The organism is Virgibacillus profundi, from assembly GCF_002287375.1.
GTDB lineage: Bacteria > Bacillota > Bacilli > Bacillales > Amphibacillaceae > Virgibacillus_K > Virgibacillus_K profundi.
In genome coordinates, this window is the sequence record NZ_NPOA01000004.1 from 222,236 (window position 1) to 279,906 (window position 57,671).

General features: G+C 35.9%; 57 protein-coding genes and 1 other annotated feature (2 of these 58 running past the window's edge). Of the genes, 44 read left to right on the forward strand and 13 right to left on the reverse strand.

Annotated features, from left to right (window positions below):
• On the forward strand, positions 1 to 27 hold the end of the coding sequence (locus CIL05_RS07890) for a hypothetical protein (protein WP_240510146.1). 138 nt of this gene lie to the left of the window's left edge; only the last 27 of its 165 coding nucleotides appear in the window; the start codon falls outside the window, past its left edge; its stop codon occupies positions 25 to 27.
• Between the two features lie 58 nt (positions 28 to 85).
• On the opposite strand, the gene CIL05_RS07895 is transcribed toward CIL05_RS07890, so the two are convergent.
• Positions 86 to 1,183 (reverse strand): M24 family metallopeptidase, encoded by a 1,098-nt coding sequence (locus CIL05_RS07895; RefSeq protein ID WP_095654983.1) that lies wholly within the window; start codon positions 1,181 to 1,183, stop codon positions 86 to 88.
• A gap of 143 nt (positions 1,184 to 1,326) precedes the next feature.
• Here CIL05_RS07895 and CIL05_RS07900 point away from each other — a divergent pair, with 143 nt between their 5' ends.
• From CIL05_RS07900 to CIL05_RS07920, 5 genes are all read left to right on the forward strand, one after another.
• Positions 1,327 to 1,992 (forward strand): PspA/IM30 family protein, encoded by a 666-nt coding sequence (locus tag CIL05_RS07900; RefSeq protein WP_095654984.1) that lies wholly within the window; start codon positions 1,327 to 1,329, stop codon positions 1,990 to 1,992.
• 73 nt (positions 1,993 to 2,065) lie between these two features.
• A complete protein-coding gene (locus tag CIL05_RS07905; RefSeq protein WP_095654985.1) occupies positions 2,066 to 2,746 on the forward strand; it encodes a metal-dependent hydrolase in 681 nt (226 codons plus the stop codon).
• Between the two features lie 236 nt (positions 2,747 to 2,982).
• Complete coding sequence (locus CIL05_RS07910; protein WP_240510141.1) at positions 2,983 to 3,735, forward strand: prepilin peptidase; 753 nt, start codon at positions 2,983 to 2,985, stop codon at positions 3,733 to 3,735.
• A 74-nt stretch (positions 3,736 to 3,809) separates the two neighbouring features.
• Positions 3,810 to 4,037, forward strand: a complete 228-nt coding sequence (locus CIL05_RS07915) for a hypothetical protein (protein ID WP_095654987.1) — start codon at positions 3,810 to 3,812, stop codon at positions 4,035 to 4,037.
• Between the two features lie 72 nt (positions 4,038 to 4,109).
• Complete coding sequence (locus CIL05_RS07920; protein ID WP_095654988.1) at positions 4,110 to 5,417, forward strand: DRTGG domain-containing protein; 1,308 nt, start codon at positions 4,110 to 4,112, stop codon at positions 5,415 to 5,417.
• A gap of 26 nt (positions 5,418 to 5,443) precedes the next feature.
• On the opposite strand, the gene CIL05_RS07925 is transcribed toward CIL05_RS07920, so the two are convergent.
• Positions 5,444 to 5,737, reverse strand: a complete 294-nt coding sequence (locus CIL05_RS07925; RefSeq protein ID WP_095654989.1) for a YtpI family protein — start codon at positions 5,735 to 5,737, stop codon at positions 5,444 to 5,446.
• Between the two features lie 91 nt (positions 5,738 to 5,828).
• Here CIL05_RS07925 and CIL05_RS07930 point away from each other — a divergent pair, with 91 nt between their 5' ends.
• On the forward strand, positions 5,829 to 6,776 hold the full coding sequence (locus CIL05_RS07930) for a DHH family phosphoesterase (RefSeq protein WP_095654990.1): 948 nt from the start codon (positions 5,829 to 5,831) through the stop codon (positions 6,774 to 6,776).
• Between the two features lie 51 nt (positions 6,777 to 6,827).
• Here the strand turns inward: CIL05_RS07930 and CIL05_RS07935 are convergent, their stop codons facing one another.
• The 3 genes from CIL05_RS07935 to ytrH all read right to left on the reverse strand — a co-directional run bounded on the left by CIL05_RS07935 (position 6,828) and on the right by ytrH (position 7,993).
• Positions 6,828 to 7,025, reverse strand: a complete 198-nt coding sequence (locus tag CIL05_RS07935) for a YtzJ family protein (RefSeq protein WP_095654991.1) — start codon at positions 7,023 to 7,025, stop codon at positions 6,828 to 6,830.
• Positions 7,026 to 7,157: 132 nt separating this feature from the next.
• Positions 7,158 to 7,661 carry a sporulation membrane protein YtrI gene (ytrI, locus tag CIL05_RS07940; RefSeq protein ID WP_095654992.1) on the reverse strand — a complete coding sequence of 168 codons (504 nt, stop codon included), beginning with the start codon at positions 7,659 to 7,661 and terminating at the stop codon, positions 7,158 to 7,160.
• On the reverse strand, positions 7,661 to 7,993 hold the full coding sequence (ytrH, locus tag CIL05_RS07945; protein WP_095654993.1) for a sporulation membrane protein YtrH: 333 nt from the start codon (positions 7,991 to 7,993) through the stop codon (positions 7,661 to 7,663). The genes ytrI and ytrH overlap by 1 nt, the downstream gene beginning before the upstream one ends.
• A gap of 141 nt (positions 7,994 to 8,134) precedes the next feature.
• On the opposite strand from ytrH, the gene dnaE reads away from it, so the two are divergent.
• The 8 genes from dnaE (at position 8,135) to CIL05_RS07985 (ending at position 18,850) form a co-directional block, all read left to right on the forward strand.
• Complete coding sequence (gene dnaE / locus CIL05_RS07950) at positions 8,135 to 11,488, forward strand: DNA polymerase III subunit alpha (protein ID WP_095654994.1); 3,354 nt, start codon at positions 8,135 to 8,137, stop codon at positions 11,486 to 11,488.
• 135 nt (positions 11,489 to 11,623) lie between these two features.
• Positions 11,624 to 12,862, forward strand: a complete 1,239-nt coding sequence (gene ystJ, locus CIL05_RS07955; RefSeq protein WP_095654995.1) for an NADP-dependent malic enzyme — start codon at positions 11,624 to 11,626, stop codon at positions 12,860 to 12,862.
• A 24-nt stretch (positions 12,863 to 12,886) separates the two neighbouring features.
• On the forward strand, positions 12,887 to 13,492 hold the full coding sequence (locus CIL05_RS07960; RefSeq protein WP_095654996.1) for a FadR/GntR family transcriptional regulator: 606 nt from the start codon (positions 12,887 to 12,889) through the stop codon (positions 13,490 to 13,492).
• A gap of 143 nt (positions 13,493 to 13,635) precedes the next feature.
• Positions 13,636 to 14,496 carry an acetyl-CoA carboxylase, carboxyltransferase subunit beta gene (accD, locus tag CIL05_RS07965; protein ID WP_095654997.1) on the forward strand — a complete coding sequence of 287 codons (861 nt, stop codon included), beginning with the start codon at positions 13,636 to 13,638 and terminating at the stop codon, positions 14,494 to 14,496.
• Positions 14,493 to 15,449, forward strand: a complete 957-nt coding sequence (gene accA, locus CIL05_RS07970) for an acetyl-CoA carboxylase carboxyl transferase subunit alpha (protein ID WP_095654998.1) — start codon at positions 14,493 to 14,495, stop codon at positions 15,447 to 15,449. Before accD ends, accA begins: the two co-directional genes overlap by 4 nt.
• 187 nt (positions 15,450 to 15,636) lie before the next feature.
• The gene (gene pfkA, locus CIL05_RS07975) at positions 15,637 to 16,596 is read left to right on the forward strand and encodes a 6-phosphofructokinase (RefSeq protein ID WP_095654999.1); all 960 of its coding nucleotides are present in this window, start codon (positions 15,637 to 15,639) and stop codon (positions 16,594 to 16,596) included.
• Positions 16,597 to 16,620: 24 nt separating this feature from the next.
• Positions 16,621 to 18,381, forward strand: a complete 1,761-nt coding sequence (gene pyk / locus CIL05_RS07980) for a pyruvate kinase (RefSeq protein ID WP_095655000.1) — start codon at positions 16,621 to 16,623, stop codon at positions 18,379 to 18,381.
• Positions 18,382 to 18,463: 82 nt separating this feature from the next.
• Positions 18,464 to 18,850 carry an FxsA family protein gene (locus CIL05_RS07985; RefSeq protein ID WP_095655001.1) on the forward strand — a complete coding sequence of 129 codons (387 nt, stop codon included), beginning with the start codon at positions 18,464 to 18,466 and terminating at the stop codon, positions 18,848 to 18,850.
• A 7-nt stretch (positions 18,851 to 18,857) separates the two neighbouring features.
• Here CIL05_RS07985 and ytvI read toward each other — a convergent pair whose 3' ends face one another.
• A complete protein-coding gene (ytvI, locus tag CIL05_RS07990) occupies positions 18,858 to 19,964 on the reverse strand; it encodes a sporulation integral membrane protein YtvI (RefSeq protein WP_095655002.1) in 1,107 nt (368 codons plus the stop codon).
• 266 nt (positions 19,965 to 20,230) lie between these two features.
• Here ytvI and citZ point away from each other — a divergent pair, with 266 nt between their 5' ends.
• From citZ to CIL05_RS08095, 21 genes are all read left to right on the forward strand, one after another.
• Positions 20,231 to 21,349 carry a citrate synthase gene (citZ, locus tag CIL05_RS07995; RefSeq protein WP_095655003.1) on the forward strand — a complete coding sequence of 373 codons (1,119 nt, stop codon included), beginning with the start codon at positions 20,231 to 20,233 and terminating at the stop codon, positions 21,347 to 21,349.
• Between the two features lie 96 nt (positions 21,350 to 21,445).
• Entirely contained in the window at positions 21,446 to 22,717 is a 1,272-nt protein-coding gene (icd, locus tag CIL05_RS08000; protein WP_095655004.1) for an NADP-dependent isocitrate dehydrogenase, read from the forward strand.
• Between the two features lie 164 nt (positions 22,718 to 22,881).
• Positions 22,882 to 23,820: a malate dehydrogenase gene (gene mdh, locus CIL05_RS08005; protein ID WP_095655005.1), complete on the forward strand. Its 939-nt coding sequence runs from the start codon at positions 22,882 to 22,884 to the stop codon at positions 23,818 to 23,820.
• A 274-nt stretch (positions 23,821 to 24,094) separates the two neighbouring features.
• Positions 24,095 to 24,571 (forward strand): MaoC/PaaZ C-terminal domain-containing protein, encoded by a 477-nt coding sequence (locus CIL05_RS08010; RefSeq protein WP_095655006.1) that lies wholly within the window; start codon positions 24,095 to 24,097, stop codon positions 24,569 to 24,571.
• A 643-nt stretch (positions 24,572 to 25,214) separates the two neighbouring features.
• On the forward strand, positions 25,215 to 25,910 hold the full coding sequence (locus CIL05_RS08015; protein WP_095655007.1) for a response regulator transcription factor: 696 nt from the start codon (positions 25,215 to 25,217) through the stop codon (positions 25,908 to 25,910).
• The gene (gene pnpS / locus CIL05_RS08020; RefSeq protein WP_095655008.1) at positions 25,907 to 27,283 is read left to right on the forward strand and encodes a two-component system histidine kinase PnpS; all 1,377 of its coding nucleotides are present in this window, start codon (positions 25,907 to 25,909) and stop codon (positions 27,281 to 27,283) included. The genes CIL05_RS08015 and pnpS overlap by 4 nt, the downstream gene beginning before the upstream one ends.
• Before the next feature lie 114 nt (positions 27,284 to 27,397).
• Positions 27,398 to 30,037, forward strand: coding sequence for a DNA polymerase I (gene polA / locus CIL05_RS08025; RefSeq protein WP_095655009.1), 2,640 nt, complete (start codon positions 27,398 to 27,400; stop codon positions 30,035 to 30,037).
• A gap of 14 nt (positions 30,038 to 30,051) precedes the next feature.
• Complete coding sequence (gene mutM / locus CIL05_RS08030) at positions 30,052 to 30,879, forward strand: DNA-formamidopyrimidine glycosylase (protein ID WP_095655010.1); 828 nt, start codon at positions 30,052 to 30,054, stop codon at positions 30,877 to 30,879.
• 14 nt (positions 30,880 to 30,893) lie between these two features.
• The gene (coaE, locus tag CIL05_RS08035; RefSeq protein ID WP_095655011.1) at positions 30,894 to 31,493 is read left to right on the forward strand and encodes a dephospho-CoA kinase; all 600 of its coding nucleotides are present in this window, start codon (positions 30,894 to 30,896) and stop codon (positions 31,491 to 31,493) included.
• 413 nt (positions 31,494 to 31,906) lie between these two features.
• Positions 31,907 to 32,938 carry a glyceraldehyde-3-phosphate dehydrogenase gene (locus CIL05_RS08040; RefSeq protein ID WP_095655012.1) on the forward strand — a complete coding sequence of 344 codons (1,032 nt, stop codon included), beginning with the start codon at positions 31,907 to 31,909 and terminating at the stop codon, positions 32,936 to 32,938.
• Between the two features lie 170 nt (positions 32,939 to 33,108).
• Positions 33,109 to 33,507 (forward strand): cytosolic protein, encoded by a 399-nt coding sequence (locus tag CIL05_RS08045; RefSeq protein ID WP_095655013.1) that lies wholly within the window; start codon positions 33,109 to 33,111, stop codon positions 33,505 to 33,507.
• Between the two features lie 25 nt (positions 33,508 to 33,532).
• The gene (gene nrdR, locus CIL05_RS08050) at positions 33,533 to 34,000 is read left to right on the forward strand and encodes a transcriptional regulator NrdR (RefSeq protein ID WP_095655014.1); all 468 of its coding nucleotides are present in this window, start codon (positions 33,533 to 33,535) and stop codon (positions 33,998 to 34,000) included.
• Positions 34,001 to 34,050: 50 nt separating this feature from the next.
• Positions 34,051 to 35,376 (forward strand): replication initiation and membrane attachment family protein, encoded by a 1,326-nt coding sequence (locus CIL05_RS08055; RefSeq protein ID WP_095655015.1) that lies wholly within the window; start codon positions 34,051 to 34,053, stop codon positions 35,374 to 35,376.
• Between the two features lie 26 nt (positions 35,377 to 35,402).
• A complete protein-coding gene (dnaI, locus tag CIL05_RS08060) occupies positions 35,403 to 36,332 on the forward strand; it encodes a primosomal protein DnaI (protein WP_095655016.1) in 930 nt (309 codons plus the stop codon).
• A 146-nt stretch (positions 36,333 to 36,478) separates the two neighbouring features.
• Positions 36,479 to 37,336, forward strand: a complete 858-nt coding sequence (ytxC, locus tag CIL05_RS08065) for a putative sporulation protein YtxC (RefSeq protein WP_095655017.1) — start codon at positions 36,479 to 36,481, stop codon at positions 37,334 to 37,336.
• A 343-nt stretch (positions 37,337 to 37,679) separates the two neighbouring features.
• The gene (gene thrS / locus CIL05_RS08070) at positions 37,680 to 39,626 is read left to right on the forward strand and encodes a threonine--tRNA ligase (protein WP_095655018.1); all 1,947 of its coding nucleotides are present in this window, start codon (positions 37,680 to 37,682) and stop codon (positions 39,624 to 39,626) included.
• A gap of 158 nt (positions 39,627 to 39,784) precedes the next feature.
• Positions 39,785 to 39,911: a sequence feature (ribosomal protein L20 leader region), on the forward strand.
• A gap of 73 nt (positions 39,912 to 39,984) precedes the next feature.
• On the forward strand, positions 39,985 to 40,488 hold the full coding sequence (infC, locus tag CIL05_RS08075) for a translation initiation factor IF-3 (protein ID WP_107505449.1): 504 nt from the start codon (positions 39,985 to 39,987) through the stop codon (positions 40,486 to 40,488).
• Between the two features lie 51 nt (positions 40,489 to 40,539).
• On the forward strand, positions 40,540 to 40,737 hold the full coding sequence (rpmI, locus tag CIL05_RS08080; protein ID WP_095655020.1) for a 50S ribosomal protein L35: 198 nt from the start codon (positions 40,540 to 40,542) through the stop codon (positions 40,735 to 40,737).
• A 57-nt stretch (positions 40,738 to 40,794) separates the two neighbouring features.
• Positions 40,795 to 41,151: a 50S ribosomal protein L20 gene (gene rplT, locus CIL05_RS08085; protein WP_095655021.1), complete on the forward strand. Its 357-nt coding sequence runs from the start codon at positions 40,795 to 40,797 to the stop codon at positions 41,149 to 41,151.
• Between the two features lie 72 nt (positions 41,152 to 41,223).
• A complete protein-coding gene (locus tag CIL05_RS08090; RefSeq protein ID WP_095655022.1) occupies positions 41,224 to 41,505 on the forward strand; it encodes a DUF1294 domain-containing protein in 282 nt (93 codons plus the stop codon).
• Between the two features lie 75 nt (positions 41,506 to 41,580).
• Positions 41,581 to 42,153 (forward strand): TVP38/TMEM64 family protein, encoded by a 573-nt coding sequence (locus CIL05_RS08095; RefSeq protein WP_095655023.1) that lies wholly within the window; start codon positions 41,581 to 41,583, stop codon positions 42,151 to 42,153.
• A gap of 40 nt (positions 42,154 to 42,193) precedes the next feature.
• Here CIL05_RS08095 and CIL05_RS08100 read toward each other — a convergent pair whose 3' ends face one another.
• Positions 42,194 to 42,586 carry a sigma-w pathway protein ysdB gene (locus tag CIL05_RS08100; RefSeq protein ID WP_095655024.1) on the reverse strand — a complete coding sequence of 131 codons (393 nt, stop codon included), beginning with the start codon at positions 42,584 to 42,586 and terminating at the stop codon, positions 42,194 to 42,196.
• Between the two features lie 612 nt (positions 42,587 to 43,198).
• Here CIL05_RS08100 and CIL05_RS08105 point away from each other — a divergent pair.
• The 4 genes from CIL05_RS08105 (at position 43,199) to CIL05_RS08120 (ending at position 46,670) form a co-directional block, all read left to right on the forward strand.
• On the forward strand, positions 43,199 to 43,684 hold the full coding sequence (locus tag CIL05_RS08105) for a dUTP diphosphatase (protein ID WP_095655025.1): 486 nt from the start codon (positions 43,199 to 43,201) through the stop codon (positions 43,682 to 43,684).
• A 78-nt stretch (positions 43,685 to 43,762) separates the two neighbouring features.
• On the forward strand, positions 43,763 to 44,848 hold the full coding sequence (locus CIL05_RS08110) for a M42 family metallopeptidase (RefSeq protein WP_095655026.1): 1,086 nt from the start codon (positions 43,763 to 43,765) through the stop codon (positions 44,846 to 44,848).
• Between the two features lie 163 nt (positions 44,849 to 45,011).
• Positions 45,012 to 45,989: a ring-cleaving dioxygenase gene (locus tag CIL05_RS08115; RefSeq protein ID WP_095655027.1), complete on the forward strand. Its 978-nt coding sequence runs from the start codon at positions 45,012 to 45,014 to the stop codon at positions 45,987 to 45,989.
• 243 nt (positions 45,990 to 46,232) lie between these two features.
• Positions 46,233 to 46,670 (forward strand): hypothetical protein, encoded by a 438-nt coding sequence (locus CIL05_RS08120; RefSeq protein ID WP_206207760.1) that lies wholly within the window; start codon positions 46,233 to 46,235, stop codon positions 46,668 to 46,670.
• Positions 46,671 to 46,761: 91 nt separating this feature from the next.
• On the opposite strand, the gene CIL05_RS22795 is transcribed toward CIL05_RS08120, so the two are convergent.
• The 6 genes from CIL05_RS22795 to sspI form a co-directional block, all read right to left on the reverse strand.
• A complete protein-coding gene (locus CIL05_RS22795) occupies positions 46,762 to 47,388 on the reverse strand; it encodes a lytic transglycosylase domain-containing protein (protein ID WP_095655028.1) in 627 nt (208 codons plus the stop codon).
• A gap of 89 nt (positions 47,389 to 47,477) precedes the next feature.
• A complete protein-coding gene (locus tag CIL05_RS08130) occupies positions 47,478 to 48,149 on the reverse strand; it encodes an ABC transporter ATP-binding protein (RefSeq protein WP_095655029.1) in 672 nt (223 codons plus the stop codon).
• Positions 48,142 to 49,275 (reverse strand): ABC transporter permease, encoded by a 1,134-nt coding sequence (locus tag CIL05_RS08135; protein ID WP_095655030.1) that lies wholly within the window; start codon positions 49,273 to 49,275, stop codon positions 48,142 to 48,144. The genes CIL05_RS08130 and CIL05_RS08135 overlap by 8 nt, the downstream gene beginning before the upstream one ends.
• The gene (locus tag CIL05_RS08140; RefSeq protein WP_095655031.1) at positions 49,272 to 50,495 is read right to left on the reverse strand and encodes an ABC transporter permease; all 1,224 of its coding nucleotides are present in this window, start codon (positions 50,493 to 50,495) and stop codon (positions 49,272 to 49,274) included. The genes CIL05_RS08135 and CIL05_RS08140 overlap by 4 nt, the downstream gene beginning before the upstream one ends.
• Before the next feature lie 39 nt (positions 50,496 to 50,534).
• Positions 50,535 to 52,127, reverse strand: a complete 1,593-nt coding sequence (locus CIL05_RS08145) for a DUF6583 family protein (RefSeq protein WP_095655032.1) — start codon at positions 52,125 to 52,127, stop codon at positions 50,535 to 50,537.
• Between the two features lie 335 nt (positions 52,128 to 52,462).
• Positions 52,463 to 52,687 (reverse strand): small acid-soluble spore protein SspI, encoded by a 225-nt coding sequence (gene sspI, locus CIL05_RS08150; protein WP_095655033.1) that lies wholly within the window; start codon positions 52,685 to 52,687, stop codon positions 52,463 to 52,465.
• Positions 52,688 to 52,788: 101 nt separating this feature from the next.
• On the opposite strand from sspI, the gene CIL05_RS08155 reads away from it, so the two are divergent.
• From CIL05_RS08155 to zapA, 4 genes are all read left to right on the forward strand, one after another.
• Positions 52,789 to 53,526 carry a TrmH family RNA methyltransferase gene (locus tag CIL05_RS08155; RefSeq protein ID WP_095655034.1) on the forward strand — a complete coding sequence of 246 codons (738 nt, stop codon included), beginning with the start codon at positions 52,789 to 52,791 and terminating at the stop codon, positions 53,524 to 53,526.
• A gap of 324 nt (positions 53,527 to 53,850) precedes the next feature.
• The gene (gene pheS, locus CIL05_RS08160; protein ID WP_095655035.1) at positions 53,851 to 54,885 is read left to right on the forward strand and encodes a phenylalanine--tRNA ligase subunit alpha; all 1,035 of its coding nucleotides are present in this window, start codon (positions 53,851 to 53,853) and stop codon (positions 54,883 to 54,885) included.
• Between the two features lie 17 nt (positions 54,886 to 54,902).
• Positions 54,903 to 57,329 (forward strand): phenylalanine--tRNA ligase subunit beta, encoded by a 2,427-nt coding sequence (gene pheT / locus CIL05_RS08165; RefSeq protein ID WP_095655036.1) that lies wholly within the window; start codon positions 54,903 to 54,905, stop codon positions 57,327 to 57,329.
• Positions 57,330 to 57,509: 180 nt separating this feature from the next.
• Positions 57,510 to 57,671, forward strand: partial view of a cell division protein ZapA gene (zapA, locus tag CIL05_RS08170; protein WP_095655037.1) — the 5' portion only. The gene runs 102 nt beyond the window's last position; only the first 162 of its 264 coding nucleotides appear in the window; it begins with the start codon at positions 57,510 to 57,512; its stop codon lies beyond the right edge, outside the window.

The following is a 57,671-nucleotide window of genomic DNA, read 5'->3' on the forward strand; positions in this document are numbered from 1 at the left end:
CACAAATATAATAACCAAAAAAAATAGCTTTTAAAATAAACCATCCCGGAATATGGGATGGTTTATTTTTATAAATTGCAGAACACTATTCAATAATCTGCAATTCCTTAGGATATTTTGTTAAGGTTTCCGGTCCTTTTTCTGTCATAAAAATCATATCTTCTATTCGAACACCACCAGTTGTTGGTACATAAATACCTGGTTCGATTGTGTAGCACATACCTGCTTTAAGAGGAAGCTCGTTATTGCTGTGCATTGATGGATATTCATGTGTTTGTACCCCTAATCCATGTCCGATTCGATGGCTGAAATACGCTCCGTACCCGGCCTGTTCAATATGATTTCTTGCAGCAAGATCAATTTTACCTACAGGTGTTCCAATCTGTGATGCTTCAAATGCTTTTTGTTCTGCAACTAAAACTGTATTATATATATTCTTTTGTTCATCAGAAATTGATTTATAAGCAACTGTTCTCGTAATGTCCGAACAATATCCTTCAAAAATAACGCCAAGATCAAACAGTACCATTTCACCTGCAGTAATCTTTTTCATTGATGGTGTTCCATGTGGGGAAGCAGTTTTCGCACCCGACAATGTCATTGTGGTAAATGACATTTCCTGAATTCCTTGTTTCTTCAATTCATATTCGATTGCGGCTATAACTTCAAGCTCGCCAATTCCCTCTCTAATTGCTTTTATGCCAGTTTCCACACCAAAATCAGCAAGCTCTGCAGCTTGTTTTAACAGTGTATATTCTTTGTTGTTTTTAATTACACGAAGATCAGCCAGTAATTCCTGTGCATCCGAAATGGTTGTGTTTGGTAAAATACGCGTAATTGCTTCAAATCGCTCCAAAGTTATATGATCATGTTCAAGTCCTAGTGATTGCGGTATTTTCTCATTCTTTTTTAAAAAATCCCGGAATAATTGCCACGGATCTTCATGATCATGGTAACTTAGTATTTCATATTCCCATCCGGCAGCCTTTGCATCTTCTATCTCCATTGCAGGAATGATGATTAACGGATCCAGTGCAGTACTAACATAAACAGCAATTATCCGTTCATGTGGTTCCGTATAATAATTGCTTATGTAATAAAAATTTGCCTTTGATGTAATTAGCATACTATCAAGATTATGCTGGTTCATTTCTTTTAATAATGCGTCTATTCTATTTGTCATTCCAGTCACCTCACTAAATTTTGTATGTTATTATTATAACAGAAACTACTTTAGTATTAAATTTGTGCTATTTTGAAACTTTTAAAAAAAATTAACGTAATACTTAGTATAGCTCTAATCAAAAATTTAAAGGAGGACTTTACATGTTTAAATTTTTTAAACGGATGAAGACAGTTGTAGGCTCTGAATTGAATGCAATGTTGGAAAAAGCTGAAGATCCAGTCAAAATGTTAGAGCAGTTCATGCGTGATATGGAAGAAGATATTAGAGAAGCAGAGGGTGCAGTTGCAAAACAAATCGCTAATGAAAAAATGCTCAAACGAAAAGCAAACGATGCTCAGGCGTTGGTAGACAAAAGACAAAAGCAAGCTGAGTCGGCTATTGAAGCTGGAGATGACAGCCTTGCCCGACGTGCCCTTGAGGATAAACAGGAACATGCCAAACAAGCAGAAGTGTTAAATGAATCCTGGGCAAGAGCAAAAAGTGATTCTACTGAAATTAGAGAAAAATTAGATGAAATGAAAAAAGAATATAATCAGATGAAATTGAAAAAAGATTCATTAAAAGCACGTGCAGAAACTGCTAAAACGAAAACTAAAATGAATCGAACCATGTCATCGGTTGGCGGTGATGAATCAAGACAAGGTTTTGAACGAATGGAAGAGAAAGTTTTACAGTACGAAGCTGAAGCAGAAACTTCAGAAGACCTGTCTCAATCAGCCCGTACATTGGATGATGAGTTTGAAAAACTTGAGGAAAGCAGTGTGGATAAAGAATTGGCTGCATTAATAGAGAAAATGAATAAGTAATTTGCAGATCGGGTAGAGGATAAGTGATGCTCATGTGTGTGAGTAAATAGTCAATAGGTTAGGAGAGGTTTTGTTGAAAGTTTCTTATTATGGACATTCTGTTGTAAAAGTTGAAACAGAATCACATAAAATATTAATTGATCCATTTATCTCGGGAAACGACGCATGTGATTTAGATGCAAATACGGTTGAAGCAGACGTTATTTTATTAACACATGCACATAATGATCATGTCGGTGACACATTCGACATTACGAAACGAAATAACGCTTTAGTTGTTGCACCAAATGAATTGGCTGTTTACTTAGGAACAAAAGGACTAAACACACATCCAATGCATATTGGCGGTGCACATGATTTTGAATTTGGCCGTGTGAAATTTACCCAGGCCTTTCATGGATCTTCTTATACTGAAGAAGATGGCACAATGATCTATGGTGGAATGCCCGGTGGAATTCTATTAACCGTTGAAGGGAAAACGATTTATCATGTAGGTGATACTGCATTATTCACCGATTTGAAAATGTATGGCGAAATGAATGAAATTGACATTGCCTTTGTTCCTATTGGTGATAACTTTACGATGGGTCCGGAGGATGCGTTGATAGCTGCAGACTGGATAAATGCGAAGATTGTAGTGCCTGTGCATTATAATACGTTTCCGGTGATTGAACAGGATGCTGAAGCATGGGCAAGTAAAGTTAAGACTGGTGAAGGTAGAGCGATGGATATTGGGGAACAAATGGAGTTGTAAATTGAAACCCCATGAGCTGATTTAGTTCATGGGGTCAATTAACTAAAAGGATATTGTGATTTTCAGGTTCCTTATAGTGTTTTCATATGTCTTAGATTTAAATAACTACCTTCACAAATTAGCTTTTCCAAATATCCTCACGATCCATTCTAATTTTTCTCCCATTATTTTACTATAGTTAATCCAATTATTTACTTGAAATTTAAAAACAAATAAAAAAACAAGGGGTTATGATCTTGAATACTACTTTACTTCTTTTTTTCCTCTTTTTTGGCCTAATCTTAGGTTCATTTTTTAACGTTGTTGGATTACGCCTCCCAAAGAATATCTCCTTTGTAATTGGTCGATCTAAGTGCCCACATTGTAAACATCAATTAGCCTGGTATGAAAATATACCGTTTATATCTTTTATCATTCAAGGGGGGAAATGTCGTCATTGCAATGAAAAAATCTCATACATTTATCCGGCAATTGAATTATCCACAGGGATGTTATTTGCATTAAGCTACATCAAAATAGGCTTAAACACAGAGCTGATAACAGCATTACTTCTAGTTTCCATGCTCATGATCATTCTAGTATCTGATATAAAATATATGCTCATACCTAATAAAGTTCTCCTATTTTACTTACCACTTTTTTTTATAATCCGTATCATCCAGCCTCTTATTCCATGGTGGTCCTCTATTTTGGGTGGACTAATTGGATTTGTTCTTCTTGCAGCGATTATATTAATCAGCCGTGGAGGTATGGGGGCAGGAGATATGAAGTTATTCGGTGTTTTAGGTATTGTTTTAGGAGTGGACAAGATTTTATTAGCTTTCTTTCTTGCCTGTTTAATTGGATCAATTACCAGCATTCTGTTACTAATTTTTAAGTTAATTAAACGTAAACAGCCAGTACCTTTTGGCCCTTATATCGTTATAGCAACAATAATAACCTACTTTTACGGAGACTTTCTGTTAAACTGGTATTTTAATTTTTTATAATGTTTCCTTTTCTCTTGCTGTAAGTTCTGAAATAAAACAGAAAATCATACAGTATTATGGAGGAGGGGAATGTTATGCGTCACTATGCTATTTTGCGACTACTGCTCGCTGGATTTTTATTATATTTTGCCTGGCCAGTTATACCACAGGCAGCCTCGTCACTGGAATTACTATTCTGGGGGGGATGGTTAATCTTTTTTCTGTTGGTAGTTGGTGCAAATTTTTCAACTCTATTACGTATGACGAGGCCACCGGTGATGGAACAGGAAGAATTAAACAGGCGACGTACCCATAATCATTGAGTTTCAGTCAATTCAACTGTATAATTAATAATAATTAGTGGACTAGTACAGTTGAAAGTTGGTGAACATCCAATGATAACTAAACATGAACAAATTATCCAGCATATCTTAACACTTGAGGTTGGACATAAAATATCTGTCAGGCAAATTGCAAAAAAGTTAAATGTTAGTGATGGCACGGCATATCGAGCAATTAAAGAGGCGGAAAATCAAGGAATAGTAAGTACAATTGAACGTGTGGGGACAATTCGGATTGAACGGAAGAAAAAAGAGAATTTTGAACGGTTAACCTTTGCCGAGGTTATAAATATTATTGATGGACAAGTTTTAGGTGGAAGAGAAGGGCTCCATAAAACATTAAATAAATTTGTAATTGGAGCAATGAAACTTGATGCAATGATGCGATATACAGAGGCTGATTCTCTATTAATTGTCGGTAATCGTATAGAAGCACATGAATTGGCATTGAATGAGGGTGCAGCAGTTTTAATTACTGGTGGCTTTGATACAGAGGATCATATAAAGGATCTTGCTGATGAAAAAAAACTGCCGATCATATCTACCAGTTATGATACGTTTACTGTCGCGGCAATGATCAATCGGGCCATATATGATCAGTTAATTAAGAAAGAAATCGTTTTTGTCGGTGATATTTATACTCCCTACGACAAATCCTATTATTTATATGGGAAGGATAAGGTTAAACGATGGTATGAGCTTAATGAGGAATCAAAACATACCAGATATCCGGTTGTTAATGATAAAGGCAGTGTTGTCGGGATGGTCACATCAAAGGATATTATCGAAAAAAATAGTGAAGAACTGATTGAAAGAGTAATGAGTAAGAATCCTTTAGTTGTCCAGGCAAAAACCTCACTTGCATATGTGGCACATATGATGGTCTGGGAAGGGATTGAAGTGGTTCCGGTTGTAGATAAGGCATACCATCTGAAAGGTGTTGTCTCAAGGCAGGATGTGCTTAAGGCCTTACAGCAGATTCAGCGGCAGCCACAGGTTGGTGAGACAATTGAAGATATCGTATCAAATAATCTTGTTGCTTCAGACAAGGATGAGGCTGTTTACTATACAGAAGTAACACCGCAGATGACAAATCAGTTGGGGACACTGTCTAATGGGGTCTTTACTGCATTAATTACAGAAGCAAGCAGCAGACTGTTACGTCATCTTAAAAAAGGTGATTTAGTCGTTGAGAATTTAACTGTTTTTTTTATTAAACCGGTACAAATAGATAGTAAATTAACGATAAAACCAAGGCTGCTCGAAGTTGGGCGGATCTATGCGAAAATAGATGCAGAAGTCTTAAATGGAAAAAAGGTCGTTGGAAAAGGATTAATTATGGCACAATTAATTGATCGGTAAAAGAACAAAAGCTGACTATCTGATAGTCAGCTTTCATTTAATCTTTTCCATTCACTTCGGTAGTGCTTCACTTCTTTAAATCCTCTATTTAATTGTAGTCCACCAAGGATGACAAATACAATACCGATGAATAAGGAGATTGTCGTTTGATAAAATACATATTGGTTTATACCGAAAAAGAGAATGAAACTTCCAAGACATATTCGGGATCTTGCGTTAAAATATAATTGTGTCAGTTCTTCATTGCTTTTTAAGATTGCAACCTTATAATAAACATACAGTGCAATTGAAAGTACGATAATAATTGGGAAAATAACCATATAATCTCTCCTAATTTATAATTGCCATTATATATTGTAACCTGTTTTAATGATTTTTGCTATAAAGATAAACCAGATTGGGGTAAAAGAAATGACCATAAAACAAATTATCGACACAATTAAACAATACGATACAATCATTATACATAGACATGTCCGACCGGATCCTGATGCGCTTGGTTCACAGGCAGGGTTAAAGGAAATGATTAAACAATCATTTCCAGGTAAAAATGTGTATGCGGTGGGAGAAGAAGATCCATCATTCACTTTTTTAACCGAAATGGATAAAATTGATGATCGCGTTTATGAAAACGCACTTGTAATTGTATGTGACACTGCGAATGCTGCACGGATTTGTGATGAGCGTTACAGTCTTGGTGATAAGCTAATTAAAATTGATCATCACCCAAATGTGGAGCCATATGGCGACTTATTGTGGGTTGATCCATCAGCAAGCTCTACAAGTGAATTGATTTATGAACTATTTACGTATGCCAAAGAAGAAGGTTTTCATTTAAATGACGAAGCTGCACGTCTCATTTATGCAGGAATTGTTGGCGATACAGGGAGATTCCTTTTTCCGAGTACAACAAAGAAGACATTTCAATACGCTGCAGAACTTGTGACATATAACTTTGATCGCGCCTCTTTATATGATGGTATGTATAACATCAAAAATAATATTGCGAGACTTAGAGGATACATCTTACAAAATTATAAATTGTCACCATCGGGTTTAAGTACGATTAAACTTACAAAGGAAATTTTGGATGAATATGGGGTAAAACCTACAGAAACAGGGCAATTGGTTGGTGTTTTAGGTGATGTTGAAGGGATTAAAGCATGGGCATTTTTCATTGAAGAGGATGACTTAATTCGTGTTCGTCTCCGTTCAAAAGGACCTGTAATTAATGAAATTGCTGCAAAGTATAATGGTGGTGGACATCCACTGGCATCAGGTGCATCTGTGAAAACATGGGAAGAAACTCACTGGGTGATTGATGATTTAGAGCAGGCCTGTCTGACTTTCTCCGAATAAAAATAGCTGTCCCTTTATAGCTAAGGGGCAGCTGTGTATAAAACTTAAGTATCAGCTTGATTTTTTATCAGACATTGGAATAAACCAGCAACCGGTTTTAGTATCATCAAAATATACATGTAAATGTTCTCTCTCGATGTCACGTTTAATTAATCGAATAAGCTCATGTGTTTCCGCATATGCAGTGCGGCCTTCTTTCAATTGAGCCATTTTTTCGTCACGCATTCGTCTGTGATTCATTATTAACATATGAATCAACTCCTTTCATTCAAATTAGTATATGAAAGTAATTTAAAATGTGCCTATATTTTATTAATATTATTATATAAAAATATTATCCAAGTAGCTACAAAATAATCAAAGATTCATGAAATGTTCACATTAATTTGAAAGTTTTGCATCAACTATAATTTTTAAGGTTGGTGATATGGTTAGCTTTTTAATTTCAAAGTAATAAGTGAAATCATCAATAGTGAATGCTTTATTTTCAATCGTGGCACTTAAGAGTTCTTCACTTTCATCAATTAACGTAACGGCTTGACCAACAACATGACTTATTTCTTCTTTGATCAGTTCTTCCAGTTGCCTTCTGATCAATCGATCCGGAAGAACTTCCTCCCAGTTGGGGATACTCACTTCAATTGTTTCGACAGTAAGGGGTTCTTTTGCTTTTTCATCCAGGTCTGCTTTATCTTTAAGCAAAGCCTCATTATGATTTTCTAAATCTGTTATTTTTGATTGGAAATCAATATTCTCTGCCAACAGATCCTCATACATGGATCCATACATATAAATGACTATAAAATATGCTATAATTCCTCCAAGAACAGCTCCAAGAAAGAAGTACTGCCATGTCTGCTTTTTGTGATATGGTGGAATATGCATTACGAAATATCCTCCTGAATGAGCCATTCGATTAATACAATGGCTGTTTTTACTCCACCCATAGCGGATAATATAAATAAGGCCTGTTTAAACAAATCCAACATGGATCCTTCAAATAAACCTTTTTCAATATTGGAGATTGCGTCAAAGGTTCCTCCAATAGCAGCGACAATTGCCCATATGCGCAATTTTTTAGCGATTGTACCTACAGCTGTTAAAGGCGCGTCTCCTGTAGCAAATTCACCAATGCTTCCGATGATTGCGCCACCTATAATGACACCAAATGCGATAAAATAACAGTGAATAAACGTAGCAAAAAAACGTTCTTCCATAAATGTGCGCACTCCTTCTAAAGCATGTTCTCTTTCATATTATGAATAGAGTGGACGGGTTATGATGAATTTTTCGTATTACCGTATGCACGTTCTATAGAGATTGGTATAATGGAAATAGCGTAGTAAAGGCGGGATTTTATGTCATATACACATTTACAGGTGAGAAGTGGATATAGCCTGATGAATAGTACAATTACGATAGAAAAATTAGTAAAGCAGGCGAACCTTTTGGAATTCGATTCGCTGGCACTGACGGACGAGCATGTATTATATGGTGTTATTCCTTTTTACTATGCTTGTATCAGTCATGGGATAAAACCAATTATTGGAATGACTGTAACAGTGGAAAACGATGATCAGGATACAGAACATTGTATTCTCCTGGCTAAAAATAATACGGGGTACAAGGAACTTGGAATAATTAGTACAAACATCAATCAACAGCAAAAGAAAAAAATCAATATAGAAGAACTAAAGCCCTATACTGAAAACTTAATTTGTATTTTACCAACAGGAAATCATACAAAACTCCAGAACTTATTTGAAACAGAAACACATGATTTGGTAAAAAAATATGTAAATACATGGAAAAATGTTTTTTCTGCTGGCGAATTTTATTTGGGGATACAGGATCATGGCCTGAATCGTGAACAGAATATACATCAATCATTAAAAGCATTTCACGAAACCTTTGAAATCCCCGTTACTGCGATAAGCGATGTACGTTATCTTAATGAAAATGATGACAGTGCTTATGACTGCCTTCAAGCAATGAAAAATGGCAACCCATGGCCGATGAGAATTACGGATCCGGAAGTGAAACAACGTCATTTGCGTACTTGCAGGGAGATGGAGGAAGTTTTCCATTTCTGGCCGGAAGTACTTTATGAAACCGAAGTAATTAAAGATAAATGTAATGTAACATTTGATTTCAATCAACGTATGCTTCCATCATTTCCTGTTCCAGAGAATTTGGAAGCACATACTTATTTGGAAAATATGTGCCAGGAAAATTTATATAAAAAATATGATATGGTCACTGATGAAATAGCAGATCGCCTGACATATGAGCTGAATACGATAAAGTCCATGCAATTTAGTGACTACTTTCTGATTGTTGCTGATTTTATCGCCTATGCTAAAAACAATGATATTTTAGTAGGACCTGGGAGAGGATCATCAGCTGGTTCCATCGTAGCCTATTTACTTGGAATTACAGATGTCGACCCGATAAAATATAATCTTTTGTTTGAACGCTTTCTAAATCCAGAACGATTGACAATGCCTGACATTGATGTTGATTTTTCTGATGCAAGACGTGATGAGATAATTGATTATGTGAAAACGAAATACGGAGAAGAACATGTTGCACAAATTATTACATTTGGAACATTTGCAGCACGCTCATTATTAAGAGAATTAATTAAAACAATGGAAATTGATCAACAGGACGCTGATTTTATATTGAAGCAGATTCCACTTTCAACGAAGGAAAGTATTGTTCAATTGGTGAAGGAATCAGAGGAATTAAAACAATTTATTAAACAGTCCAATAAACTGAGAGCATTATTTTCCATTGCAGCAAAATTGGAAGGGATACCTAGACATATTTCAACACATGCAGCAGGTATCGTTATTAGTGAAAACCCATTGATTGAACATGTACCACTTACCAGAGGTGCTAATGATACAAGCCTGACACAGTTTACGATGAACGATTTGGAAGCAATCGGATTATTAAAAGTTGATTTATTAGGGTTACGCAATTTAACCTTACTTGAAAGAATTATCCAATCGATAAAATTTTCGGGAGATAGGAATATGACATTACATACTATTCCTGAAAATGACTCTCAAACTTTTGAGTTATTAAAAAAGGGACAAACAAACGGTGTGTTTCAGCTAGAATCTCGAGGCATGAAGCAGGTACTGACAAGATTAAAACCATCAACCTTTGAGGATATTGTTGCTGTCAATGCACTGTATCGCCCAGGTCCAATGGATTTTATCCAGACATATATTGATCGAAAATATAAAAGAGAAAAAGTAACGTACCCACACCCTGACTTAAAACCAATATTGGAAAAAACATATGGAGTTCTAGTCTATCAGGAACAAATCATGCAAATTGCTAATCGAATAGCAGGTTTTTCTCTCGGTAAAGCGGATATACTCAGAAGAGCTGTCAGTAAAAAGAAGCAGGATGTAATGGATGAACAAAAACAAGCCTTCCTAAACGGCTGCATGGAAAATGGATATAGTAGAGAAGTTGCTGAAGAAATTTTTAGCTGGATTGTGAAGTTTTCCAACTATGGATTCCCAAGAAGTCATGCCGTTGCTTATAGTAAAATTTCATACCAGCTCAGCTATCTAAAAGCTCACTATCCTGCCAGCTTTTTTGCAGAGTTATTAAGTTCAGTCGCAAATCAGCAGGATAAGGTTCAAGCATATATCAAAGAAATAAAAGACTTAAATTTATCAATTGCTGCACCATCGATCAATAAAAGCTTTGGAAAGTACTCCGTGGAACAAAATACAATTCGAATGGGATTATTAACAATAAAAGGTATTGGTAATCAAGTAGTACAGGAAATTATCCGTGTTCGTAAAGAAGGCAAATTTAAAAACTTATTTGACTTCTGTTTGCGGGTTTCATTGAAAGTAGTGAATCGAAAGATAATTGAATTGCTGATTATGGCTGGAGCATTTGATGAGACCTATTCCAATCGGGCTAGTCTATTAGCATCAATAGATCAGGCAATGGAACAGGGTGAACTGTTTAGAGAGTTTCATGATCAGCCAACTATTTTCCAAGAGAAGATTGAACTGGAAGCAAGCTATGTAGAAATAGAAGATTTTAGCCAAGTGAAAAAATTGGCAGATGAAAAAGAACTTCTGGGTATCTATGTTTCCAGTCATCCATTAACAGCATATAGAAAAAACTTAAGGGATAACGGTTTTGTTTCGATGAAAAATGCTGAAAACCTAATAGGTAACAAAAATATTAAAACTGCAGCTATCATTCAAAACCATAAGAAAATCCGGACAAAACGGGGAGATCCGATGGCATTTATTACAATTGGGGATGAAACAGGGGACACGGAAGCAGTTGTATTTCCCGAGCTATACCGGGAATCAAGCAGGTGGCTAGAAGAGGAAATGATGGTCATGGGAACCGGAAAAATAGAGTCAAGAAATAATCGTATACAATGGCTTCTTGCAGAGCTTCGTCCATTTGATGAAAATGAATTAATATCAACCCAGCTGCAGCGTTTATTTATACAAATCACAGAACAGGATAGTGAAAATGCTTTAATCAAAATAAAAAACATTGCACAGATGAATCCTGGGAGTACACCGATTATCATTCACCATGAAAAACAAAAAAAGACGTATCAGCTGTCAAATGAATTTTTTATTAATCCGAATTTTAATTGTTTACAAGCTTTAAGAAACTATTTTGGTAAAGACAATGTGGTTTTAAAAAAATAGTTTTCCATACTTTACAGTAAAATACCATCTGTTATAATAAAGAAACCAAGGGTGGTCTGACCACCTTGAAAGTGCTTTCATATTATTTTACACTTGATTTTAAAATTTCTACTCGAAAAGGAGCGATTATATAAAATGGCAAGCCTAAGAGATGAAGCATTGCATATACACAAAGTGAATAAAGGAAAACTAACAACCCAATCAAAGATTCCCGTTCGTAATGCGAAGGATTTAAGTTTAGCATATTCCCCTGGTGTAGCTGAACCATGTAAAGAAATTTATGATCGTAAAGAAGCTGTTTATGATTATACAATGAAAGGTAATATGGTTGCAGTAGTGAGTGATGGTTCAGCAGTTTTAGGACTTGGAAATATCGGACCTGAAGCAGCATTGCCGGTAATGGAAGGGAAATCGGTATTATTTAAAAGCTTCGCAGGAGTAGACTCTTTCCCAATATGTTTGGCAACACATGATATAGAAGAGATTGTACAAACAGTAAAATTAATGGAACCTACTTTTGGTGGTGTTAATTTAGAGGATATCGCTGCACCGAATTGCTTTATTATAGAAGAACGCTTGAAGAAGGAAACAAATATACCTATTTTTCACGATGATCAGCATGGGACTGCAATTGTAACAGTTGCTGGTTTAATAAATGCATTAAAGCTTGTCGGGAAATCTTTTTCTGACATCAAAGTAGTAGCAAACGGTGCAGGAGCAGCAGGGATTGCAATCATTAAATTATTATATAGTTTTGGTGTCCGTGAGATGATTATGTGTGATTCCAAGGGAGCTATCTTTGAAGGTAGGCCTTATGGAATGAACGATATTAAAGATCGGGTTGCAAAATTTACAAATCAGGATAAAAAAGAAGGATCACTTGATGAAATTGTTGAAGGTGCAGATGTGTTTATCGGTGTATCCGTTGGCGGTGCACTAACCAAGGAAATGGTAAAAAAAATGAATGATGATTCCATTATTTTTGCCATGGCAAATCCTGATCCTGAGATATTGCCTGATGAAGCAAAAGAAGCTGGAGCAAAAGTAATTGGGACAGGTCGATCTGATTTCCCAAATCAGGTGAATAATGTTCTAGCCTTTCCAGGGATTTTCCGCGGGGCATTGGATGTCCGTGCAACAAGAATCAATGAAAGAATGAAAGTAGCTGCAGCATATGCCATTTCATCGTTAATATCTGAGGAAGAGCTCCATGAAGATTATGTTATTCCGGCTCCTTTTGACGTGAGGGTTGCACCATCAGTTGCATCCGGTGTTGCAAAGGCTGCAATGGAATCAGGTGTTGCGAGAATTCAAATGGATCCAGAAGAAATAGCGGAAAAAACAAGACGATTAACACAAATAGATGATGAATAAGGTGTTAAATTAAAGGAGTGAATCATGGCAGTGACCATGTCACCGAAGCAAAAAGTGTATCAGGCAGTATTACAAGAAATCCGTAAATTCATAGAAATGAATGATTTGAAGTCCGGTGATAAACTGCCTTCTGAACGAGGGCTTTCAGAGAACTTGAAGGCAGGAAGGTCATCCATCAGGGAAGCACTTCGAGCCATGGAATTATTGGGTTTGATAGAAACAAGACATGGGGAAGGTACATTTTTAAGTACATATCGCCCCTATCAAACGGTTGAGCTATTATCTTCGTTTATATTACAGGAAAATACTACGAGAAGCGATTTGATGCTGACAAAAAGAATAATGGAAAAAGAAGCTGCAAAACTTGCATTTAGCCAAATGAATGAAGATGCTGTCGAAGAGCTAACTTCATTGGTGAATGATTCCTCGCTGAATCCTGACGAGATGCATGATGCATTTTTTAACTATCTTTTTAATCAATGTGATAATCTTTTATTAAAAAAAGTTTGGCAGTTAATGGACGAATTTTCTCAAACAATTAATAAACAAAATTATAATACGGATTTTTATGAGGAACTTATTAACCTTTATACCACAAGAAATTATCAGTCCATTGAAGCTTTGTTTTAAATATAACTAAGGTCAGCTGGCTATTATACATTAATTTATATTCTCGACTATATATGACACCTTTTTTATTTGTATTATATTAAAATTATAAATTAAAGTGGTGTTGATTGTTTCAAGGTTCATTGGAAAAAGGAGGAGTTACCTTGCTTAAGGATTTTTTTGGCAAGCGAAAGAAATATGCATCCATTCCAAGTGAACAGGCTAAGTCAGATGTTCCGGAAGGGTTAATGCAAAAATGCAGTAAATGTCATAAGATATACTACCGTAAAGAAATGAAAAAAAAATTAAATGTATGCCCTAACTGTGGATATCATCATCCATTGACCGCTTGGGATCGAATCGAAAGTCTTTTTGATGATGGGAAATTTCAGGAATGGGACGAAAATCTCACATCCGGTAATCCTTTAGATTTTCCAGATTATGAAGAAAAGATAGAGAAAGATAAAAAGAAAACTGGATTGAATGAAGGAGTTGTGACCGGAAAAGGTACTATTGATGGACAAGCGACTGCATTTGCTGTCATGGATGCCAGCTTCCGAATGGGAAGTTTAGGTTCAGCAATGGGAGAAAAAATAGCAAGAGCTATTGAAAATGCCAGGAAAGAATCACTACCCTTTATAATCTTTACCGCTTCAGGTGGCGCAAGAATGCAGGAAGGTGTATTAAGCCTCATGCAAATGACTAAAACATCTATTGCAATTAGAAGGTTTTCCGATGCAGGGGGATTAATGATTTCTGTTATGACACATCCAACAACAGGAGGGGTGTCTGCCAGCTTTGCATCATTAGGTGATTACAATTTTGCTGAGCCTGGTGCACTGATTGGTTTTGCAGGCCGAAGGATTATTGAACAAACCATTCGGGAAAAACTTCCTGATGATTTCCAAACAGCTGAATTCCAGCTGAAGCATGGACAACTGGATAAGGTTATCCACCGACATGAGATGAAATCATTGCTCCGGGTATTACTGGAAATGCACAAGAAGGGCGGAGAGGTCTCATGAAGCAGGTGCTTGAATTTGAAAAGCCAATTATAAATCTTAAAGAGAAAATTGCAGAATTAAAAAACTTTACAGAGGACAGCGAAATTGATTTATCGGAAGAAATAAATACATTAGAAAAAAAATTGGCCGAATTAGAAGATGATATTTACGGAAACCTGAAGCCCTGGAATCGAGTACAGATGGCAAGACATCAGGAGCGTCCTACGACATTGGATTATATTGACAAGCTGTTTACCAATTTTATTGAGTTTCATGGGGACCGCTCATTTGCGGACGATGAAGCGATCGTGGCAGGAGTCGCGTATTATAAGAATATGCCTGTAACTGTAATAGGCCATCAACGGGGAAAAGATACGAAAGAAAATATCCGAAGAAATTTTGGTATGCCACACCCCGAAGGTTATCGCAAAGCATTACGACATATGAAGCAAGCTGAAAAATTTAATCGTCCAATCATTTGTTTTATTGATACAAAGGGAGCATATCCAGGAAAAGCTGCAGAGGAACGGGGACAAAGTGAAGCAATTGCCCATAATTTAAAGGAAATGGCCGGACTAAGTGTACCAATTATTTGCATAGTTGTTGGTGAAGGTGGGAGTGGCGGAGCACTTGCATTAGGTGTTGGTGATCACATACATATGTTGGAGAACTCAACCTACTCTGTTATTTCACCTGAGGGCGCTGCAGCACTTCTATGGAAGGATTCCGGCTTGGCTCAAAAAGCTGCCGAGTCTATGAAAATAACGTCATATGACTTAAAACAGCTTAACATTATAGATCAAATCATACCAGAACCTAAGGGTGGTGCACATCGCGACCTTGAGCAGCAAGCGCAGTACATGGATCCGGTGCTGGAGCAATCATTATCCCTGCTAAAAGGATACGGAACTGATGAACTACTTGAGAAAAGATGGGAAAAATATAAAAAAATTGGCGATTATAAACTACTATAAAAGTGAAGAGTCATTATAAGTATGTGTAAGAGGTTGGCGAAATCAGTCAGCCTCTTACTTATTGAAATCATAATTTTATTAAGTAAATGTATAATTAATTGCTATTTTGGCTCTTTCACATTATCTTTGAATAGTAGGATATAGTAGAATAGGTAACAAATCTGTACAACTAGAGGTGAAAGTAAACATGAAAAAAATAGGCGTTTTAACAAGTGGTGGAGATGCCCCTGGAATGAATGCAGCGATTCGTGCTGTTGTCAGAAAAGCGATATACCACGAAATAGAAGTATATGGTATAAAGAATGGTTTTCAAGGGCTGATGGAAGGTGATATTGAAAAAATGGAGATTGGTTCCGTTGGTGATATCATTCATCGTGGTGGAACTGTATTATATTCTGCCAGAAGTGAAGAATTCAAAACTGATGCAGGTCAGCAAAAAGGTATAGAACAATTAAAAAAACATGGGATAGAAGGTTTAATTGTTATTGGTGGTGATGGTAGTTTTCGTGGAGCCCAGAAGCTAACCGAAAAAGGCTATCCTTGTATTGGTGTACCCGGAACAATTGATAATGATATTACAGGTACTGATTTTACAATAGGATTTGATACTGCCTTAAATACAATAATCGAAGCGGTAGACAAAATACGAGATACTGCTACTTCACATGGAAGAGCCTATATTATTGAAGTAATGGGAAGAGATGCAGGTGATCTGGCGCTTTGGGCAGGTCTTGCTGATGGTGCGGAAAGTATTTTAATACCGGAACAGCAGACAGACTTTAATGATGTTGTTGACCGATTAAATCGTGGGCATGAACGGGGAAAAAAACATAGTATCATTGTTGTGGCAGAAGGTGTAGGCAGTGGCTTTGATATAGGAGACCGTATAAAAGAAGCAACTGATTTAGAAACAAGGGTTACTGTACTTGGGTATATTCAACGAGGTGGTTCACCAACGGCTTCTGACAGAGTATTAGCAAGTCGTTTAGCTGCTGAGGCAGTTGATATCTTATTAGCTGGAAAAGCCGGAAGAATGGTGGGCATTCAAAATAACCAATTGGTAGACCATAGTATTTTGGAAATATTGTCACAAAAACATGTTATTAATGAGAAAATGTATAAATTATCACAAGAACTTTCTATATAGAGTTAATTTGAAGGAGGAAGCATAATGAGAAATACAAAAATCGTTTGTACGATTGGCCCTGCTTCTGAATCGATCGAAACACTGGAACAATTGATTGAGTCAGGAATGAATGTGGCACGCTTGAATTTTTCCCATGGGGATTATGAAGAACATGGAAATCGAATTAAAAACATTAGAAAAGCTGCGGAAAATAGTGGGAAAACAATCGCAATTTTATTAGATACAAAAGGCCCTGAAATTAGAACAGGGAATTTTGAAGATGGACAAGCTGAACTAGTCCAGGGCAGCACTGTCTTTATAGCTATGAACGAGGTGCAGGGGTCTGCTGAAAGATTTTCAATTACTTATGACGGTTTAATTGATGATGTCCATATTGGTTCAAAAATATTATTGGATGATGGTCTGATTGAATTGGAAGTAATGGATATTGACCACCAAAATAAAGAACTTAAAACACAAGCTTTGAATTCGGGTTTGATTAAAAATAAAAAAGGTGTAAATGTGCCTAATGTATCTGTCAATTTACCGGGTATTACAGATAAAGACGCAAAAGATATTGAGTTTGCAATAGAGCAGGATCTGGATTTTATTGCTGCTTCATTTGTACGTCGACCTTCAGATATATTAGAAATTAAAGAATTGCTGGAAAAACATGATGCGAACAATATTAACATCATTCCTAAAATCGAAAATCAGGAAGGTGTAGACAATATTGATAGTATTTTAGAAGTTAGTGATGGTTTAATGGTTGCCCGTGGTGATCTAGGTGTAGAAATCCCGGCAGAAGATGTACCACTTGTTCAAAAAGAGTTGATTAAAAAATGCAATACTGCAGGTAAGCCTGTAATAACTGCAACACAAATGCTTGACTCCATGCAAAGAAACCCACGTCCTACCAGAGCAGAAGCATCTGATGTTGCCAATGCAATTTTCGATGGAACCGATGCTATTATGCTTTCCGGAGAAACAGCTGCAGGTATCTATCCAGTTGAGTCGGTACAGACAATGAGCAATATTGCATTAAAGGCGGAATCGGGGTTGGATCATAAATCAATTTTAACACAGCGTTCGAGATCAGTAGATATGACAATCACAGATGCTATCAGTCAATCTGTAACGCATACTGCAATGAACCTCGGAGTCAGTGCAATATTAACGCCAACAGAAAGTGGTCATACAGCCAGAATGATTTCAAAGTATAGACCAAAAGCTCCCATTGTTGCTGTAACTTTTTCGGAAAAAGTAAACCGTCAGCTTTCCTTGGTCTGGGGTGTACATGCCGTTGCGGGTAAACGAACAGATTCAACTGATGAAATGCTTGAGGTTGCTATTGAGCGTGGCTTAAGCACGAACCTCTTCACCAGAGGAAATAGAGTTATAATTACTGCAGGGGTTCCAATTGGTGAAAGTGGAACAACAAACCTGCTAAAGGTACATGTAATTGGAGATGTAATTGCCAAAGGACAAGGAATCGGTCGGCGCAGTGCCTATGGAAGAGCTGTGGTTGCCAAGAATGCTGAAGAGGCAATCAGTAAGGTAAACGAAGAAGATATTCTTGTAACATTTGGAACAGATAGAGACATGATGCCTGCAATAGAGAAAGCAAGTGGTCTTATTACAGAGGAAGGTGGATTAACTTCCCATGCCGCTGTTGTAGGATTAAGTCTTGGAATTCCTGTGATTGTTGGGGTTAGAGATGTTTTTAATCTTATCCAGGATGGTCAGGACATTACAATTGATGGAGCAAAAGGTGATATTTTCAAAGGACACACAAGTGTACTTTAAACAACGCTGATCATGTAAAAAGAAGGGGAGGATGTCCCTTCTTTTTTACTTGAAGATAGGAATTAAGAGAGGGTGATATGTCATGCGTTGGTTACTCTTAATATTATTAGTATTATCGGCACTGGAAATAGGAGTATTTATTTGGATTGGTGGATTGATTGGCCCATGGTGGGTAGTTTTGGTTATTGTACTAACAGGTATTATTGGTATGATGCTGGCTAAACAACAAGGAATGGAAACATGGAATCGGGCCAGACTATCTATGAGTAATGGCCAGGCTCCAGCAGAATTTATTATTGATGGAATTTGTATTTTTATTGGTGCAGTTTTTTTATTTACTCCTGGTTTCATCACAGATACTGTAGGTTTTCTTTTAATTATTCCTTTAACCCGTAAACCATTTAAAAAAAGTATCCAAAAAATAGCGAAGCAGATGATGAACAAAAGTACGATTATTTATCGTAGATAGTGATGAATTATCCCTTTATAAATGACCAGAGCTGTTTTATTAAACCTGCCTGGTAAAAAGCATTAATAATTACAAGTAGGAAAGGAGCGAGGAAGAGCCCGACTATTCCCCACAATTGTATTCCTAAAAATAAGGCAATTAATGCAGCGAGTGGATTTAAACCAATACTGGAAGAAAGAATTTTAGGCTCAAGCAGTTGACGTACAACTACAATAAGCATATACAGGATTGCTAAACTGATTGTCATGGAATAATTTGCTGTAATAAATAGATAGATAATCCATGGAATAAAAATAATACCTGTTCCAATAAGTGGTAGTATGTCCACAGCGGAAGCCATGAGCGCAATGGTAAACGCATGATCAACCTGGAGAAATAATAAACCTAAAAAAATAATGCCTGCAGTTATGGAAATAAGTATTGCTTGTGCTTTTATAAAACCTGTCAGCGCTTTTTTTAATTGGAAAAACACATGATTTATTGATTTACCGGCAGAAACAGGGATGATTTTTTTCAATGTTTGATTTAATGAATACCAATCATTTGTGATGAAAAAAGTTGCAAGTATAATAAACATGAACACTGTAACTGAATTTGGCAGTGCAGATAGGATTGCTGGTATGATTAAAATTAAATCCTGCAGTAAGGCAGCACCTGAGGAAGCTATGTTGCTGGTAAATTGCTCAATGTTATCACTGATTGATGATTGCTGTGAAGGATCCAGTGAATGAAAAAAGGCAACTATTTTATGATAGAACGGTAAAATAGTTGCATGGAAAATTTCTTCCACTGCCGAAATAAATCGATGAAAATGAATTGGTATAACCTCAGCTAGGTAGGCCGTTCCCTGAATAAGCTCCTGTATTATAAATATAATCACCCCGGCAATAGTGCTGAAAATAAAAACTAAAATAGTTATTGTTGCAATTGGTCTGGGAAATTTAAGCTTGTTTTCAAAAAAACTGACTGCAGGGTTAATAAAATATGATAGGGTTACAGCAATCAAAATAGGAAATAGATAAATCATTGAATATTTGGCGAAAAAATAGATAAACAAAATAGTGACAATCACAAATAACAATCTAATCAGTTGATAAAATAATGGCTTGTACATAAAAAGACCCCATTTTAAATAATACTTGTATTAATTTACATATGATGAAAGAATAGGAATTAGACTGGTTGTAATTATTTTTAAAAAAATAAAATAGTCATTTTGAAAGAAAAAGAATCCCCCATAATTTAATTGATGAAATTAAGCGGTTTCAATTCACTTTATATGAATTTTACTTTATAATTGAATGTGGGGATGACAATGTTACATAAAAACTATTGTCTAAAAAGTAATTAATTATCATAGATAAAAGGAGAGGGTTTGTTATGACATCAACAACGAAAGGACTCGAAGGGGTTGTAGCAACTCAATCGTCAATTAGTTCCATTATTGATGACCAACTTACATATGTTGGTTATAAGATTGATGATTTGGCAGAGAATTCAAGTTTTGAGGAAGTAGTTTATTTGTTATGGAATCTAAAGCTACCAAACAAATCGGAGTTAGATGCTTTTAAAGCGGAGCTTGCTTCCAATATGGAGTTACCGCAAGCTATAATTGATCATTTACGTTCATATGATTTATCAACTGTACATCCAATGGCGGCTTTACGCACGGCAGTATCTCTCCTAGGGTTATACGATGAGGAAGCAGATAAAATGGAAAAGGCTGCGAATAAGAGTAAAGCAATTCGCCTGCAGGCAAAAATTTCATCAATAGTTACAGCTTTTGCCAGAATCCGTCAGGGAAAAGACCCGGTTCAACCAAAAAAGGATTTTAGCTATGCTGAAAACTTTTTATATATGTTAAATGGAGAAGAACCTAAACCAATTGAAGTTGAAGCTATTAATAAAGCATTGGTTCTACATGCAGACCATGAATTGAATGCATCTACTTTTACTGCCAGAGTTTGTGTGGCAACATTGTCGGATATTTATTCTGGTGTAACAGCAGCTATCGGTGCGTTAAAAGGACCACTTCATGGTGGTGCTAACGAGCGCGTTATGAAAATGCTTACGGAAATTGGTGAAGAAGAGAATGCAATTCCTTACATAAAGGAAAAACTGGAAAACAAAGAAAAAATTATGGGAATGGGGCACCGTGTGTATCGTAGTGGAGATCCACGTGCAAAATTCTTAAAAGAAATGTCCAGACAATTAACCGAACTTACCGGACAGGCAAAATGGTATAATATGTCTGTGAAGATTGAAGATTATATTAAAGAACATAAAGGGCTACCTGCGAATGTGGACTTCTATTCTGCTTCTGTGTACCACAGTCTGGGAATTGACCATGATTTATTTACCCCTATTTTTGCAGTAAGCCGTGTGTCCGGATGGTTGGCACATATTCTGGAACAGTATGATAATAATCGTCTGATTCGTCCACGTGCAGAATATATTGGACCGAAATCACCGGAATATGTTTCGATTGAAAAACGCTAAATCATAACATAGCTATAAACTACAGCAATTATCATGATTGATAAGCAGGAATGTGTTAAAATAATGATGTATAAAGTTTACTAGGAGGTCTTTTTTATGGCTCAGGGAGAAAAAATCGTTGTAGAAAATGGGAAAATGAATGTACCTAACAATCCAATCATTCCTTTTATTGAAGGTGATGGAACAGGTCCTGATATTTGGTCAGCCGCACGAAATGTAATTGAAGCTGCCGTTGAAAAAGCATATGATGGTTCAAAGAAAATTGAATGGACAGAAGTATATGCTGGACAAAAGGCATTTGATAAAACTGGCGAATGGCTACCACAAGAGACACTTGATATGATTAATGAATATAAAATTGCAATCAAGGGTCCTTTAACAACACCGATTGGCGGAGGAATCCGTTCATTAAACGTTGCACTTCGTCAAGAACTTGATTTATACACATGTCTTCGTCCTGTACGTTATTTTGAAGGTGTACCATCTCCGGTTAAACGTCCTGAAGATGTAGATATGGCAATTTTCCGTGAAAACACAGAGGACATCTATGCTGGGATCGAATGGCAGAAAGGTTCCGCTGAAGTTAAAAAAGTTGTTGATTTTCTAACAAATGAAATGAATGTAAGTAATATTCGTTTCCCGGAAACATCAGGAATTGGCGTTAAGCCGGTATCTGAGGAAGGAACGAAACGTTTAGTACGTTCAAGCATTGATTATGCGCTGAGTGAAGGACGTAAAAGTGTTACTTTAGTACATAAAGGTAACATCATGAAATTTACAGAAGGTGCATTTAAAGCATGGGGATATGAAGTAGCTGAAGAAGAATATGGCGATAAAGTATTCACATGGGCAGAATATGACCGCATTGTAGAAAAAGACGGGAAAGATGCAGCGAATAAAGCACAAGACGATGCAATAGCTGCAGGGAAAATACTTATCAAAGATTCAATTGCCGATATTTTCCTACAGCAAATCCTAACTCGTCCAAAAGAATTCGATGTTGTTGCAACAATGAACCTAAATGGTGACTATATCTCTGATGCTTTGGCAGCACAAGTTGGAGGAATCGGAATAGCTCCTGGAGCAAACATTAACTATGATACCGGCCATGCGATTTTTGAAGCTACACATGGTACAGCGCCTAAATATGCAGGTATGGATAAAGTTAACCCTTCATCTGTAATTCTATCTGCAGTATTGATGCTTGAGCATCTTGAGTGGAGAGAAGCAGCTGATCTGATTACACAAGCAATGGATAAAACAATTGCATCTAAAGTTGTAACCTATGATTTTGCCCGCTTGATGGATGGAGCAAAAGAAGTTAAGTGTTCCGAATTCGGTAATGAACTTATTAAAAACATGAACTAAATCAGTATCTAATAATAACAATTGCATAACTTAATATTACGTCTTATGGGCCCGCCTGTTTAAGTGGGAGTGATGTCCATCTAGTCGTCAAATGAAGCTGTTTTTGGTATATTATCCTTTAACAGCTTCATTTTATATAGAACGAACAATAGGAGGATTATCAAATGGCTATAAGAAGAAATAGAATTTCTGTGATTGGTTCAGGGTTTACTGGTGCAACTACTGCATTAATGCTTGCTCAAAAAGAACTTGGTGATATTGTACTGGTAGACATTCCAAATATGGAAGACCCTACAAAGGGAAAAGCTTTGGATATGGCTGAAGCTGCACCGGTTCAGGGATTTGATGCGAATATTAAAGGTACTGCAAACTATGAAGATACTAAAGACTCTGATTTAGTAATTATCACTGCAGGTATTGCGCGTAAACCAGGCATGAGCCGTGATGACTTAGTAAACACAAATGCCAAAATCATGAAAACAGTAGCAAAGGATATTGTAAAATATTCACCTGAAACTACAATTATTGTATTGTCCAACCCAGTTGACGCTATGACATATACAGCATTTAAAGAATCAGGTTTGCCAAAAGAACGTGTAATCGGACAATCAGGCGTACTTGATACTGCACGTTTTTGTACATTCGTAGCTGAGGAACTGAATCTATCCGTAAAAGATATTACAGGTTTTGTTTTAGGTGGACATGGGGATGATATGGTACCATTAATTCGTTATTCCTATGCAGGTGGCATTCCACTTGAAAAATTAATATCAAAAGACCGCTTGGATGCCATTGTTGAGCGAACACGTAAAGGTGGCGGTGAAATTGTCGGTCTTCTGGGTAATGGAAGTGCATATTATGCGCCTGCTGCATCATTAACAGCTATGGCAGAAGCTATTCTTAAAGACCAGCGTCGTGTACTGCCATCCATCGCATACCTGGAAGGTGAATATGGATATTCTGACATTTATCTTGGCGTGCCAACTGTTATTGGTGGAAAAGGTATCGAAGAAATAATTGAGTTGGATTTAACAAAAGAAGAAAAAGCTGCATTGGATAAATCAGCAGATTCTGTTAAAAAGGTCCTTGATATATTAGAATAATATTCTTTTTAAAAGGCTTCTTATTACATAGATTTGTATGTCGTAAGAAGCCTTTTTTACACTGATAGGAAAATATAACTTTTTTAGGAAATCAGTATAAGTGCATAAGTAATACTTCGAAGCATTATCATCGCAGACGAAAAGTATTTTTCGTTGAACTAAAGCTTTCGCCATTAAGGCTTGGCGATAAGCCAAGTTTTCTAAGAATTTAATTAGCAGTTACTATTATTATTTGATATAATAGTAAACGCTTACATAAATAGGGGGTGTATTCTTGATCGATAAAAAAAGAAAACTGGGAAACTTGATTAATGATTTACAGGTAGGTGATTCCTATACTGCAGTAAAAATTATTGAAGACAGAGACTTATTGTTATATTTGGGCCTAACGAATGATGCGAACCCATTGTACATACAACATGACTATGCATCTCAAACACCTTATAAGCAACCAATTGTACCATCTGTAATGGTATTTGGAATGGTTTCACAGGTTATTTCAATGCATTTGCCAGGCCCTGGAAGTCACATCACCCAGCATGAGATGTCGTTTCCAAAACCCGTTTTTCATAATACAGAAGTAAAACTTACAATTGAGATTATTGCTATTGACGAAAAAAACCATCGAGTAGCATTATCGGCTATAGGCTATGATACGGAAGGTGAAGTAATTGTTAATGGTAAATTATATGTTTGTCCGGCATATAAACCCAACTCACTAACCGCAAGTTCATTGGAAAACTTTTTCTAAATTATAAACTGCTGATACTATTCTCCGCTAAAGGAGAGTAGTATTTTTATATGACTGCATTCTAAAAGATTGGAGTTACAGTTAGTCGTCCCACAAAAAAATGCTGTTTTGTCAAAATAGATATAAACTGCGATGTAACTTTTAATGATAATATGTGCTAAATCTACCGCTACGGAAACACATTTCGCTTTCCGCGGGCGGCTGGTGAGCCTCCTCGTGCTACGCACTCCGGGGTCTCACCTATGCCTTTCCTCCCGCAGGAGTCTTCAATGTGTTTCCTTCGCTGGAATTGTGCTTTAAAGTTTTTTTAAAATTTCTTGATTAATTTAAACAAATACTTGCACATTTATGCGGTTGTTTGGAGCGGAGGACCGTTGACTCCTGCGGGAAAAGCACGTGTCTGAAGACCCCGCAGAGTGGTTTTCTCGAGGAGACTGAAGCCGTGCCCGCGGAAAGCAACGGTCCGCAGCGGAAAATAACCAAGCGCATATGTCGCACTTTAGATCCAATACGACTATAATCCTTACAAAAAGAGCCTTCTATATTGTAAAATTTAATTTACAAACATCGTATTACATTCACATTGTCTACTTTTCATTGTAAGATAGAAGGCAGTACTGTTAAATGAAATGGGGCTTTTATAATGAATGAAAAAATTCTTATTGTTGATGATGAAGTATCCATAGTTACATTATTAAATTTTAATATGGAGAAAGCAGGATTCAGTACAGATGTAGCATATGATGGATTGGAAGCTATAAAAAAAGCGGAGAATAATAGCTATGATTTAATTATTCTTGATTTAATGCTTCCAGAAATGGATGGAATGGAAGTTTGTAAGCATTTAAGAAATAATAAAATAGATACACCAATCCTGATGTTAACAGCAAAAGACGAAGAATTTGATAAAGTACTTGGCTTGGAACTGGGTGCAGATGATTATTTAACAAAGCCATTTAGTCCAAAAGAGGTTATTGCTCGTGTGAAAGCTATTTTAAGAAGAACAAATAAAGTATCAAAAACACAGTATAGTTTCATACAAATAGGTGACTTATTTATTTATCCGGAACGTTATGAGGCTGAGGCTAATGGAGAGGTTATTACCTTTACCAGAAAGGAATTTGAACTCTTACATTACCTGGCAAATAATAAAGGTAAAGTTATCTCAAGGGATCAATTATTAAGTGGCGTGTGGGATTATGATTTCGTTGGGGATACACGGATTGTAGATGTTCATGTAAGTCATCTCAGAGAAAAAATCGAACCAAATCCTAAAAAGACAACATATATTAAAACAATAAGAGGGCTCGGATATAAGATGGAGGACTTGCCATCATGAAGCCTTTATTTACAAGGCCATTATTTGCATACGTAATTGGTGTATTAGCAGTTATTATACTATCCGGAACTGTTTTAAGTCTTGTAATGGACAATTATATTGTACTTATTTCGGTATTATTAGCTGAATTTATTATTCTTTTATTATTTTTATTGCATGTATATGAAAGACATATAAAGCCAATTAAAAAAGCGACAAACACAGTTGAAGAAATAGTGAAGGGGAATTTCAGGGCAAGGATTCATCATACTTCAACCAGCCATGTTGGTGAGTTAATTCAAAAAATTAATAAATTGGCACGCAATCTAAATGAACTTTCGATTCAGGAGCAAATGCATTCAGAACAATTGACAACAGTGATAGATAATACAGAAGGCGGTTTGGTGCTGATTGATTCCAAGGGCTATATACATCTTGTCAACCGTAAGTTTATTTCTATGTTTGGAAACACAATGAAAGACTATAAGGGTTATCTCTATTATGAGGTATTGGATAATAAAATAATTCATGAGACAGTGCAAAAAACCTTCTTATATGAAAAAAGTGTAAAAGAAACCTTTACAAATCATAATGGGAATGAAAAGCAGTACCTGGAAATAGTTGGTGCACCAATTTTTAATGAACGAAACATGTTAAAAGGTGCAGTACTTGTTTTATATGACATCACAGAATTAAAAAAATTGGAGTTGATGCGAAAGGATTTTGTTGCAAATGTTTCGCATGAACTAAAGACGCCTATTACTTCGATTAAAGGATTTGCTGAAACACTATTGGAAAATGACATGAATGATGTAAAAGTAAACAATGAGTTTTTAGAAATAATATATAATGAAAGTAATCGACTGCAATTGATCATTGAGGATTTGTTAACACTGTCCAGATTGGAAAGAGAAGATTTCCCCCTTGTATTAAATAAGATAAACATAAATGTCTTAGTAGATGAAGTTATGCCGGTTATTAAGCAAAAAGCAATGCAAAAGAATCTGAAAATATCCCTATCTTTGGATGAGGATATTACGTTCATGGCTGATAAGGAAAAGGTTAAACAAATCCTAATTAACCTTCTGGACAATGCTGTTAACTACACTTCGGAGAATGGTGAAATATCATTACACATTACTTCTAATGACAAATTTGTACATATAAAAGTGTCAGATACAGGGATTGGTATTGATGAAAAAGCACTTTCGCGTTTATTTGAACGTTTTTACCGGGTTGATCAAGCGAGAAGCAGAAATACAGGCGGAACAGGATTAGGATTAGCAATTGTTAAACATATCGTAGAAGTACATGAAGGGACGATTGAGATTGACAGTGAAATAAATAAAGGAACGGCTATCCACATATATTTGCCAAAAAATATTTCAAATTAAGAACATCCTCTCTTGGAGTGGATGTTTTTTTTATTTACTCCATTATTTTTTCAATTCCTTCCGTACAGTGATAAAATATGATTAGTGATTAATATTTTTGGAGGAGGCGGACCGTTGTCAAAAAAACTCGTTTTAATTGATGGTAACAGTATTATTTATCGTGCCTTTTTTGCTTTGCCACTTTTAAATAATGATAAAGGTGTATATACAAATGCAGTGTTTGGATTTACAACAATGCTCATGAGAATATTGGAAGAAGAACAACCAACCCATATGCTTGTTGCTTTTGATGCAGGTAAAACTACATTTCGCCATGAAACCTATAAAGAATATAAAGGAGGACGACAAAAAACGCCACCCGAACTATCGGAACAATTTCCTTTGTTAAAGGAATTGCTTGATGCATTTGATATCCAGCATTATCAATTAGAGCGATATGAAGCAGATGATATTATCGGAACACTTTCGACTGAAGGAGAAAAGAATAATTGGGATGTAACAGTAATATCAGGTGATAAGGATTTATTGCAACTTGTTTCAGATCGTGTAACAGTGAATTTAACCAAAAAAGGGATAAGTGAAGTAGAAAAATACACACCGGAATATATGATAGAAAAAATGGAGGTTTCTCCTGATCAAATAATAGATTTGAAGGCATTAATGGGGGATAACTCCGACAATATTCCAGGAGTTCCAGGGATAGGACAAAAGACTGCTACTAAATTATTGAAACAATATGAGACGCTGGACGAAGTGTATAATCATATTGACGCTATTAGTGGGAAAAAAATGAAAGAGAATTTAACTAAGTACAAAGATGAAGCATTTATGAGTAAAGAGCTTGTTACGATTAAATGTGATTCACCGATTAAGGTGTCTGTTGATGAACTATCGTATGAAGGATATGAGCAATCTAAAGTGAGTAGTGTTTTTAAAGATCTTGGATTTCAATCATTACTTAATAAGCTGGATGGACAAACAACAGATGAAGAAAATGAAAATAATGAATTAAAGGAAATAGAACTGTCTATTTTAGATGAAATTAGCGAAGAAATTTTCACAGGAAATGAAGCTTTAGTCGTTGAAATGCTCAGTGAAAATTATCATACAGCAGCTATTGAAGGTTTCGGCATTGTTAATGAAAATAATGCATATTTCATTCCAGCAGATGTTGCTCTAAACTCAAAAGTTTTCAAGAGTTGGGCGGAGGACCAGAGTAAAACAAAGTATGTATTCGATGCCAAAAAGACGTTAGTAGCAATGTTAAGACATCAAATTCATATGAAAGGAATTACGTTTGATATGCTTCTAACCTCATATCTGCTCAATCCCGCAGAGAATAATCACGATATTCCTGCAATTGGAAATCGAATGGGGAAAAAGGATGTACTTTTTGATGAGGAAGTTTACGGGAAAGGTGCAAAAATAAAAGTACCGGAACAACCTGTCCTGGCAGAGCATGTTGCTAGGAAAACGAAAACCTTATTTGTGCTAAAAGATAAAATGGAAGAACAGCTAAAAGAAAATGAACAATACGAGCTATGCAAAGAATTAGAAATGCCACTTGCGCTTATTTTAGGTGAAATGGAGAGTTTAGGTGTTCGGTTGAATGTTGAACGTATTGAAGAAATGGGAAAAGATCTTAGAGAACGATTAAATAATCTTGAAAAAGAAATTCATGATTTAGCCGACGAAACATTTAATTTAAATTCACCAAAACAACTTGGTCCCATTTTGTTCGAAAAACTGAAATTACCTGTTATTAAAAAGACAAAGACGGGATATTCAACTGCTGCAGATGTATTGGAACAATTGGAAAATGAACATGAAATAATACCAAAAATTCTTTTATATAGACAATTAGGTAAACTGCAATCTACTTATATTGAAGGATTACTAAAGGTAGTTAATAATGATACAAATAAAATTCATACACGTTATAACCAGGCATTAACGCAAACCGGAAGATTAAGCTCTGTTGATCCCAACCTGCAAAATATACCGATACGCCTGGAAGAAGGAAGAAAAATAAGACAAGCATTTGTCCCAGTGAAAAAGGATTGGATCATGTTTGCAGCCGACTATTCACAAATTGAGTTGCGAGTATTGGCACATATTGCCAAGGATGAAAAACTGGTTGAGTCCTTTAAAAATAATCTTGATATTCATACACAAACAGCCATGGATGTATTTCATGTTGATAAAGAAGAAGTCACATCCAATATGCGTCGTCAGGCAAAAGCTGTAAACTTTGGAATTGTCTATGGTATTAGTGATTACGGCCTTTCACAAAACCTGGGAATTACGCGTAAAGAGGCTAAAAAGTTCATTGACCGTTATTTTGAAAGCTACCCTGGAGTTAAAAGTTATATGGAAGAAATTGTACAGGAAGCAAAGCATAAAGGTTATGTCAGTACGTTAATGAAGCGCAGAAGATATTTACCGGAAATTACGAGCAGAAATTTTAATTTTCGAAGCTTTGCCGAGAGAACTGCGATGAATACCCCTATACAGGGTAGTGCTGCAGATATCATTAAAAAGGCTATGATTGATCTGCACGAAAAACTAATTGAAGAAAAACTGCAAGCAAGAATGCTACTGCAGGTACATGACGAATTAATCATTGAAGCGCCAAAAGAAGAAGTTGAACAATTAAAAGAAATAGTACCGGCAATGATGGAGAAAACGGTGGATTTAATCGTTCCATTAAAGGTAGATTATGCATTCGGAGACAGCTGGTTTGATGCAAAATAAGGAGAATTGGTTACATGCCGGAATTACCAGAAGTAGAGACAATAAAAAACACGTTAAAACAATTTATTATAAATAAAACAATTAAAGAGGTAGAAGTCCATTGGCCAAATATTATTAAAGAACCAGATGATGTAGAACATTTTAAAACACTGCTTAAGGGTCAAACGATTCAATTCTTGAGCCGAAGAGGGAAATTTCTTTTGTTTCATTTAGATGATTATGTACTTATATCCCATTTACGAATGGAAGGGAAGTACAGTGTTCATAAAATGAGTGAACCGGTAAAAAAACATACCCATGTCATATTTAGATTTACGAATGGGGAAGAGCTGCGTTACAATGATGTACGCAAATTTGGAACCATGCATGTTTATAATAAGGGAGAAGAATTACTAAATAAACCTTTAAATAAATTAGGTCCCGATCCTTTTGATGAAGCATTTACCTTTGACTATTTTTATAGGAAGCTAAAGAAAACAGATCGTGTGATTAAATCAGCCCTTTTAGATCAAACGATTGTAACAGGACTTGGCAATATCTATGTTGATGAAACATTGTATAAAGCAAGTGTGCATCCATTAAAACGGTCAAGTAAACTTACAAAAAAAGAAGTAACAGCTATACAGGAGCAAACAATCGCCACACTGAGTGAAGCTGTTAAGCAAGGCGGAACTACAATCCGATCCTATGTAAACAGTCAGGGCGATATGGGAATGTTTCAACAGGAGTTATTTGTTTATGGACAGGAAAATAAAGCATGTAAAAAATGTGGAAATCCAATTGTTAAATTGAAAATAGGCGGTCGTGGTACACATATATGTAATACATGTCAAAAAAGCTAAGAGGTGGAAGCCAAGTGACACTGGTTATTGGGTTAACCGGAAGCATTGCTAGTGGTAAAAGCACTGTTTCCCTTATGTTCGATGATTTTAAAATACCAGTAGTTGATGCAGATAAGATATCAAGAGAAGTTGTTAACCCGGGTGAACAGGCATATGAGAGTATAATCAATACATTTGGCAGGGAGATACTACTGGAAGATAATACACTTGATCGTAAAAAGTTAGGTGCCATTATTTTTGCAGATGATAATAAACGTAAATTGTTAAATGAAATCGTCCACCCTGCGGTTAGAGAAAATATGCTGAAGCAGCGTGACGCGTATGTGAATGCCGAAGCAAACTGTGTAGTTCTTGATATTCCATTACTATTTGAGAGTAAATTATCCCATTTTGTTGATAAAATAGTTGTTGTCTATGTGGATGAAGAAGTACAGTTAGATCGTTTAATGAAACGTGACGGTTATAGTGAAGAAGAGGCAAAGCAACGGATAAAATCACAGATATCCGTTAAGGAAAAAGCCCAATTGGCAGATGCCGTCATAGATAATAATGGAACCAAAAATGAGTCCTATGAACAGTTGAAAGCATTATTAAAGGAATGGAATGCAATTTAATAGTAATGAAAAATGGTCTGGAAAAAAATCCAGGCCATTTTGCGTACTTGCAGTTTTGTTCCTGAAATTCATTTTTCTCGTATTGGATGTAGAATGCGAAGTAACTTTTAATGATAATATGTGCTAAATCTACCGCTACGGAAACACACTTCGCTTTCCGCGGGCGGCTGAAGCCGTGCCCGCGGAAAGTGACTGCCCGGAGCGGAAATCAACTTCGCAGTTACTTCGCAGTATATATATTTTGTGACAAAAACAACAAATCCTTTCGGTGGACAAAGCAGTGCACAGTCCCAATCCTATAGAAACCAACCTTCTGGAATAAAAACTAAAAATGAAACACATTTCTTTTTAAATGTGTTATACTAATTAATATAAAAAACAATTTGAGTATAACGTATATAGGAGGATTATGAATGAATAAGACCCGACTTGCTATTAATGGATTTGGCCGTATTGGACGAATGGTATTTCGCCAGGCGGTTACTGATCACAAATTAGAGGTTGTTGCAATTAATGCAAGCTATCCTCCAGAAACGCTTGCACATCTAATTAAGTATGATAGTGTCCATGGAATCTTTGAAGGTGAAGTGAATGCGCTATCAGATGGACTTGAAATTAATGGTAAAAAAATCAATCTGGTCAACTCACGTGAACCGGAGAAACTTCCATGGAAAAGCTATGGTATCGATGTTGTTATCGAAGCAACAGGTAAATTTAAAACAAAGGAAACTGCCGGACTGCACATTAAGGCAGGGGCGAAAAAAGTAGTTATTACAGCACCGGGAAAACAGGTGGATAAAACGATCGTGATGGGAGTGAATGAAAATTTATATCACCCTGACAAGGATGATGTTATTTCAAATGCTTCCTGTACAACGAATTGTTTAGCCCCTGTTGTCAAAGTATTGGACGATAACTTTAATATAATAAATGGTTTAATGACGACTGTACATGCTTTTACAAATGACCAACAAAATCTGGATAATCCACATAAGGACCTGCGCAGAGCAAGGGGATGCACCCAGTCCATTATCCCTACCTCAACCGGTGCAGCGAAGGCTTTAGGTGAGGTTTTACCACATTTAAATGGGAAATTACATGGTATGTCACTGAGGGTACCTACACCAAATGTTTCTTTGGTGGATTTAGTAGTCGATGTGAAGAAATCAGTTTCTATTGAAGAAGTTAATCAAGCTTTTAAAAAAGCAGCAGCGGATCAGATGAAGGGTATTATAAAGTATAGTGAGGAACCACTTGTATCTGTCGATTATACGACTACAGAATACTCAGCAATTATTGATGGCTTATCAACCATTGTGATGGAAAATAATAAAATTAAAGTAATCGCCTGGTATGATAATGAGTGGGGTTACTCAAAACGTGTGTTGGATTTAACAAAATATGCAGGAAGTTTTCTGCATCAGCAGCATGCAAAAATTTCATAAATTAACAAGAGCACTTATTTACCGGTTACTGATCGGAAATAGGTGCTTTTAATTTTAGAATCTTCTACTGGCTTGCAACTCTTTATTTTTTCATAGAGGATTTACTCGAAACATGTTAAAATATAAATATTATACATAAATAAAGAAAATACAGTACGGGGTGGAGAAAAATGTCGTTGCGTAATACTATATCAAAATATTTTAATAATCATTCAGAATCCAAAGAAGAACATTGGGATCCATCACTCCAAACACATTATTATAAAACAACAAAAGATAAAGGGATGCAGATGCTCGAGAATTTTTTTAAAAGTTCTCAAGCGTACGACATAAATTCCATTTCAAAAGAACATGGGGAAATTAGTGTAAATGTTAAAAAAGGAAAGAAGGCATTTATTGTTGCCACTGTAATTATGGTCAGACCATATCAAACTGCCATTGACTTCTCCGTAACAACTGAATCTGTACTTCCATTTGATTTTGGCTACAGTTTTAAATTAATTCAAAAGTTATATACACAAATTAATAAAGAGTTGCAATTGATAGAAAAAACGAAAACACATCGATAGAAACGATGAATGGGGTTGAACTAAGGTGAGATGTTCAAATTGCCACAATAAAAGTACTAAGGTTCTGGATTCACGTCCGATTGAAGAAGGAAGGTCTATTCGCAGAAGAAGAGAATGTGAACAGTGCGGATTTCGATTTACTACATTTGAGCGAATTGAAGAAGTTCCTTTAATAGTTGTGAAAAAAGATGGAGCAAGACAGGAATTTAGCAGGGAAAAACTGATTCGCGGATTAATCAAAGCTTGTGAAAAACGTCCGGTTCCGCTTGAGAAAATTGAAGCAATTGCTTTTGATGTGGAAAAAGAACTTCGTAATATGGGATCATCGGAAATAGACAGCAATGAAATTGGTGAATTAGTAATGGAGCGATTATCCAAGGTAGATGAAGTTGCTTACGTTCGATTTGCATCTGTGTATCGCCAGTTTAAAGATATTACTGTATTTCTTGATGAGCTCAAGGATTTAATCAAAACAGATAAAAAGAATTCCTAAAAGATTTATATTAAAATAAGTATGTACAGGTTATGAGAGGGTTAGATGAAATGAAATATATTGGAAAAATTTTGCCTATTGAGGGATATTATGTTTTATTAAAAGAATATTTGCCAATAGATTATGCAAAATCTTTAACCCATTTATACCAGCCTTTGCTTGGTATTCAGGCAGTTGTGTTATATCAGACACTCTTGCATGAGATGGAGCTGCAGCAAGACCAAACACCGCAAACCCATCATACATTAATGAATTATTTAAATGTACCATTAGATGAAATCTATCAGGCAAGATTAAAGCTTGAAGGTATCGGTTTACTTAAAACATATGAAAAAAAATCAGCCAGTAATAACTTTTATATTTATGAGCTGCAAAGCCCCTTTGCACCAAAGGATTTTTTCAAGGACGCTATGCTGACACAGCTTTTATATCATCATTTGGGTGATGATAAGTTTTTAGCATTAAAAAAACATTATAATAAAGAGTTAGTTGAGCAATATGGTAAAGAGATAACTGTATCTTTTAGTGATGTGTTTCAAACATTCAGTCCATCCGTAGATAATATCGAACCTGTTCTTGTTCCAGAGGCTGATATACAAAATAAAAACAGGATTGACTTTTCTTGGATAGAGCAGATGCTGAAGCAACGTATGATTCCAGTGCAAAGGGTCCTGACCAACGATAATCGCAAATTGATATCACAAATGATGGTTTTATATGATTTAGCTTCCTATGAAATTGAGAAGTCAATACTATGGGCACTGAGAGAAGATAATATACTGGATATAAATGAATTTAAGACAGCATGTCATGATTTATTTAAATCAAAGCATAGTGAATCAACTATAAATTTATCTAATAAAACAAGAATGCCTAAAAAAGAATTTATACCAACAACAAAAGAAGAACAACTGATTTATGAATTGGAAACAATTTCACCAAAGCAATTATTAGAGGATTTATCAAGTGGTAATCAAGCCTCCGCACAGGATATGAAAGTAATACAGCAAGTGATGACAACTCAAGGATTACCATCACCGGTTATGAATGTCCTGATCCACTATGTCTTACTGCAATCCAATATGAAGCTTTCCAAAGCTTATTTAGAGAAAATAGCAAGTCATTGGTCCAGAACAAATTTAAAAACTGCCAAAGAAGCGATGGTATTTGCCAAAAAGGAAAAAGAAAGGTATCAAAAAGGGGCAACCACCAAACCCAATTATCGAAATACGGGTACGAAAGAAATTGTTCCTGACTGGTTTAAAGAACGGAAGCAAAAACAACAAAAACCAGTAGAAAAACCAATTAAAAGAGATGCTGCAAAAGAACAGGAAGAAATTGCTGCTTTGTTACGTCAGTATTCAAGCAAAAAATAAAAAAATATAAGATGGAGGTGATTTGAATGGAACCAGTTCAATCCACTTTGAAAAAATGGATGCGGGAAAATGATAATTTCCAGGAAAATTATAAAAAAATAAAAAGTGATGTATTGAATGATCCCGAAATCAAAGAGTTTTTATCACTGCATCCAAGCATAACTAAAAAGGAAATTGAGAAAAACCTAATTAAATTATATGAATATAAATCACAGTCCAAGCAGTGTGATAGATGTACTTCACTAGGTGGCTGTAAAAATATGCTGCAAGGTTACTCACCTATTTTGCATGTAGAAAACAATGAGATTCATCTCTCTTATGAGAAATGTCATACAAGGATTGCAGATGAAAAACAAAAACAGCAGGAAAAGTTAATTAGAAGCCTGTATATGCCAAAAGAGATATTGGATGCAACAATTGACGATCTCATACATGATGATACAGAACGAAACGATGCCATCCGTGAGTTAATCCAATTTATAGGAAATGCAGAAAAGGGCATTCCGAGAAAAGGAATATATTTTTACGGACCTTTTGGAGTTGGGAAAACTTATTTTCTAGGGGCACTTGCCAATAAATTAAAAGAATTTAATATATCATCAACATTAATCTATATGCCGGAGTTTGTAAGGGAAATAAAATCATCATTTAAAGATGATTCTATTAATGAAAAAATAGACTATTTCAAGAAAGCAGATGTATTAATGCTTGATGATATCGGTGCAGAATCGCTATCTGCCTGGTTCCGTGATGAAATTTTAGGATCCATCCTTCAGTATCGGATGATGGAAAGATTACCCGTCTTCTTTACATCCAATTATGACCTGAAACAGTTGGAAGGCCAGCTGGCAACTACACGTACAGGAGTGGAAAACGTTAAAGCAGGCAGGATAATTGAACGAATTAAACAGGTTAGTAGCGATGTTCCAATCTATGGAGAAAATCGAAGACAATAATAGATAGAATTGAAGCTATCATGTAAAGTACAACTACTTTCATGGTAGCTTTTTTATCTAACTAACTAGTTTCACTGGTTTATACATTTTTTATTCCATTCATCCATATAATGTAACAGTTTGGTCTTGGGTGAGGGTGATGTATATTGCTGGAGGTATATTTTGAATCTGATAAAGAGGTGATTCGTTTTTGTGAACAGGTATTTCGTTATAATAAGCAAATTGAATTGCATTGGAAAACACATAAAGAATGGGGGAATCATTTACAATTTGAGGAGTTAATCCAAACAAATGAACTTGTGGATACAATAGCCAAATCAATGGTTGATGTTTTTATTACACATCGTTTGGGAAGTATGATAAGAAATATTATTAAAGAATTTTATTATTATACAAATAGTGATGAGATAGAAAAGATTTTGGATTTAACACATTGGATTTTTAAAGGGGAGGATGAGGATAGCCTTCAAGTGCGCAATAATAAAGATCCAAGTCAATTGCTGCATTCTTTGTTCATCTCCAATATAAAAAATACAACAGCCATTCATTTTGATTCGATCGTAAAATTCCGTTTGAAGGTTTTTAAGGATCAGCTTATACATTATGTGGGCTTAGCTATTGATGAATTTAAACGGGAAGAGGATCATCAGGAATTTGTTAATATGCTACGTGAGTATATTGCTAAAAAGGAACCAAGCTTTAAAACCATTCATATATTGCAGGGACGTACCTTTTCTTTTTTTAAGCAAAATGGTAAAAGGTTTACGAAAATGGAGCTACGTGTTCTCATGCAGAAAGAACCACTTTATATTGTCGGATTGAATGACGATGAAATGAATTTGGCTCCTTTAGTTGCAATGGCACCAAATAAAATTAAAATTTATGGAGACCATCCTTCAGAACCGAAAACGTTGACTGTTATTAATGTCTTTCAGGAAAAAGTTGATTTTGAGCCATTTAGTAAGTTCCCATTCTCATACTATATTAAAAATGAATACGAATAAACTTGATTTTACCAATGACAGAGGCTATAATACAGATTATATTATAATATTACTTAAATTAAAGGTAAGGATAAGGACATGATTAATTTGATGCTGTATAGTTTAGAGAAGGAAGTCCATGGCTGAAAGCTTCCCCTGTACATTCAATTTAATTACCACCTTTGAACCCTGCTATTGAAATAGTCAGTAAATAGTGGCGTCTCATCTGCGTTAAAGATAAATGAAGCCGCGAGTTAATAATTTTGCGGAAATCTGGGTGGAACCACGACGTGTCAGACGCTCGTCCCTTTGCAGGCAATGCAGAGGGACGGGCGTCTTTTAATTTATTTAAGGAGTGATCATAATGGCAGAGGAAATCGCAATTAAATTTCCAGATGGGGCAGTAAAGCAATTCCCATCAGGTACAACAGGAGAAGAGATAGCAGGATCCATATCTTCGGGATTAAAAAAACAGGCATTAGCTATTAAGTTAGACGGGGAACCAATAGATTTAAGACGTGAATTAACGAATGGTGGAGAAATTGAAATCATTACCTATAAAAATCAGGAAGGTATTGAAATTATGCGTCACTCCACTGCGCATTTAATGGCACAGGCAATAAAACGTCTCTATAAAGATGTTAAATTTGGTGTGGGACCGGTCATTGAAGAAGGTTTCTATTACGACATGGACATGGAGCAATCGCTAACCCCTGAAGATCTTCCAAAGATAGAGAAAGAAATGAAACGAATTGTCGATGAGGCGCTTGAAATCAAACGAATTGAAGTTTCACGAGAGGAAGCAAAAGAAAAATTTCGTGAAATTGGTGATGATCTAAAATTGGAATTAATCGACGCAATTCCGGAAGGCGAACAGGTAACCATTTATGAGCAAGGTGAATTCTTTGATTTGTGCCGGGGAATTCACGTACCTGCTACAAATAAAATTAAAGCATTTAAATTATTGAGTATTTCCGGCGCATATTGGCGTGGGGATAGTAATAATCAACAATTGCAGCGTATTTATGGTACAGCTTTTGAAAAACAGGCACAGGTTGATGAGTATCTGAATCTTTTGGAAGAGCGCAAGGAACGTGATCATCGTAAGCTCGGAAAAGAATTGGATATTTTTACAGTTAATCAGCAGATTGGTCAAGGCTTACCACTATGGCTTCCAAAAGGTGCAACAATACGCCGGCAAATTGAACGCTATATTGTAGATATCGAGGAACGCCTTGGTTATGACCATGTATATACACCAGTTTTAGCAAATGTGGATCTGTACAAAACAAGTGGACACTGGGATCATTACCAGGATGATATGTTCCCAACAATGCAAATGGACAATGAGGAACTTGTATTACGTCCAATGAACTGTCCACATCATATGATGGTTTTTAAAGATCAATTATGGAGCTATCGTAATTTACCTGTACGTATTGCTGAGCTCGGTACAATGCACCGTTATGAAATGAGTGGGGCACTTGCCGGACTTCAGCGGGTAAGGGCAATGACATTAAATGATGCGCATATTTTTGCAAGACCGGATCAGCTGAAGGAAGAATTTATCCGGGTTGTGGAGCTTGTACAAAAGGTGTATAAAGACTTTGGAATTGACGAATATTATTTCCGTCTATCCTACCGTGACCCTGAGGACAAGGAAAAGTATATTGACAATGATGAAATGTGGGAAAAAGCTGAGAGTATGCTGAAGGAAACAATGGAAGACATGAACCTTGATTATGTAGAAGCAGTAGGGGAAGCCGCTTTTTATGGTCCTAAATTGGATGTGCAAGTAAAAACAGCATTAGGCAAGGATGAAACGCTTTCTACAGTTCAGCTTGACTATCAGCTGCCCGAAAGGTTTGACCTGACATACATTGGTGAGGATGGCAAAGAACATCGTCCTGTCGTTATCCACCGTGGAGTTGTTTCTACAATGGAACGTTTTGTTGCATTTCTTATTGAAGAGTATAAGGGAGCATTCCCAACCTGGTTGGCCCCGGTTCAAGTCAAGGCAATTCCTGTTTCACCACAGGTTCATTTAGATTATGCAAAAGAAGTTGCTGATAAATTGAAATTACAGGGCATAAGGGTGACAGTTGATGAGCGTGATGAAAAAATCGGGTATAAAATAAGAGAAGCACAAACTCAAAAAATACCATTCGCTTTGGTACTTGGTGACAACGAAATAGAAGCAGATGCAGTTAATGTTCGCCGATATGGTGAAAAGCAATCAGAAACTATGAGCTATAGTGATTTTGTTGCTTTAATAAGTAAGGAAATTGTTGAGAAAACATTGAGAAAATAATTTATTTGGCCATGTATAGTCGCATGGCCTTTTCAATTGGATAAAAATATGATATAGTAATTCGGGTAACAAACTTAATAACGTTGAAATAGAATGTTTGTTTGACAATGTTATGTTTACATGTTATTCTATATTAGTTGAATAAAAACTAAATGATCTGAGACAAGTAGAAGCACCCGCTTCTCACCTGATCGACGCAATTTGCAGTTGACTGGTTTCTAATTTCTTTAAATAGACTATTGGAGACGTGTGGGTGCATGATTGTACCGACACTTTTTTAATGTTTTAAAATCCGCTTGTCAATGAAAGATCAGTAACACTTAAAATATTTTGGAGGTGGCTGGCAATTAGCAAAGATATGAATGTCAATGAAAAGATTCGTGCTAGAGAAGTACGTCTTATCGACTCAAATGGTGATCAGCTTGGTGTGAAATCACGTCAGGAAGCATTGGAAATTGCACAAACCAGAAATCTGGATTTAGTATTGGTTGCACCAAATGCAAAACCGCCGGTATGTCGAATCATGGACTTTGGTAAGTATCGTTTTGAGCAGCAAAAAAAGGAAAAAGAAGCTCGTAAAAAACAAAAAGTTATAAATGTAAAAGAAGTACGCTTTACACCAGGAATTGGCGATCATGATTATGAAACTAAATTAAAGAACGCTAAAAAATTCCTTGAAAAAGGCGATAAAGTAAAAGCAGCAGTTCGTTTTCGCGGACGTGCTATTACACACAAGGAGCTTGGCCGGAATGTGCTTGACCGTATGGCAGAGGATGTTAAAGATGTTGCTACGGTTGAAACCAAACCTAAAATGGAAGGCCGCAATATGTTTATGATGCTTGCTCCCATTAATGAAAAATAATTAATCATCCTCAGGTAGGATATTCACTAACATTACAAGGAGGAAATTATTATGCCTAAAATGAAAACCCATAAAGGTTCTCAAAAACGCTTTAAAAGAACAGGTTCTGGAAAAATGAAACGCTCACATGCTTATACAAGCCATTTATTTGCAAATAAATCTCAGAAACAAAAACGTAAACTTCGTAAAGGTGCGCTTGTTTCTGCAGGAGATTATAGACGAATCAAAGCAATGATTCCAAATAAATAATAATATTTTTTTAATCTAATAAAAATGATTTTGATTGTAATATAGGAGGGAATTATCATGCCACGTGTTAAAGGTGGAACAGTAACGCGTCAACGTCGTAAACGCGTCCTTAAACTAGCAAAAGGTTATTATGGTTCGAAGAGAACGCTATTTAAAACAGCAAAACAGCAAGTAATGAAATCAGGTCAATATGCTTATCGTGACCGCAGACAGAAAAAACGTGATTTCCGTAAACTTTGGATCACTCGTATTAATGCTGCAGCTCGCTTGAATGATCTTTCTTACAGCAAACTAATGCATGGATTAAAAGTTGCAGGTATCGAAGTTAACCGTAAGATGCTGTCAGAACTTGCTATTAATGACGAAAAAGCATTTGCTCAATTAGCAGTTAAAGCAAAAGATGCTTTAAAATAATTTAGAATGAAGGATCAAATCCGTATGCCTGGATTTGATCTTTTTTCTTACATAAACAGAGGAAGTGGAGTAATGGATGGAATAAGTGTTATCTTAGTTTACTTGGCAGGTGTTAATCTAATTACATTTTTTTTGATGGGGCTGGATAAGCAAAAAGCAAAAAAGCATCAATATCGTATCCCTGAAAAGACTTTTTGGGTGCTGGCACTGATTGGTGGTGCTGTTGGAGGATTAATTGGAATGAAATTTTTCCGTCATAAAACAAAGCACAGCTCGTTTGTGATAGGGATGCCTTTACTTATTATTTTCCATGCAGCTATTATCATATTCTTTTTCTTTCCTTCCATGTCATAAAGGCTCGTCTCTTGTCATATACATGTACTAAGAGATATTAAGATACAAATAGCTCTGTTAAAAGGGGGTAGATTAGTGGATCTTTTTGGGAATTATATAATGGCATTCATCGAAACGGGCGGGCTTTTTGCTCCAATCCTTTTCATTAGTTTTCACTTGCTCCGGCCATTGTTTTTTCTTCCTGTAGTCTTTATATGTATCTCTGGTGGGATATTGTTCGGAGCTGTTGCAGGGACATTTTATTCCCTTATAGGCATCACATTATCAAGTGTCATCTTTTATTTTATTATAAAGTGGATGCCAAAGACATTTAAAAAACTTGTAAAGGTAAAACAAAAAATGATCGGAAAACATTCTGAATTAACAACACCACAAATTACGCTACTTCGTCTGATCCCATTTATCCATTTTCATTTGTTATCATTATGTTTAATTGAAATCTCCGCAAACTTTAGGGATTACACGAAATCATCTTTATTATCCAATATTCCTTTAGCATTTGTATATACGTCCATCGGTGGATGGATATCCAACTTAACCCCATTATATATCTTCGTATTTCTAATCGCATTGCTGCCATTAATTTATATTTTAAGACGCAAAGAAATTATAATAAAATGGCAGGATTTTTTTCAAGTAAGCACATAAGCATAAAAAACACTCATCTGAACAGACAGATGAGTGTTTTTTATTCAATACTGGTTAACAATAATTGATTGATCGGATGTTTCCATTCAATTTTCGCATGTGGATAGCGTAAAAGAATTTCATTTTCGAGAAAATACAAGTCATCACGTGTAAGCCCCTTTAATTCAAGTGAATCGTCAACCACAACATGGATATCAACAACTTCAAAGGAATATTCTGTTGCACCTACATATTTTTCCCCTTGAAATAAGCAGCCTTTATAAACAAATTGGATATTTTTCTTATTATTATCAGGTTCATCCAAAAAATAGAATTCGTTTGTTTCTTTAGCAATACGAAGTCGCCTCTGTGGATTGCGGAAATATTGAATCCAAGTATAGACGAGGAGAGCTAGTGCAACAAGTATAAGTATACGAAATAATAACACAATCATAGTCAACCGTCTCCCTGTTATTTGTTGTCTTCTCTACTTGTACGTTTTATCCAGCAGGTAGGTTTCACTAATTTTACATTTTTGTTTATTTAACATAAAATATTTCTATAAACGTATGTTTTAAGCTTTTCTTTTATTAGTGGTACAATCATAAAAAAGGCTTTTTTGTAAGTTTTATCTTCTTAATCTTCGGAGTGGATGTAAAATGTGAAGTAAATCGAGATTGATTCCAATAACATGTGCCATTGCCGCCGTCGCCGTCCGGGATCGCTGCGGGCGGATGCTTTCCGCGGGCACGGCTTCAGCCTCCTCGAGAAAGTCACTCTGCGGGGTCTTCAGACACGTGCTATTCCCACTGGAGTCACCGCCCTCCGCTCACCCGAACTGGTTAGGTGGTTTGATGTTTTAAAAATTGATTACTAATGCAGTACATCGGCAGTAACCAGAAATCCAGCGAAATGTGTTTCCGGAGCGGTAATAAGGACTAGTGATCATCTATTACGTCGTAGTTTATATCTTTTGTAACAAAAACAATATTTTTTCGGTGGGGCGAGTAAACTTAGTCCAATCTTTTAGAAAATAGCCTAAAAATGAGAAAAGAGGGAAATATAATTGAACTGGGATAAACTTTTTTCAATGCAGGAACAGTTGGATAAATATATTGAGTCCAATCATAACATGAAAGATATAGATGTTTTTCAGGAAAAATATTTGGCATTATTAGTGGAGCTTGGTGAGCTGGCAAATGAAACAAGATGCTTTAAATTTTGGAGTAAAAAACCGCGGAATGAAAAAAGTATCATCCTGGAGGAATATGTGGATGGGATCCATTTTATTCTATCTCTGGGGATTGAGAAAGGTTATAAATATGAAGCCCAGCCTATAGAAGCGGTAAGATTAACTGAAACAGAGCAATTTAATCTTGTATTTGAAGCATGTACTTCATTCAAGCAAAATCCAACAAAAATAAATTATGATAAAATGTTTAAAAAGTTCCTGCAGCTTGGTGATCTTCTCGGCTTTAGTGAATCAGATATTCAACAGGCATACTTGAAAAAGAATGAGATAAATTACGAAAGACAGAATCAGGGCTATTAATAACTTTAAATATTTTGTTATTTTACTAAAAAAAGTTATAATTGGGGTTGCAGTAATAAAAGGAGGATTTTAATACATATGGCTAAACTTGATAACACACTAACAATGCTAAAAGATTTAACAGATGCAAAAGGAATTCCGGGTAATGAGAAAGAACCAAGAGAAGTAATGGAAAAATATATCAGTCCCTATGCTGATGAAGTATTTACAGATAATCTTGGAAGCTTGATCGCTAAGAAAACAGGAAAAGAAGGCGGACCAAAAATTATGGTTGCCGGGCACTTGGATGAAGTAGGATTTATGGTCACTCGTATTGATGACAAAGGATTTGTTTATTTCCAGACTGTTGGTGGCTGGTGGAGTCAAGTAATGCTGGCCCAGCGTGTAACAATCATGGGAGAAGATGGAGATGTTACCGGAGTTATTGGCTCCAAGCCTCCACATATTCTTTCAGCAGAAGCACGTAAAAAGCCAGTTGATATAAAAGATATGTTTATTGATATTGGTGCAACCAGCAAAGAGGAAGCATTGGAATTTGGTGTTAAACCAGGTAATTCTGTCGTTCCTTACTTTGAATTTACGCAACTTAAAAATGAAAAAATGCTGTTGGCAAAAGCCTGGGATAACCGAATCGGCTGTGCTATTGCTATTGAAGTATTAAAACAGCTTAAAGATGTTGACCATCCAAACATAGTATATGGAGTTGGAACAATTCAAGAAGAGGTTGGTTTACGTGGTGCTAAGACTGCTGCACATAAAATCGAACCCGATATTGGATTTGGAGTTGATGTAGGTATCGCAGGTGATACTCCCGGTGTTTCTGACCAGGAGGCAGATAGTGAACTAGGAAAAGGCCCACAAATAATTTTATATGATGCATCAATGGTTTCACATAAAGGTGTACGTGATTTGATTGTGAAGACTGCTGATGAGAATAAAATTCCTTATCAGTTTTCATCAATAGCCGGTGGTGGAACTGATTCAGGATCTATACATTTAACTGCAAATGGAGTACCATCATTATCAATTACGATAGCAACACGTTATATTCATTCACATGCAGCTATCCTGCATCGTGATGATTTTGAAAATGCTGTTAAATTAATTGTAGAAGCTATTAAAAAATTAGATAATGAAACAGTTAAAGAAATTGTTTTAGCTTAAATTTTAAAAGGATCAGTTGCCATTACAGGTGCTGATCTTTTATTATTTTATAAAATTGACAGATGAAATTATTAATGATATATTTATATTTAATTAAAGATAACTTAATTAAGAACAAAGAATTTATGAATGTTTTTTTAAGTTCAAAATGGAGGAATTTATAATGAACGAATTAAAAGGAATACACCACGTAACTGCAATTACAAGCAGTGCTGAAAAGAACTATGAGTTTTTCACATATGTATTGGGTATGCGCTTAGTAAAGAAAACAGTGAATCAGGATGATATTCAAACATATCATTTATTTTTCGCCGATGATACTGGAAGCCCGGGAACAGATATGACTTTCTTCGATTTTCCTGGTATCCCTAAAGGAGTACATGGAACGAATGAAATTTCCAAAACCTCATTTCGTGTACCAAGTGATGCGGCAATTGAATATTGGGTAAATCGGTTTGACCGTTTGGAAGTAAAACACACTGGTATAAAAGAGCAGTTTGGCAAAAAGACAATTTCTTTTGTAGATTTCGATGACCAGCAGTATCAATTAATTTCAGATGAAGATAATGAAGGTGTTGCTGCAGGCACACCATGGCAGGAAGGGCCAGTTCCTCTAGAATTTGCAATTACCGGGTTAGGTCCGATTTTTGTTAGGATCGCTAACTTCGATTACTTTAAGGAAATGCTGGAGAAAGTTTTATTATTTAAGGAGATAGCTAATGAAGGTGACTTTCATCTATTTGAAGTTGGCGAAGGGGGAAATGGTGCTCAGGTAGTTGTAGAATTCAATACCGTTCTTCCATTGGCTCGACAAGGCTTTGGTACAGTTCATCATACAGCATTTCGTGTTGAAGACCGTTCTGTGCTCGACGAATGGGATAATCATATGCGCCGCTTTGGTTTCCAAACTTCAGGCTTTGTGGAACGTCATTTCTTTGGTTCTCTATATTCTAATGTTGCACCACAAATTTTATTTGAATTTGCAACAGATGGTCCAGGATTTATGGGGGACGAATCTTATGAAACATTAGGAGAAAAATTATCGCTTCCTCCGTTTTTAGAGCCAAAACGTGATGAAATTGAAAAAATGGTTCGTCCTATTGATACGGTAAGAAGTACGAAAGAATTTAAGAAGGAGTAGGGAGAGGCCAAAAGTATTTAAATAGAACTCTTTCAGGACAGGTACGATTCTATATAGGATTGTACCTGTTTTTTTATTAGTGTTAAAATTCACCTTTACTTATATTATTCTATGAGGGTTTTATTTTTCATGAAGAATTCTGGGAATTCCAATGAAATTGTTGGTAAAATAGGATCGTTTTCCTATCGATGATGTAACCTATACCTCCTATTAACCGTCTACTGAAATAAAAGGGGGGTTTTCATGAAGTTTCGTTATCTTCTAATATTATTTATTATATTTGCTTCTTTTTTTCCAGGCAAACTATTTGCTACATCCTGGGCTTATTCGTTTGTAGTTTGGGATGATTATATTTATGTGGTCGGTAATGAGTACGTCCAGGAAGTTGGCAGCGAGATTGGAGAAGTCAAAAAGTATTCAGATATGGAGCAGTATGCCGGTAACTTCTCAAATACTTATAGGGGAGGTACTAAATATTATTCAATCAAAGGGATAAGTACAGATGAAGCGATTGCAGTACAAGAAAACGATGGCAAGTATAAAAAAGCGGTCAGAGAAGCTGAGTATACGTATGGAAAAGAAAAAAGTAATTTCTCAGGATTAGCTGCTGCCTTTGTAATTCCTATTCTAATCATCATAGTTCTCAGTATTTACTTTATTAAAAATAAGAGGAAATTATAATATATCAAATTTCAGAGTGATCGAGTTGAAGCCGCTGCTGTGAAAAAAGAACTTCAACTATTACTGAAGTTCTTTTCATCAAATGGTTTTCCTATGCTAAATAAGAATCCATAACTTTCTTAACATAATTTTGTGTTTCATTAAATGGTGGGATTCCCTGATATTTATCAACATTCCCCGGTCCGGCATTATACGCGGCGAGTGCTAATCCAAGATTCCCATTGTAGTGGCTTAGCATTTGGCTTAAATACTTGGTTCCACCATCAATATTTTGCTCCGAATCAAATGGGTTTGTAACTCCAAGACCTTTGGCTGTTGCCGGCATTAATTGCATTAATCCCATAGCACCGGCACCGCTTCTGGCATTTGCATTATAATTCGATTCTGTTTGAATTACAGAATGGATGAGCTTTTCACTAATGCCATATTTACCGGCAGCTTCACTTATGTATGTATCAAATTGAGTTGCTCCTAGAGCGCCTCCTGTGGCATTTGAAGTTGCCAGGGGAAGTGCAGCCGTGTATGTAGCAGTAAAGTCATTTTTGCTTGGCTGCAAATTTGCATTATTAAGTGCAGAAGCATTATTTATTTTATCCTGAAGTAGCTGTTTAAATGCTAAGTCAACCATTGGGGAATGGTTTGAGAGTGAATTATTATTGGTTGTCATTATCGACATTGCCTGGTATTGAATCATTTGCTGCAAATCTCTTATCTCCATCTGAAATCCCCCTTAGCCGTATATACTTATTTTACTTAGAGAAGCTGAATAAAGCAATAAAATTATTAGGACTGCGGTTAGTCATCCCGTTAAAAAGAAATTACTTCTTTTCCCGAATCTATTAATATACTTTTATAAAAGGGATCCTCACCAATGCAAATGACACGATCACATAGGCTGATTATTTCATCCATATCATGGGAAGTATAAACAATTGATTTTTTTTCGTTTATGGCCTGGTTTTTTAAGTAGGTTCCAATCTCTTTACGTGATTTTAGGTCAATTCCAACTGTAGGCTCATCCAACAATAAAAGTTCAGGATCATGAATCAGGCTGATAGCCAGATTCAATTTGCGTTTCATTCCACCTGACAATGTTTTGGTTGGTTCTTTCCATTTATCAAGTTCCATATCCAGGCACAGCTGCTTTAATTCTATTTTACTTTTCTTTCTCCAGGATAATTTTTCAAAGAAAATCATGTTTTCTTCAACCGTAAATTCATCCCATATAGCAATATCCTGTGGAACAAAGCCGATTTGTTTCCGGATTACTTTTTTGTTCTTGTCATAGGACATGTCATTTAAGGAAATTACGCCATCTGTTGGCTTTTGAATGGTTGCCAAAATATGAAGCAGTGTGGATTTCCCAGCACCATTCTCACCAACAAGTCCGATTATTTCTCCTTTTTGAACAGATAAGGAGATGGATGACAAAATTGACTTTTTTCCATATTTTTTTGATATATTAGTAACATTAAGCATGGGATTTCTCCTTTCTTACATGCCATAAACCAATGATAAAACTAAATATAATTAACCAAATAACACTTATTTTATTCGATAGAAAAGTAGCAAGTGGATTTAAATATTCGAGCCATTGATAGCTTTGAATAATACCATCAATTGGTAAAATAGCACCACTGGTAATTGCGACTAGTAATGTAATGACAAAGGAAACACTGTAAAACAAATAAACATTTTTAAAGCATAATGCCAATAGAAAAGCACCTGCATTTAACATCAAACGGTAAGAAAGAATTACGCCAATCGAGTGTAGGTTAAAAGGTTCCTCTAAAAATAAAAAGAAAGCACCTGCTGCGATCAGATCAAAAATAAATAGTAATATTGTATAGAATAATGCATTTATTACCATATAGTTTTTAAATGTAATCCGGATAAATGTAAATCTTGGGGCAAGGCTCGATCTGTTTTCTTTAATTAACCAATCAAATAAGAGTAAGGTACTTAAAATACTGAATACGGCCCATAGTCCCCATGGTTTCCATATTGTAATTCCTTTTCCATCATTTTCTTGTCCTGAATCAGCAAAAGTAAATGTCGTATGAAGCAGATTTTCCTTGGCCTCAATTTCTTTACTTTTAGCCACAACCTCTTCCCAGGTCCACTGTTTGCTTAGACCCGCATTGTCACTTAGATTTTTAACTGTAAAGGCTGCTTTTGATCTCCCCGTATCTTGCTGGACATAAGAGATAATCATTTCCGATACAGGAGTAAATGCAAATGATAAATCAGATTGAAAGCTAGTTATTAAGCGATTTCTACTTCCTTTTCGCACCTGTTCATCATAGCCTGCTTTAATCACAAAAGCACTATCCAGTTCATGCTGTTCTATTTTTAGAAGCGCATCTTCTTCCGTAGTTTCATAGACCCTTATAAATGGTGTCTGTTTAATAGAAGTCACCAGGTCTTTAGCGAGTGGTGTGTTTTCTTCTAGAACAATGCCAACCGGAACCTTACTGTCATCCTGAATTGCACTGGTTACGTTAGTAACTAAGATTGTTGTAACAATAGGAAGGAGCAGCCAAAAAAGTAATGTGAAAATTTGCTTCTTCCAATGAATAAGGCGTGTTTGCAGTATATTAATCATTCCTGAACACGCTCCTTCCAAATTGAAATCCCATAGAGTAGGAATAATCCTGCTACACTCATGATTAATAAGGGATAAAAATCTGCATATAAGCGATCATTAAGTGAAATTTCCTGTAGCCAGCTTAAAGCCTCAAATGAAAAGACATATGGCAAAAATTGCTGAATTTGTACTGGGAAATATATAGTAGGTATTATAGCACCACTAACTAACAGAATTAATCCAGTGAGGAAAGATTGTCCAAGCAGCCGGAATTTCTGTGATGGGATAATAACCTCTATGATTGCCAAACATGTGAGGAATATGATGCTATATAATAATAAAAGAAAAGATATTCTTACATAATCCTCTAAAATCAAATTCCATTCTAGCAGATGATTTAGTATAGCAAAGAAGCAAGCTGAAAATAACATAGTAATCAGAAGGGAAACAATCATTCTTGCCGTGATTTGCAGTCGGTCAGTAATCCCGTAAAGCCTCATTCGCTGCTTTATATGGATGGTGTTTTCTTTACAAAGAAAATTATATATAGCTAAAAGCCAGATAGTTAGAATAATGAACCAACTGGCTATTCCATAGTAATGAATAGGGGACGCAGTTGCATTATTTGTTATTTCCTGTTCATTTATTATTTTATCCTTACCTATCGTATAAAATAAAAACTCTTTAAACTGTTCAAATAATAGATCATTTCGTATATCATCATCGATATTGAGTTCTTTTGCATAGTAATTAATTGTTAATATATTTGCCTGTGAGGCACTAATATGTCGTGTTATGCTTTCAATCAATTCTTTCACCAGGTAACTTTCAGTTGATCTGTTGGGATTTGCAACAATTGGGAGTTTAACAGGTTCTCCCTGATATAAATTGTTTGTAAAGTTATTCGGAAAGGTTATGTATGAGGTTAACTCATCTTTCTTAATGGCATTAGCGGCTTCAGCTTCTGACATTTTATTTATTTGAATGAATGAACTGAGTTGAGATGATTGATCAATCAGTTCAACTACCAATTGTGTTTCTTTTGACTGGTCGTTATCTACTAATCCAACATAAATTGGATCACTATCATCAGGTGTGATGAAGGTGATTATTAAGCCGGCAACAAGTCCAACAATTAAAATTGGAAAAAGCAAAAGAAGAGGAAGTGATAGCCACTTCCTCCTAAGCTGCAAAAAATTATTTTTAATAAATAAAAGTAAGTGTTTTACGAAATGCATACAGGCACTTCCATTTCATTTATGTTTAGATGAATCCTTTTAGAATCCCATGTTCCCACTGCCAGCCAGGATTCCGAACATCCATTGCTGCACTTGTGGTGTTACTTCAAGCTCGAAGTAATCTGTTATTTCTTCAACGCTCATACTTCCTAAATCCTTAACATTATCCTCATTAGGCAGTTCAACACTTTCAATTGTTTGACCATCCACCAGAACGTTTAGTGTAAACATATCCTGACTGACTTCCGGGCTTTCAATGGAAAGATTATGCTCTGAACTCATTTTGTCATTGTCATAGGTGGCATTTCCAGACCAAATTAAACTACCTCCACCAAAGGACGGATCCTCCACAGAAAACACACGCTCAAAATCACGTTTGCCATCCTTTAATGATTCTGTACCTTCATAGGAAAGGGTAACTTGATCTGCTGTTAGATTAATAGAGTCATCCGCCTTATTATCCTCCCATGATAGGTTTCCGGAAATATTCATTGTACCTTGATCAATAGAATCAGAGAAACTTAAATCATAATTAAAGAATTGCTTTGTATCCTCTAATAACTGAGACCCTTTAACTGCAAAGCTTACTAATTCGTCAGTGGAAGGACCCATTTCAATTTGAAAATCACGTTGTACGATTAAATCATCCTTGATCCAGGAGATTGCTGTTAAGCCATCAGGAATCTGGAAATCTTGTATTCCTTCTTCAGCATCAGCCATCGCCGTTTCGAAATCACTGATTAATTGATCGATTTCTCCTTCTATGGATGGACCACTAAATTGCAATGCCATTTGATCCCGAATAAGCTCTTTAACTTTTTCATCTTTTCCTAGTTTTTCAAAAGTTTTAATTAAAATATCTTTGAACTGTTCTTCAGAAAGATTAAATGTTATTTTTTCAGTATCAAGTGATTCACCATTTACTTTAATCGTTTCATCGACAGTTTCAAATGCACTTTCTGGTAATTCATCATATATCATTTTAGCATATTCATCTTCTAAATACTTCTGGTCTTCCTCTGAAAGAAAACCATTTGTTCCTTCAAAAAAGCTTTCCAGATTCATAGATTCTTCACCTGTAAAAGTTTCCGGATCTACCTCTTTTAAAAGGTTACCGAGATCTTCATCTTTTAATTGCAGTAATTCTTCAATAAATGGCAGTCCCACCATGATTTTTTCTGCAGTTAAATAAAAGTTAATATCATCAATTTCCATTCCGCCGATATCAGCTTTTAATGCTGCAGAAGCTTTTTTGTTTTCCATATCAGTTGCACCAGTTATGGTGATGGTGGAGTTGTTAATGATCTGCGCCGGATCTACTGTACCGAATCCGCCACCCCCCATATTGTTTGGAACATTGTATTCTGCTGAAAGTTCCACCGTTGATTCTGTTGGTGTCGTTTCAGTTTGCTCCAACCAGCTCAATTCCGGCTCGTATCGTTGTTCAACTTTTTCCGTTATAAAGTCAAATGTGTCTTTTTCAGCTAAAAAGAATTTTTCCTTTGCTGAAAGGTCCATTATAACAAATGCTGCTACACTGCCTCCCACTACTAAGACAGCTGCTACAATAATTGCAATTATTCCTTTTGAAAGACCTTTCTTTTTCCCCCCGTTGTTAAATGATTCATCCATTGATCATTTCCCCTCTCTCCTTAGCACTCTATACTTATATGTATTATGAAAGCAATAATCTCATTACATTAAAGCATCTTCATATTTTTATATCACTTAAAAAAAATATAGTCAAATTGTTCCATGATATATGTTCAATATCATGATACTTAAGTACTGATATTATCTCGATCTCAAGATTTATTAGTAGGTTTCTATTCCTATATATTATGTAAAAAATGGTAATTTATTTATGTTATCCTCTTTATTTTAATGAAAACTAGTTATATATGATTATTTTTGAAAAAAAGACAGATGTTATTTTTTTACACCTGTCCTTTACAGTTTTCAGAAATTTATTGAGAATTAGTTGCTTGTTTAACGCCTTGTTCCAAAGCATCTACCATTTCCTGCTTTTCCTGTTCAGCTGATTGGCTCCAAATTAATTCAAATAAAACTCCTAGACCTGGAAGCATTTTTTCTTCGCCTTTTTCAATGGCATCAACAATTGTTGCCTCTAATTGACCCTGATCATTTGTAGCAATATTGGATAAAATTGCTTTTCTCAAGTTTAAATCCATTTTTTCACCTCATTATTTTAAAATTAAACTAAGGATAGTTTGACCTGAATAGATGAAAATATGTATGATTAGATGAGAAATAGAAGATAAGGATGGAAAAAATGATTACTTCTGTAAAAAATGACAAGGTTAAGGCATGGCGTAAACTGCATAAACGAAAAGACCGTACAAGTTCAGGGACATTTTTAATTGAAGGCTTCCACTTATTAGAGGAAGCCTGGAAAAGTAATTGGTCCATTATAGAAATTATAACCCAGAATAATGTGGAGTTACCAGGCTGGTGTAATGATTTCCCGCTTGAAGAGGTGAGTGATAATGTTTTTCAGCATATTTCACAAACAAAATCTCCACAAGGGATTGCCGCGGTTATAGCAATGAATGAAACCATTTCTATAACCGGAAATTACTTGCTGTTGATTGACTCCATACAGGATCCTGGAAATCTGGGGACAATCATCAGAACTGCTGATGCTGCAGGATTTGATGGGATTGTTTTAGGGAGTGATACAGTTGACATGTATAATGAAAAAGTGATTCGTGCTACACAGGGATCTATTTTTCATATCCCAACATTTCAGGCAGATCTCAAGGAAGAAATAATTGATTTAAAAAATAATGGGTACAATGTATGGGCAACGGCATTGAATAATGCGAAGGTTTATACGGATCTGGAAGTTAGTAAAAAAGTTGCAATAATTGTTGGAAATGAAGGTGCCGGTGTTAGGGAAGAACTTATGGATTTGGCAGATACGCTTGTAAACATACCTATTTATGGCAAAGCTGAATCACTTAATGTCAGTGTAGCAACAGGTATACTGATGTATTATGTTAAAAGTTAAAGTTGCAAGCTGACCGTTATTTATCTATAATATATATAACATAATAATGCATTGAAAGAGCTATGTGATATTTAGGAGCGGTAAAGGGATGAAGTGCCCTGGACTGAAAGCATTTCTACCGTATTGGATATTACTATTTCACTCTGGAGCTGACACTTGGACCTTGTTCAATCAAGTAAAGGTGTTCCGGATTTAAATCCGTTATCATTTTTCAAGTTGAACACGAATGAATAATAAAGTGTTAATTAGGGTGGTACCGCGAAATAATAGCCTCGTCCCTTTATTGGGATAGGGGCTTTTTCTATTTTTAAGGAGGCATTGCAAATGAAGGAGCAATTGGAGGCAATTCAATCAGAAGCATTGGAAAAAATTGACGGAACTAATAATGTTAAAGAGCTACAAGAAATTAAAGTTGCTTACTTAGGTAAAAAAGGTTCATTAACAGGTGTTTTAAGAGGGATGGGAAAGCTGTCCAAGGAAGAACGACCGGTTGTAGGTGAAATTGCCAATAAAGTAAGAGAAGCGATCACAGATGCATTGGAACAAAAAAGTGAAATCCTTGAACAAGAGGCAATGGAAAAACAATTAGAAGCAGAAGCAATTGATATTACATTGCCTGGTCGGCAGGTTAAGGTTGGCGGTCCTCATTTATTGACATCAATTGTTGAGGAGATTGAAGATTTATTTATTGGAATGGGCTTTGAGGTGCGGGAAGGTCCGGAAGTGGAGACAGATTACTATAACTTCGAGGCACTAAATTTACCAAAAGGTCATCCGGCAAGAGATATGCAGGATACATTTTATCTTACAAACGAGCTATTAATGAGAACACATACATCTCCCGTTCAAGCCAGAACAATGCGTGAATTTGACGGTGGGAAGCCTGTGAGAATGATATGTCCAGGAAAAGTATACAGACGGGACACAGATGACGCGACACATTCACATCAATTCACACAAATTGAAGGACTTTTTGTTGATGAAAATGTTCGAATGAGTGACCTGAAAGGAATACTGGATACATTTGCCAAGAAAATGTTCGGCCAGGAACGTAAAATACGCCTGCGTCCAAGTTATTTCCCATTCACTGAGCCTTCTGTCGAAATGGATATTTCATGTAAGGTATGCGGTGGTGATGGCTGTTCCGTATGTAAAGGAAGTGGCTGGATAGAGATATTAGGTGCAGGTATGGTACATCCGAATGTCCTTGAAATGGCTGGGTATGATCCTGAGAAATACAGTGGTTTTGCATTTGGCATGGGTACTGAACGAATTGCCATGTTGAAATACGGAGTAAATGACATCAGACAATTTTACACAAATGATATACGGTTTTTGAAACAGTATCACAATGCGTAGGGAGGTAACTTAAAAGTATGTTAGTATCATTAAATTGGTTAAAAAATTATGTGGATATTGGAATGATCAGTCCTGAAGAATTAGCAGAAAAGATTACAAAATCCGGGATTGAAGTGGATGGAATTGAATATATTGCTGAGAAAAGCGAAAATGTTGTCGTAGGATATGTGGAGTCTTGCGAAAAGCATCCAAATGCGGATAAATTAAATCTTTGTCAGGTAGATGTTGGTGATGACAAGCTGCAGATTATTTGTGGCGCACCAAATATTGCCCAAGGTCAAAAAGTTGCTGTAGCAAAACCTGGTGCAGTATTACCTGGTAATTTTAAAATTAAAAAGGTTAAACTTCGCGGCGTGGAATCAAATGGTATGATCTGTTCTCTGAAGGAACTTGGGGTCGAGGAAAAATATGTGCCGAAAGATGCTGTAGATGGAATTTTTGTTTTTCCAGATAATGTAACAATTGGGGGAAATGTTGAAGCCTTACTTAATTTGAATGATGCAGTTTTAGAATTTGATTTAACCCCAAACCGAGCAGATGCCTTATCTATGCATGGTGTAGCATATGAGGTAGCTGCGATTTTGAATCAGCCAATCCAATTACCTGAAGAAGCGGTGGAGGTAAGTGATGAGGATGCAAATAGTTATGTTTCTGTAGAGGTGGAAGATAAAGATTTAAATCCATATTATGGTGCATTTATTATTAAGGATCTTGAAATAAAACCATCTCCGCTATGGATGTGCAATTACCTAATGGCAGCAGGAATTCGTCCCATTAATAATGTTGTTGATATTACGAACTATGTCCTCCTTGAATATGGTCAGCCATTACATGCATTTGATTACGACAGGCTTCAGTCTGAAAAAATTGTTGTCCGCCGTGCGAAACAAGGAGAGACGCTTGTTACATTGGACGATCAGGAAAGAACATTATCAGAAGATCATCTTGTAATTACGAATGGATTAGAACCTGTTGCACTGGCTGGTGTTATGGGTGGTGCAGGTACAGAAGTAAATGAGACTACTACTACTGTTTTATTGGAAGCAGCATACTTTGTCTCATCGGCTGTTCGAAAGACAGTTAAAGATACAGGGTTACGCAGTGAATCGAGTACAAGATTTGAAAAAGGAATTGATCCAAATCGTGTGAAGAAGGCAGGACTAAGAGCTTGTCAGCTTCTGCAGCAATATGCTGGTGGGAAAGTCCTTGCAAATACAGTTGAATTTGATGAGTTGGACCGTTCCGAAAAAGTAGTTGAAATAAATACGACAGAGATTAATAAACGCCTGGGAACTGAAATTACAATAGCAGAAATTATTGATATTTTAAATAAGCTACGATTTAATTTTGAGCAAAATAACGAAGATTTCACTGTTTATGCTCCCACCCGGCGTGGAGATATTACTATTTTTGAGGATATGCTTGAGGAAGTAGCTCGAATTTATGGCTATGATAATCTGCCATACACCTTACCAGTGGGCGCATCACAAGCTGGGGCTTTAACTGAAAGACAGCAATTAAAACGTGATATTAAAAATTATCTTCAAGGTACAGGATTAATGGAAACAATTACGTATTCACTTACGAATGAAAAAAACATCGGTAAGCTGATCAGTCCGGAAGTTCAGGAAAATAATCCGGAACCAATAGCATTGGCTATGCCCATGACTGAAGATCATAAATATTTACGGTTGAGTCTATTGCCTGAGCTTTTGGGAACATTAGGCTATAACCAGGCAAGAAATCAGTCAAACCTAGCCTATTATGAATTGGGTCCGATATATATAACACATGAAAAAACGTTGACTAAGCAACCTGATGAAAGTTTACGACTTGCAGGAGCGTTATCAGGAACATGGACAGAACAGCCATGGCAGCAAGAGAAAAAAGAAGTGGATTTTTATCTAACCAAAGGTATATTGGAAGGGCTTTTTGATTTCTTGCAAATCCCTGTTTTATTTAAACAGGCTAAGCTTCCTGATATGCACCCGGGTCGATGTGCAACACTGACACTCCATGATGAAGTAATTGGATTCATTGGGCAGTTACATCCAATTTTGGAAAAAAATATGGATTTGAAGGAAACATTTGTATTTGATGTAAACATGGAAAAAGTATTTGCAGCCTATTCAAATGAGTCCACCTATAGTCAAATCCCGAAATACCCATCTATTGCACGTGACATTGCCTTTATTCTTGATGAGGAAGTACTTGCAGGAGATGTAAAAGCTACAATTGAAGAAACAGGTGCTCCACTTGTAAAGAAAGTCGACATTTTTGATGTATATCAAGGGGAAAATGCACCAGATGGTAAGAAGTCAATTGCCTACAGTTTACTATATCAGCACCCGGAAAAAACGTTAAAAGATGATGAAATAGAAGAATCATTTAACGAAATAATTGAAACGGTCAATAGTAAATATGGTGCATATGTAAGATCCTAATTAAAAAACGATGTGGCAGTTGCCATATCGTTTTTTATATCATCTGGAAAGTGAATGTATATAGGTTAAAGCAAAAAAATAATAAATATTGAAATGCATAGGAATATCAGTTTCCTAAATGTATATCTTCATGTTAATATAAAGAGAACAATTTTTTTCCAAGACAGGAGGAGACCCGCTGTGGCTCAACAGGATAAACAACGCATAACTGTAGAAATAAATCATAAATCCTATACAATAATTGGCAAAGAACCTGTCAGTCATGTACGCATGGTTGCCAGTCTGGTTGATCAGAAAATGAATGAAATACAAGAGAAGAACGCTCATCTTGATACAACAAAA

Bases quoted from the DNA above. Each gene is read 5' to 3' on its own strand.
- CIL05_RS07895 (WP_095654983.1), bottom strand. From the start codon at position 1,183: ATGACAAATAGAATAGACGCATTATTAAAAGAAATGAACCAGCATAAT.
- CIL05_RS07900 (WP_095654984.1), top strand. From the start codon at position 1,327: ATGTTTAAATTTTTTAAACGGATGAAGACAGTTGTAGGCTCTGAATTG.
- CIL05_RS07915 (WP_095654987.1), top strand. From the start codon at position 3,810: ATGCGTCACTATGCTATTTTGCGACTACTGCTCGCTGGATTTTTATTA.
- CIL05_RS07920 (WP_095654988.1), top strand. From the start codon at position 4,110: ATGATAACTAAACATGAACAAATTATCCAGCATATCTTAACACTTGAG.
- CIL05_RS07925 (WP_095654989.1), bottom strand. From the start codon at position 5,737: ATGGTTATTTTCCCAATTATTATCGTACTTTCAATTGCACTGTATGTT.
- CIL05_RS07930 (WP_095654990.1), top strand. From the start codon at position 5,829: ATGACCATAAAACAAATTATCGACACAATTAAACAATACGATACAATC.
- CIL05_RS07935 (WP_095654991.1), bottom strand. From the start codon at position 7,025: ATGTTAATAATGAATCACAGACGAATGCGTGACGAAAAAATGGCTCAA.
- ytrI (WP_095654992.1), bottom strand. From the start codon at position 7,661: ATGCATATTCCACCATATCACAAAAAGCAGACATGGCAGTACTTCTTT.
- ytrH (WP_095654993.1), bottom strand. From the start codon at position 7,993: ATGGAAGAACGTTTTTTTGCTACGTTTATTCACTGTTATTTTATCGCA.
- dnaE (WP_095654994.1), top strand. From the start codon at position 8,135: ATGTCATATACACATTTACAGGTGAGAAGTGGATATAGCCTGATGAAT.
- ystJ (WP_095654995.1), top strand. From the start codon at position 11,624: ATGGCAAGCCTAAGAGATGAAGCATTGCATATACACAAAGTGAATAAA.
- CIL05_RS07960 (WP_095654996.1), top strand. From the start codon at position 12,887: ATGGCAGTGACCATGTCACCGAAGCAAAAAGTGTATCAGGCAGTATTA.
- accA (WP_095654998.1), top strand. From the start codon at position 14,493: ATGAAGCAGGTGCTTGAATTTGAAAAGCCAATTATAAATCTTAAAGAG.
- pfkA (WP_095654999.1), top strand. From the start codon at position 15,637: ATGAAAAAAATAGGCGTTTTAACAAGTGGTGGAGATGCCCCTGGAATG.
- pyk (WP_095655000.1), top strand. From the start codon at position 16,621: ATGAGAAATACAAAAATCGTTTGTACGATTGGCCCTGCTTCTGAATCG.
- CIL05_RS07985 (WP_095655001.1), top strand. From the start codon at position 18,464: ATGCGTTGGTTACTCTTAATATTATTAGTATTATCGGCACTGGAAATA.
- ytvI (WP_095655002.1), bottom strand. From the start codon at position 19,964: ATGTACAAGCCATTATTTTATCAACTGATTAGATTGTTATTTGTGATT.
- citZ (WP_095655003.1), top strand. From the start codon at position 20,231: ATGACATCAACAACGAAAGGACTCGAAGGGGTTGTAGCAACTCAATCG.
- icd (WP_095655004.1), top strand. From the start codon at position 21,446: ATGGCTCAGGGAGAAAAAATCGTTGTAGAAAATGGGAAAATGAATGTA.
- mdh (WP_095655005.1), top strand. From the start codon at position 22,882: ATGGCTATAAGAAGAAATAGAATTTCTGTGATTGGTTCAGGGTTTACT.
- CIL05_RS08015 (WP_095655007.1), top strand. From the start codon at position 25,215: ATGAATGAAAAAATTCTTATTGTTGATGATGAAGTATCCATAGTTACA.
- pnpS (WP_095655008.1), top strand. From the start codon at position 25,907: ATGAAGCCTTTATTTACAAGGCCATTATTTGCATACGTAATTGGTGTA.
- mutM (WP_095655010.1), top strand. From the start codon at position 30,052: ATGCCGGAATTACCAGAAGTAGAGACAATAAAAAACACGTTAAAACAA.
- CIL05_RS08040 (WP_095655012.1), top strand. From the start codon at position 31,907: ATGAATAAGACCCGACTTGCTATTAATGGATTTGGCCGTATTGGACGA.
- CIL05_RS08045 (WP_095655013.1), top strand. From the start codon at position 33,109: ATGTCGTTGCGTAATACTATATCAAAATATTTTAATAATCATTCAGAA.
- CIL05_RS08055 (WP_095655015.1), top strand. From the start codon at position 34,051: ATGAAATATATTGGAAAAATTTTGCCTATTGAGGGATATTATGTTTTA.
- dnaI (WP_095655016.1), top strand. From the start codon at position 35,403: ATGGAACCAGTTCAATCCACTTTGAAAAAATGGATGCGGGAAAATGAT.
- thrS (WP_095655018.1), top strand. From the start codon at position 37,680: ATGGCAGAGGAAATCGCAATTAAATTTCCAGATGGGGCAGTAAAGCAA.
- infC (WP_107505449.1), top strand. From the start codon at position 39,985: ATGAATGTCAATGAAAAGATTCGTGCTAGAGAAGTACGTCTTATCGAC.
- rpmI (WP_095655020.1), top strand. From the start codon at position 40,540: ATGCCTAAAATGAAAACCCATAAAGGTTCTCAAAAACGCTTTAAAAGA.
- rplT (WP_095655021.1), top strand. From the start codon at position 40,795: ATGCCACGTGTTAAAGGTGGAACAGTAACGCGTCAACGTCGTAAACGC.
- CIL05_RS08090 (WP_095655022.1), top strand. From the start codon at position 41,224: ATGGATGGAATAAGTGTTATCTTAGTTTACTTGGCAGGTGTTAATCTA.
- CIL05_RS08100 (WP_095655024.1), bottom strand. From the start codon at position 42,586: ATGATTGTGTTATTATTTCGTATACTTATACTTGTTGCACTAGCTCTC.
- CIL05_RS08110 (WP_095655026.1), top strand. From the start codon at position 43,763: ATGGCTAAACTTGATAACACACTAACAATGCTAAAAGATTTAACAGAT.
- CIL05_RS08115 (WP_095655027.1), top strand. From the start codon at position 45,012: ATGAACGAATTAAAAGGAATACACCACGTAACTGCAATTACAAGCAGT.
- CIL05_RS08120 (WP_206207760.1), top strand. From the start codon at position 46,233: ATGAAGTTTCGTTATCTTCTAATATTATTTATTATATTTGCTTCTTTT.
- CIL05_RS22795 (WP_095655028.1), bottom strand. From the start codon at position 47,388: ATGGAGATAAGAGATTTGCAGCAAATGATTCAATACCAGGCAATGTCG.
- CIL05_RS08130 (WP_095655029.1), bottom strand. From the start codon at position 48,149: ATGCTTAATGTTACTAATATATCAAAAAAATATGGAAAAAAGTCAATT.
- CIL05_RS08135 (WP_095655030.1), bottom strand. From the start codon at position 49,275: ATGATTAATATACTGCAAACACGCCTTATTCATTGGAAGAAGCAAATT.
- CIL05_RS08140 (WP_095655031.1), bottom strand. From the start codon at position 50,495: ATGCATTTCGTAAAACACTTACTTTTATTTATTAAAAATAATTTTTTG.
- CIL05_RS08145 (WP_095655032.1), bottom strand. From the start codon at position 52,127: ATGGATGAATCATTTAACAACGGGGGGAAAAAGAAAGGTCTTTCAAAA.
- sspI (WP_095655033.1), bottom strand. From the start codon at position 52,687: ATGGATTTAAACTTGAGAAAAGCAATTTTATCCAATATTGCTACAAAT.
- CIL05_RS08155 (WP_095655034.1), top strand. From the start codon at position 52,789: ATGATTACTTCTGTAAAAAATGACAAGGTTAAGGCATGGCGTAAACTG.
- pheS (WP_095655035.1), top strand. From the start codon at position 53,851: ATGAAGGAGCAATTGGAGGCAATTCAATCAGAAGCATTGGAAAAAATT.
- pheT (WP_095655036.1), top strand. From the start codon at position 54,903: ATGTTAGTATCATTAAATTGGTTAAAAAATTATGTGGATATTGGAATG.